Consider the following 44761-nt stretch of genomic DNA (forward strand, 5'->3'; position numbering starts at 1 on the left):
TACCATAATATAGGGCAGATAAATCCATAAAGTTGTTTAACCGACTATCAAGTGAATAATGAATACCATGTTTTAAATAACCATAATATTTTTAACGCCTATTGTGCACTATGTTTGGACTGGATTGTATAGCTATTAAATAAATACTCTACAACTTATATGGGAGCACTTGTAAAGCATTAGCGGCTAATAATAACCCAAAGTTATAATATCTATAGCGAATAGTAGTCAATAAATCGTTAAAATAGTGGTAAACGCCTTGCTTTTTATAGCTATTCACGGCATTGTTATTGGTTGACATAGCAATAAATAACTGTAAAAAAGGATTACAATCGATGAGCAACTTAACAGTAGGTTTGGTAGGCTGGCGTGGTATGGTCGGGTCAGTGCTAATACAGCGTATGCGCGATGAGAATGACTTTTCTGGTATTAGCCCAGTGTTCTTCTCTACCAGCAACGCTGGTGGCGATGCACCAAGCTTCGATGGTATTGAAACTAGCCAACTTAAAGATGCTCATGATATTGAGGCACTAGCCGCTTGTGAGGTGATTATCACCTGTCAAGGGGGTGACTATACGCAAAAAGTACATCAGCCTTTACGTGATAGTGGCTGGAATGGCTACTGGATTGATGCTGCTAGTACTCTACGTATGGAAGATGACAGTATCATCATTCTTGATCCGGTCAATCGCAAAGTGATCGATAGCGCTCTAGCTGCTGGTAAAAAAGACTTCATCGGTGGTAACTGTACCGTATCGTTGATGCTGATGGCCATTGGTGAGCTGTTTAATAAAGGCTGGGTTGAATGGGTCAGCGCAATGACTTATCAGGCTGCTAGTGGCTCTGGTGCTAATAATATGCGTGAGCTGATCGAAGGTATGGGCGTATTACGCGATGCGGTTGCCGATGAGCTAGCAGATCCTTCAAGCGCTATCCTTGAGATTGATAAAAAAATAGCCGCCACCCAGCGCTCAGCTGATTTTCCGCAGCAGTATTTTGGCGTGCCACTCGCGGGTAGCTTGATTCCTTATATCGATGTGCAATTAGACAATAAGCAATCTAAAGAAGAATGGAAAGGCGGTGTTGAGACCAACAAAATCCTTGGTAATGACAGTGATAACGCTATCCCTATCGATGGCATGTGCGTGCGTATCGGTGCGATGCGTTGTCATTCACAAGGGCTGACCATTAAGCTTAAAAAAGATATTCCTTTATCAGAGATTGAAGCAGCACTAAAAAATAGTGGTAATGAGTGGCTAGATGTGGTCGAAGATGACAAGCAAGCCAGTATGCAGCGTCTAACGCCGGTTGCGGTCACTGGGACACTCACTGTAGCTGTTGGCCGTCTGCGTAAGCTCAATATGGGTCCTGAATACTTAGGTGCCTTTACTGTCGGTGATCAGCTGTTATGGGGCGCAGCAGAACCTTTACGTCGCATGCTAAACATTATCCGCGAACAAAAAAGCTAACATCTGCTATAAAAAACTCAGTTATCGATAAAATCAAAAAAGACAGCTTAGGCTGTCTTTTTTATTAGGTTAGATTGATGCATTTAAGCTTAAGTTATACCCGACAACACTTTACTCATAGCGATAATGTCTCACTTATCGAACGGCTTAGCTAATAAAAAACCTTTTTATTAGCTAAGCCCTCTTGTGAATAAAAATTGCTATTTTGCTTGGTACTCAATCATAATCTCATTACGACGCATAAACGGTAGAGTCCAAGGTGGATTGTAGCGCGCCATTTCGGCAGTACCTATTATATTTAAGCCCTGCATCCAAGCCTCTAATTCTGCTGTCTTAGCAGCGACTTTTTTATTACCAGTCAGTCCTGAAAACTTGATAACCCCGTAAGTCTTCGCTGGCACTTCGATAATACTGACTGCCCGATTGTTAGGTTTTGGCAGAGTCTGCATAGTGTATTTGCTTGGCATCACAAACCTTACTCGCCACTTACCATCATTCTGTTGCATCGCAACAGGTGCAGTCATGGCAATCTTTGCTGATGTGCCAGTTTGTGGCTGCATCTTAACCGGCGTGGTCATGCTGATCTTACTACTCTGGCCATTAGGTGCAGTATTATTACCAAAGATATAATCAGCTAATATCCTAAAACCTTTATTACCTGCCTGATTTTGGTCGCCCGTCACCCACGTTTGTGCGACGATTTGTGGATCGTAGCGACGCAGCTCAAAATTATCCACTTGATTTAAAATCGTATATTCAGGTTCTTCGGTCGCCATAGCCACTCCTGGTAACATTAATAAACTGCCTAGCAGCAGATAAGTAGTAGCTTGCATAATCTATCTCCCCATTAAACTAGCAGTGCTTAACTTTTAGATAAAACTGCTATTTTAATAGCCTATAACCATAGCAACAACCTAACCTTACTGTCTGTATTTTTTCGTTATGACTCAAGCTAACTATTAGCCGCTTATTCTATTGGCTTAGTACATTCGTCGCTTATTACATTCGTCGCTTAGTACATTATTACCCGCTTATAAAGCATCAACGTCCCAATAAACAGTTAGCAATGCTATAATTAGCGCTATTTTTATTGTTTAAACAGTGACTACTATATGCAATTTACTTTACACAAAACCGCTAGCGGTGAGACTCGTGCCCGCCGCGGCACGGTTCACCTTAATCACGGAGAGGTACAAACCCCTGCTTTTATGCCAGTCGGTACTTATGGTACGGTCAAAGGTATGCTGCCTCGCGATATCGAGGCCATAGGCGCTGATATCATCTTAGGTAATACTTTTCACTTATGGCTGCGTCCAGGTACAGATATCATCGACAAATTCGGTGGTTTGCATAAATTTATGCATTGGGATAAGCCAATATTGACCGATTCAGGCGGCTTCCAAGTATTTAGCTTAGGAGCCATGCGCAAGATTACTGAAGAAGGTGTCAACTTTAAATCGCCTATCGATGGCGCTAAAGTGTTCCTGTCACCAGAAAAATCAATGCAAATTCAATACAGTCTTAATTCTGATATCGTTATGCAGTTCGATGAGTGTACGCCCTATCCGGCTACTCATGACGAAGCCAAAAAGTCATTGGAGCTATCGCTGCGCTGGGGACAACGTTGTGTTGACGAGCATAATAAATTAGGCAGCACTAATGCCCTATTCGGTATTATCCAAGGCAGTATGTATGCTGATTTGCGTCAGCAGTCGCTTGAGGGTTTGCTTGAGATTGGCTTTGATGGTTACGCCATTGGTGGTCTGTCGGTTGGGGAACCCAAAGAAGAAATGATAGATGTGCTTGATTACCTTCCTGATGACATGCCGGCCGATAAACCGCGCTACTTGATGGGTGTGGGTAAGCCTGAGGATCTCGTTGAAGGGGTGCGTCGTGGCGTTGATATGTTCGACTGCGTAATGCCTACTCGTAATGCACGTAATGGCCATTACTTTGTCACTGGTAACGCAGACAATGTCGGTGTAGTGCGTATTCGTAATAGCCAATATAGAGAAGATGAAGGTGCATTAGATCCTGAATGTGATTGCTATACTTGCCAAAACTTTAGCCGTGCTTACTTATATCATCTTAATAAGTGTAAAGAGATGCTAGGCGCGCAATTAGCGACTATTCATAACTTGCGTTATTATCAGCGCTTAATGGCTGGTATAAGAGAAGCTATTGAACAAGATACCTTTGATCAATTCGTTAGCGAGTTTTACGCTAAGCGTGGTCAGAGTGTACCTGAATTAAATTTGCGCTAAATCGTTGTTAAGGTTTATCTGCTAAAACAAAAATGCCAGACAGTGAAAGCTGACTGGCATTTTTATTAAATTCATAGTGCTAAGGTTAAAGACTTTAATGCTCTAAAACCTTGCGCTATTGATCTTGACGCTCATATTAAATCCGATCGTCTGGCAGTTGATCCATTGGAATATCAGGATGGTTCTTTAGGTGAACGATAGAGAAAAGTAAGCCGCCCCATATAAGCACCATGGAGATAATCATAAAAATAATTGCTGAAGTACTCATAATAATTTCCTATTAAAATATCATTTTATTAAGGTGCGTCATCAAGTAAACGGGCCTTGTCATCTTCTTCATCATATACCCCTTTCATACTACTAAGTACAAATGCTCCTAAGCCGAAGAATACTACGATGCCCCAACCAAATAATAATAGGATGGTTGTAGAGTAGCCTTCATAAGGGGTTTTAACGAGATCGACAATTTTTAGACCTAAAGCAATAGTTAGCACTGTTGGAGTAATGACTGTTAGCATAAATATCCAAGCACCACCTAATTTGATACTAGAAACACGATTGATATGAGCAAGTATGCCTGGGATTTTACGGCGATTAAACCAAGTCAACCAAATAATTGACATCAAACCACCAGCCACGATACCGATATTATTAGCAAAGTGATCGATCACATCTACTAGTACCAAAGAGCTGCCAGTAGAGAAAGCAGCGATAGAGATAATCGCACAAACTCCGCCTATCACTGCAACTGCTTTTTTGCGTGGCCAATCAAACTTATCTTGAAAAGCAGAAATAGGCACTTCAAGAATACTGATTAGCGAACTGATCCCAGCAACTACTAAAGAGCCAAAGAATAGGAAACCTACGATATCACCGCTTGCGCCCATAGTAGAAATGATTTTAGGGAAGACAAAGAACGCCAGTCCAACACCACCACTAGCAACCTCTGATACATCTTGACCAGTCGATTGGGCCATAAAACCGATAGCAGCAAAGATACCAATACCAGCGATAAGCTCAAAAGAAGAGTTGGCAAAACCAACCACTAGGCCTGCGCCTGTTAAGTTAGTATTCTTCTGTAGGTAGGAGGCATAGGTGACCATAATACCGAAGCCTACTGATAGTGAGAAAAATACATGACCATAAGCCGCTAACCAGACGTTAGGATCTTGCATTTTGACCCAGTTTGGCTCGAAGAAAGCGTTTAAACCGATAACTGCACCCGGTAAGTTGACGGCTTTGAATACCATAATGCCAAACAATATAAGCAATAAAGGTAGGCAAATTTTATTAGCCAGTTCAACCCCTTTACGAATACCGCCAAACATAATTAACATAGATACTGCCCAAACGATGAGCAAACCAACGAACATCTGTGGTACGAACACTGAAGTTAAGTCACCAGTGTGGTGTACAAAGTCGCTGACAAAGAAAGTGGTAGTATCTTCACCCCACTTCTGACCAAACGAGAAAAACATGTAACTGCCGGCCCAAACGATAACTGCGGCGTAATAAATGGCAATGACGAAAGACACTAGTGTCTGCCACCAGCCCACAAACTGGGCAGAAGGTACCATCTTTTTATAAGCACGAGGGGCAGCGGCACGATACTTATGCCCAATGGCATAGTCCAAGAATAATAGTGGAATACCTGCGGTTAATAAAGCAATGAGATAAGGCACCATGAATGCCCCACCGCCATTATCATAGGCCACATAAGGAAATCGCCATATGTTACCTAAGCCTACCGCTGAACCAATAGCGGCTATAATGAATCCAGTTCTACCGGACCAGTTTTCCCTTTGTTGTGCCATACAAGACTCCTAAAATCTACTAATAATCTCTTTGATCATTTTTGACTATTGCATTGAATGGCGCAAAATAATCAAAGAAATCATAAGTTAGCTGTTGGTTAAAATAAGTTGCTACAACCTTACTTCACATAATTTCAGAGTTTCTGCTAATCGACACCAAAAGTCAAGCAATCATAAATACAAAAAGCCATAACAATAAGTTATGGCTATAGCAAATTAAAGTATGAGCAGCATTAATACCTGCCAATAATGAGCAAGGATTAGTTAGCGAACTACCCCACGTTTACTATTTGCTAATGAATCGATTAGCAGCTGGATTTTAGGCTCTTGTGGTAATTGATCATGCAATTTTTCTAGTGCTTGGGCAGTGGTTAATCCTGATCTAAAGATAGTGACATAAGCTTGGCGCAAAATGTTTATAGTTTCTTGTGTCCAGCCTTTGCGACGCATGCCCTCAACATTGAGTCCATGAGTGCTGGCAGGATTACCCGATACCATAGTGAATGCCGCTACGTCTTTTAAAATTAAACTGGCACCGCCAATCAAGCTGTAATCGTCGACTCGGCAAAACTGATGGATACCTGAGTTGCCTCCTACTATAGTGTGGTTGCCAATAATCACGTGCCCAGCGAGACCAACATTATTCGCAAAAATATTATTATCACCAATCATACAATCATGAGCAATATGGGTATTGACCATCAACAAATTATGATTGCCAATTTTAGTCAAGCCATTATCTTGCACTGTGCCACGATGCAAACTGCAAGCTTCACGAATAGTATTATGATCGCCAATCTCAAGCCAAGTGCGCTCACCAACATACTTTAGATCTTGTGAATCCTCGCCAATACTGGCGAACTGATAGATTTGATTGTGTTGACCGATACGGGTGAGTTTAGTAACCACTACATGTCGATGCAATACAGTATGAGCGCCGATCGTCACCTCATCACCAATGACACAATAGGGTCCAATAACAGCGGTTTCATCAATAGTAGCTGATGGTGAGATGAGTGCGGTAGGATGAATCTGACTCATAATGTAGGCCTTTGTATTCTTTAATACGAAAAAGTAATGCAAATTCGCATTATAAACTGGTTTGGTAATTATTTACAGGCATCCTACAGTCACTTTATTAACTCGCAACTTGAGAATGGACCATAAAATTAAAGCTAACTAACCCTGATGGCCATTAATAAATAGAGCAATTAATAATAACAGCCATTACTAAAGATAAGATTAAGCAGGCTGTTGTTGGCGAGCAATCATTATTTGCGCACTGGCAGCTAGTTCAGTACCTACATGTACTGTGCAGTCGAACTTATAAATACCTTGTTTTTGCATGATCGTTTTAGCGCGAATAATCAGCTGATCACCAGGAATAACTCGGCGCTTAAAACGGACTTTATCTACTCCTGCAAACAAATACAGATAGCCATCTTCAGCGGTTAACCCTGCACTGATAAAGCCTAACACGCCTGATACTTGTGCCATGGACTCTACCATCAATACACCTGGCATGATCGGCTCATCAGGGAAATGGCCATTAAAATACTCTTCATTAATAGTCACGTTTTTGATACCAGTAATGCACTCGCCAGGTTTACAGGCAGTGATTCTATCGACGAGCATAAACGGATAACGATGGGGCAAATAATGCTTAAGGGTATGATAATTTAGCGGTAAGGTTAAGCCTTGCTCAGCTAATAACTTTATATCTTCTTCTGTAATAGTCTCGATATCGATGTCGATGGCGTTCATGCCTTGCTTCCTTGCGATTGTTGCGGGCTGTTAATAAAAGTAGGTAATAAGAATTTATTTATAATCAAACGTATTGATATTTTATAAAAGTTAATAATAACGCTGCATTAATGAGCAACGTTAGCTGTCCCCAAGTTGACGAAAGCGTACCGCAGCACGTCGCCATTTGGCAGTAGGCATAGCTGCTGTTCCAGAAGAATAGGAGCCAGCGGTCTGAATAGACTTAGTTACCATGGTCATACCTGATAACGTCACATCATCAGTAATCTTAACATGACCATTGATGCCGACTGCTCCGCCTATAATGCAGCGCTTACCGATGATAGTGCTACCAGCAATACCTGTATTAGCGGCTATAGCCGTTCCGTCACCAATATGCACGTTATGCGCAATTTGTACTAAGTTGTCGATAATGACGTGGTTGCCTATGATAGTGTCATCAATGGCACCACGATCCACACAGCTGTTGCTGCCGATACGGACATGATCGCCAATAATAACTCGACCAAGCTGCGCAATCCGCTCCCAACCACTGCTACTACGATCGCTAGTAGGAGCAAAGCCGAAACCTTCACTGCCAATAACTACCCCAGCATGTAGACGCACATGACTACCAATGATACAGTCATGCGCTACTACTACTTGGGGTTTGATCACTGCATAGTCACCAATGCTACTGCGATCTTCTATCACTACATGCGCATCTAGACAACTGCCTGTGCCGATCTGTACTTGTTCACCGATAACACAAAAGGCGCCAATGCTGACTCCAGCAGCAATAATCGCACTATCAGCGATTACGGCAGTAGGATGAATAGCTTTAGCGGGTATGTTGGGGGCGAATAGCTGGCTGGCACTAGCGTAAGCTAAGTAAGGCGTAGCTACTACTAAGCCCACAGAGCTGGTAGGTACTTGAGCGCTAAATGGTTCAGTGATAAGCACGGCTCCTGCTTGGCTACCGGCTAGACGGGAGATGTAATGCGGATCTGCTAAAAAGCTTAATTGCGTGCTTTTAGCGTCAGTTAGGCTGCCAATACTGGTCAGTTGCACCTGTAATTGCTCAATACTCAGGGCAGCCTTATTTAATACGGGCTGGCGCTGCTCAATATGGCTGATAAGTTGTTCAATCGTTATCATAGTCAACGTTAGTATTATTAGTATAAGAAAGTAGGCGCTAAGTTGAGTAGTCAACTTACCGCCTATCGAATTTCGAGGTTAGATCTAGAAATATTATCTAACCTCTATTACGTCTATGTTCTAAAGCTAGCGGGCTGTTCTATGTATTACTAGTACTAACAACTGTCTTAGAACGTACTACCGATTTGGAACTGAACTTTTTCTGTCTGATCGCCTTCTTTGTCACCAAATGGCACTGCATAGCTGATTGAGACTGGGCCAATCGGCGTGTACCAAGTGACACCAGCACCCGCACTAAAGCGCATCTTATTGTCTTGTTGCAGCAATGGCACACCCGTATCAGTACCCTTAACAGGATCGATAAAGGTACGGTTTTCTCTATCTGAAGTGTCAAAGACTTGTCCACCCTCGGCAAACAGTACTGGACGCACTTGATCAGCCCAATCAGCCTTAAACGGTAATGGCAAAATCAGCTCAGCCCCGAAGCTAGCTAATGCATTACCGCCCACTTCTTCATCTCTAAGACGATCACGACCACTGATTGCATCACTATAGGCTTTAGATCTAGGGCCTAAACTTGAAGACTCATAACCACGCACTGAGCCATAACCACCAGCATAGAAGTTTTCATAAAATGGTAAATTGTTACCATAGCCAAGCTTAGTATAGCCACGCGCTACCCAGTCTTTATAGATAGGATAATAGATGTTGCCGCGATAAATGAGCTTTTGGAAGCTAGAATCACCAAGACCGATAGTACCGTCTACCGTATGGCTCATACCTTTGGTTGGGAATACCGGACGATCTAGAGTGCTATAGTCCCATCCTAATAATAAATTATAGGTGGTATAGTCATTCTTAAAGGTAGAAACGCCATCGATAAGTTCACCGGCATCATCTCTAACAGCGTCAACTGTGCCACCACTTTCAAGGATACGATCGACGTTGACTACCCCAAGGTTGCGGCCGCCACGTACCGTGGTATTATCGATGTTAAGACCGGCACTAACTCTTTTAGTCTCATCAACTGGATAGCTGTAGTTCAGCGTACCACCGTACGAATCAGTCACATAGTTGCTTACGTTTCGATCATCGAATTTGGTTTCGCGATAATAAGCACTAATACCTTGCGAGACACCATTTTCAGTAAAGTAAGGGTCGGTATACCCTAAGCTATAAGAATCACGAGTTTCTGAACGTGATAAAGCGGCTTTTACTCGGTTACCAGTACCCATAAAGTTATTTTGGGTCAAATCTAACTGGAAAGTCACACCACCACTTTGCGAGTAACCAGCAGCGATCGTTGAGCTACCAGAGGGCTGCTCAACAACAGTGTAGTTAATATCGATTTGATCAGGCTGATTAGGTACTGGTTTAACATCAGCTTTAACGTCTTTAAAGAAGCCGGTGCGTAACAAGCGAGTACGTGACAGCTGGATCTTTTCATTAGAAGCTAAAGCCCCTTCTAACTGACGCATTTCACGGCGCAATACTTCATCTTTAGTACGTAGATTGCCATTAAAGTTGATACGGCGCACATAGATTGGTCGTGCCGGATCAATATAGTAATCGACATCGACGACCTTAGTTTCATCATTAATGCGTGGCACAGGACGGATTTGGGCTAAGTAAAAGCCTTCGTTACCATAGCGGCTTTTTAATGCTGAAGTTGTCGCGTCTAGCTGAGCTTGTGAGTATTTATCTTTAGGGGCAAAAGTTACTAGATCTTTGAGTTCTGCCGTATCGAATGTTGGCTTACCTAAGAAACTGATATCACCGAACTGGTATTGCGCGCCCTCTGTTAAGCTGATTTCAATGAATACACTACTCTTATCTTCACTGATGTTTAACACAGCGTTGTCTACTGAAAAGCGTACATAACCATCATTCTGATATAGCGCAGTCAAATTCTCTAAACTGGCCGCCAGCTTTTCTTGCGCATAGCGATCAGATTTAGATAATGCGCGCGTCCATGAAGACTCTTTTAGCGCAAACGCATCTCTTATCTGTTTGTCACTAAAGTGGCTATTACCAATAATATTGATATCAACTACTTTTGAGGGCTTACCTTCAATAAAGCGTATGTCTAACTTGACACGGTTACCATCAAGTACTGTTTGATCAACCTCGATATTACTATTGTAATAGCCTTGGCTGATATATTGCTGCTGTAACTCATTAGCAACCCCTTGTAGCGTGGCTTGTTTCAGCACATCGCCTACAGACAGACCAGCGTTATCTAAACCTTGGGTCAGGCCTTCTTTAGGGATAAGCTTGTTACCCTCAAAGTTTACTTCAGCGATGACTGGACGCTCAACTACTTCAAAACGTAGCCGATTACCTTCAACACGGCTTTGAATATTGGCAAAGTTTTCAGTAGCATACAGAGCTTTAATACTGGCCGCAAGACTGCTATCAGTGACGGTATCACCCACTGAAATAGGCAACACAGGATAGAGGCTATCAGGGGTCAGACGCTGTAAGCCTGTAAAACCAATATCGGTCGCTACAAAATCTGCAGCTTGTGCCGATACACTCATCATTGCTACCACTAACGGCAACCCAGCCGCACTCATAAATAAAGGCGTACGCATAAACACTATCCGTCAATAAAAAACTTGCTAAAGTTAAGTTAAAAAGTGTATTTCGTCAGACTCGATAAGTAAAAAACCAACAACTTATCGAAGTAGGACTCAAGACACTGTATATAAAACGCAGGATAAAATAAACTAAAAATTATTATTAGTACAGTTTTAGGGACAGATCTTGCCAGGTCTATAGCACTCATCAGCGCAACATTATACCTACTACAGACGTTAATGTGGCGCATTTTGACCAGTTCTCATCACTAACAATGATCAAAAAAGCCGACTAATATCATTACCAATTGCTAACACCATGAAACCTAACAGTAAGAGTAGGCCTATATTAAAACCAGCAATCTGGAAACTCTCTGACAACGGCTTACCACGGATCAGCTCGATAACATAATAGACAATATGCCCACCATCTAACACCGGAATAGGTAATAGATTGAGTACTGCCAAACTAAGACTGATCAAAGCTGCCGTAGATAATACCATCTCCCAACTGATGTCAAAGCTTTGCTTGGCTACTTTGGCAATAGTAATCGGACCAGATAAATTATCGAGACCAATCATTCCTGAGAGCATTTTGCCCATAGAGTCGATAGTCATTACGGCTAGCTGCTCAGTCTTTTGGAATGATTTAACTAGTGCTTCACCAGGACCATAAACTATAGTCGTTTTAAACTCATCAGGGACAACGATTTCAGACTGGGCAACCATCGCCCCAATCTGACCAAAATCATTACCTAAATTGTTTTTTTTACCTTGCGGCATAATTTTTAGCTCTACTGGCTTATCATTACGCAATACGCTAAAGCTCAATAATACCTCAGGGCTATCGCGAATAATGCGAGTAACGCTAATCCAATCCGTTACAGGGGTGCCATTGATCGCTGTGATTTTATCACCTACTTTCATACCTTGTAGACTAGCAGCGCCATCAACACTCAACTCCCCTACGATCGGCGCAATATTAGGCTGCCAAGGTAACATACCAAAGCTGCTTAATGCATCCTTACCTTGGTCATTGCCTTGCATAAATCGCTTTACAGGCGCTTGATAAGTAGTAGCTGGTTTAGTAGCATCAGTAGCTGATTGTAAGGTGACACTGACGTTATCCGTCTCGCCCATACGTCCAGCCAGCCGATAATTAATACCTTCCCAAGTCTGTACTTTATGACCATCAATAGCGACAATCTTGTCTCCTGCTGGCAGCTGCGCACTCGCTGCTGGCGTATTGGGCAGTACTTGGCCAATAGTAGTGGCTAGCTGCTCTGATGGGGTCATAAATAACACCCAAAATAGGCCAATAGCAATAATAAAGTTCATGATCGGGCCAGCGGCGACTATGGCTATTTTCTTTAGAGGATGTTGCCTATTAAAGGCTAAATGCAGATCTTCTTTTGCCACTGCACCTTCGCGCTCATCAAGCATTTTTACATAGCCACCTAAAGGCAATGCAGAAATACGATAGTCGATACCACTGCGCTTACTAGTCCAGCCCGCCAGCTTAGGACCAAAGCCGATAGAATAGGTCAATACCTTGACACCACAAAGTCGAGCCACTATGTAATGACCCCACTCATGCAATGCAATCAGAGGGCCTAGCACAAAAATTGCCGCTAATAGCGTTAACAAAAATGTCATGAGCCGCTCTCAATTAAAGGACTTAAGGGTAACAAGAAAGAAGCTCTAAAGCATTTGCATAACTAAGCTTTCAGTATAGTGCCTAGCCAAGCTATCTATCGCTAAAATGTCATCGATATCCGCATCAGCGCTTAGCGTTGACGCTTTTACTTCGCTCAAAGCTTGCTCGTTAATGCTAGCGATATCGGTTAAACGCACTTTACCTTGCAAAAAAGCCTCTACTGCAATCTCGTTTGCCGCATTTAGAATAATAGTCGCTTGAGTACCCGCTTGCATAGCTTGACGAGCCAAACGCAAACAAGCAAATTTCTGCAAGTCGGGCTTGATAAATTCTAGACCGCTTAGCGTATACAAATCTAAGGGCTGCGAGCCGCTAGCGATACGTTGCGGATAGCTGAGCGCATGGGCAATAGGCGTCTTCATGTCCGGACTACCTAGCTGTGCTAAAAAGCTACCATCGCTATATTCTACCATTGAGTGAATGATACTTTGTGGATGAATAACCACATTTATCTTGCTCTCTGGTAGATCGAATAAATGACAAGCTTCTATTAGCTCCAGTCCTTTATTCATCATCGTTGCTGAATCAACAGATATCTTTTGGCCCATTGACCAGTTTGGATGCTTAACTGCCTCGGCTACCCCTGCTTGCTGCATCTGCGCAAACGACTGCTGTAAAAATGGTCCACCAGAAGCGGTCAACCACAGCTTACGTACTCCGTGGCTACTGTCATGAATTTGGGTGTTATCTTGCTGAATAGTGGCAGGTAAACACTGAAAGATAGCATTGTGCTCAGAGTCTATCGGTAATAAGGTGGCGTGATGAGTCTTGACTGCTTTTATCATCACTTGTCCGGCCATTACCAACGCTTCTTTGTTAGCGAGCAGAATACGCTTGCCCGCGCGAGCTGCCGCTAATGTAGAAGGCAATCCTGCGGCACCAACGATAGCAGCAACGACCGTATCGACTTGGCTGTCAGTGGCAACATCGATCAAACCTTGCGTGCCACCGACTACCTCGGCAGTCAATCCAGCCTGCTTGAGACGTTTAGCAAAATCGTCCACTGCTTCAGTCGGCACTGCTACCCGCTTAGGCTTAAACTGCTGACATAACTTCAGGAGCTTATCCAAGCGCTGATGGCCTGATAAAGCATAGACTTCATAGTCTTGTAGATGTTCAGCCAATATCGCTAAAGTGCTGTTGCCTATTGAGCCAGTTGCGCCTAGTACCGCGATGCGTTGGGTCATAACTAGTAGTGCCTATGATATCGTCAATTAATAAAAGTAGCTGAAATCAGTTACATCTGCAACTTAGACAACTAATAATCCTAGCTGTTGTAAGCCCCAAAATCCTAATGCAAATACAGGTGTAGCAGACAGTAATGAGTCAATACGGTCAAGGATACCACCATGACCTGGCAAGATAGTTCCTGAATCTTTTACATTAGCACGACGCTTGAGCATCGACTCAAACAAATCACCCAATACCGAAGACAATATTGTCAGCGCTGATAAGCCAATAAAGGCTACTAGCGCCATACCGGTTAACTGTAGTTTGAAAACGCTGATAGCAACGACTACTACTAAGCCTGTTACTAAACCGCCAGCCAGTCCTTCCATGCTCTTATTAGGCGAGACATTCGGTGCCATCTTAATGCGACCAAGCTTACGGCCAACAAAATAAGCCCCACTGTCGGCGCACCAAACCATCAAGAACACGTACATAAGCCACCAAGGTGACGCTTGCCATAAGTAAAACATTGCCGTAATTGAGGCAGTTAAGATAACCACACCCATCAGGGCTAGGCGCTGGCCATACCATTTTGTATGAGTAGGAAATTTAGTGACCCACGATAGAGCCATCATCCAGATAACTAGAGACGCTAGCCACCAAGCTACCCAAGTAAATTTGAGCATCAATGAAGCCAAAGTTACTACTAGCACTATCAATACAAACACTATTGGCTGCCGCCATTTCGGCATTAGCTTAGTCCACTCATGAGCGGCAATCGTCACTCCGATGGCCAGTAATGGAGCGAACAAAACAGGCGTTTGGCTGGCAAATAAAGCAATACCAACAATGACAATAAGCACGACTGCTGTTTTAATCCGTTGCCACATAGTGAGCGAACCTTATAGTTTTATAGTCTTGAATAAAAACATCTATGAATGAAAAAATAGCTCTTAATAGCCAACAGTCAGTGAAAGAATGGCAATTAAAGCTGCATTATAACAGCTAATTTGACAGGTTCAGTTACATTGATTGGCTTAGCAATCATGATGAGGTCTGTATTTGCTCGCTAGTCTTGCCAAATCGACGCTGACGCTGAGCAAACTCTTTGATCATCGTCGCCAACTCCTCTGCAGCAAAATTCGGCCACAATGTCTGAGTGAAGAACAGTTCAGCATAAGCGGACTGCCATAACAAGAAGTTCGACAGTCGGTACTCTCCGCCCGTACGAATCAACATATCTACCGCAGGCGCATCTGCTAATTGGACATATTCGCCCAGCTTTTCTTTATTGATATCTTCGATACGCAGTTGTCCGGCCTGCATTTGCTCAGCTAGCTGCTGGGCTGCATGAGCGATATCCCATTGACCACCATAGCTGATAGCGATCACTAAGGTCATCGCCTCATAATGAGCCGTCTGAGCTTCAGCATCCGCCATTTGTGTGCGCAACTCGTCACTCAATAGACTACGATCACCAATAAAGCGTAGTTTAATATGATGCTTTTGCATACGAGGCATTTGCTCATCGATAGTCAGTTTTAATAACTGCATCAATAAAGCCACTTCAGCAGGTGGGCGCTGCCAATTCTCACTAGAAAAAGCAAATACCGTCAATACTTTAATACCTACTTCGCGGCAATACTCAACGATAGGGTCTAGTGCATCTTTACCTTTGCTATGACCTTCGCCCTTCGCTAGGGCATGTTGTTTGCCGTAACGATTATTGCCATCCATGATAATAGCGATGTGTTTGGGCTTGAGGTCGATATCGGTTTCTTTCAACATTTTAGAACCATTTTAATAGTAATGAAATTCATGAGATAAAAGTTACTTTTTACTACGTATCAGCATATTCAGCTTAGTAAGTATGTAAGGTAAATTCAATGATTAACGATTTGTAAGTGCATTAATATTATGTTATTTCATAAGGTGCAATTTTTGGCTTGATAGCTTGTTTAGCAGTCTCTGCTATGGCTAGTAATACAGTTAACAAACCAGATAATGATAGCGGATTGTTTTTACCGCTTAAACGCCAACCATTAAAAAACTGGCAACTTAACAAATACAACTTGCAAGAGACCAGTCCTTATTTAACTATTGATGTAGCGCTTTTACAGCGTTGTTTACACTGCCATCAAATCAATTTCTTTTTTACTTAGACGGCTATCGATAGTTTCGATATATTTGTCAGTGATTTTTTGGATTTCATCACTAGCACGGTGCTCGTCATCTTCTGATATTTCTTTTTCTTTTGCCAATTCTTTGATGTCATTCATCATATCACGGCGTACATTACGGATAGAAACTCGGCTGTTTTCAGCCTCACCGCGTGCTAATTTTTGCATGTCACGACGGGTTTCTTCGGTCAATGATGGCATAGGAACTCGGATAACATCGGCAGTCATCGGGTTCAAACCTAAATCGGCTTCACGAATGGCCTTATCTACTGCTTGTATCATAGTGCGATCGAACGGCTGTACTAATAGCGTGCGTGAATCTTCAACGTTGACGCTAGCCACTTGGTTCAAAGGCGTAGCAGCACCATAATAGCTGACCATAATACCTGATAACATACCTGGATGCGCACGTCCAGTACGGACCTTACTAAAGGTGCTTTCTAGCGCCTCTAAGGTTTTTTGCATGCGCGCTTCGCCTTCTTGCTTAATCTCTTTAATCATGTCGTTGTCCTTATTTATCGCTAACGATAATATGCTATGTTATTGGTTTTTATTTTGAATAATGGTTTATAAAATAGTAGCTTATTAATTAACCGCTTCGTGGCTATGTAGCTATATGGCTATTCACTTAGTGATAGACTCTTGTGCCTTCATTTTCGCCCATAACTACATTTAGCAAAGCGTTCGGTTTAGTCATATCGAAGACTTGCAAGGGTACATTATGCTCACGACATAAAGCGATAGCCGTCAAATCCATTACCCCAAGCTTTTGCTCTAGCACTTCATCAAAAGTTAAACCGTCATATTTAACCGCATCACTATGCAAGCTTGGGTCTTTATCATAGACCCCATCAACTTTAGTGGCTTTTAGAATCAGACCCGCTTCAATCTCAATACCACGTAGGCAAGCTGCCGTATCGGTAGTAAAGAAAGGGTTGCCAGTACCAGCAACGAAAATACAAACTTCGCCGTTTTTGAGGTAGCGAATAGCATTACGGCTGCTGTAGCTTTCGGTAACTTCACCAATAGGCAACGCTGACATCAGGCGGGTTTTAATATTACGACGCTCAAGCGCATCACGCATAGCTAAACCATTCATCACGGTTGCTAACATACCCATTTGGTCGCCAGTTACTCGGCCAACTAGGCCTTCTTTTTGTAATTGTGCGCCACGATATAAGTTACCACCGCCAACTACGATCCCTACTTGTACTCCAAGACCACGCAAATGGGCGATGGATAAACTCATATTATCGAGCACTTCACTATCAATACCCATCTCTTTGCCACCTGCTAAGGCTTCGCCTGAGAGTTTAAGCAAAATGCGCGAGTAACGAGGGTTCTTGTCAGACATGAGGGTACCTTTTATAGTTGAACACCAATATTAGGGTTAAATGTAAATATTATAATAATAAACACTTAGATACAGCAAACAAATTGCGCTAATTGTAGCAAAAACTACCGACTATTGGGCAATTTTCCTTTAGCGCATTATTGCCAGCAAATACTAGCAATGCCTAGGCTTTATAACTGGCAAATAAGTCGTACTCGCTAGCATCATCGATAGTCACCGTTAATAACTGACCGACTTGCACGTTAGCAGTAATGTTATCGACATAGACGTGGCCGTCAATTTCAGGCGCATCGGCATAACTACGGCAAATAGCGATGTTCTCTTCGCTATCGATTTCATCGACTAACACGGTTAAAGTCCTGCCAATTTTCTCTTGCAGCTTTTGGGCAGAGATATCCTGCTGTAGCGCCATAAAGCGCTCGTAACGTTCCTGCTTAACCGCTTCAGGTACTGGATTAGGCAAGTCATTAGCAACAGCGCCTTCGACTTCTGAATAAGTAAAAGCACCAACGCGATCAAGGCGAGCTTCAACTAACCAGTCAAGCAGACATTGGAAGTCTTCTTCAGTCTCACCAGGAAAACCAACTACAAAGGTTGAGCGAATGACGATATCGGGACAAATAGCCCGCCAAGCTTGAATACGAGCTAAAGTATTTTCGCTATGCGCTGGGCGTTTCATCGCCTTTAAGATGCGAGGGCTGGCATGCTGAAACGGAATATCTAAGTAAGGCAATAACTTGCCTTCACCCATTAGCTCGACAACTTTATCGACATGAGGATACGGATAAACATAATGCAGACGCACCCAGATGCCTAGCTGATTCAACGCTTGGCACAAGTCATAAAATTTGGACTTCAGCGGCATTCCGTTCCAAAAACTAGTCTTATATTTCAGATCCAGACCATAAGCAGAGGTATCTTGCGAGATGATTAGCAGCTCTTTTACCCCAGCATTTTTTAGTGCCATAGCTTCATTCATTACGCTATCAATCGGCCGTGAGACTAAATCGCCACGTAAGCTTGGAATGATACAAAAAGTACAGCGATGATTACAGCCTTCTGAAATCTTTAGATAAGCATAATGACTAGGGGTTAATTTAATATCCGCTTCATTGATTAAGTCTATCTTGGGATTATATTCATCGGTTAATTCGCGCTTCGGCTTAGGTACATGCAGCGCTACTGCCCTAATTACTTCATCATAAGCATGGGCACCAGTCACTGCCAATACCGCAGGATGCATTTTTCTAATCTTGTCCGCCTCTTTACCTAAGCAACCAGTAACAATGACTTTACCGTTTTTGCTAATAGCTTCACCGATAGCGTCCAGCGATTCTTGTACGGCTGACTCGATAAAGCCACAAGTATTGACTACTACTAAGTCAGCGCCTTCGTAATCACTAGCTACTTGATAGCCATCGCGGCTCAGCTCAGTGATAATACGTTCGCTATCTACTAAAGCTTTAGGGCAGCCTAAAGAGACAAAGCCAATTTTTGGTGTAGTGGTCGGTGCACTAGCTGTCGCAGCATTAGCACTACTCGCCTCGCCACTTTGACTGATACTACGGTTTTGATTATGATTGGCTTTATGGTGAGTGGCTTTATGAGTGCTGACAGGCTCTGTGAGCGACGTCTGACTTTGTGCCGGATTGAATACCGTTACGCTGTCATTAAGTTGCGCTAACGCTACAGACTCTGTAGCTGCTGATGATAAAGTCGATAGTGACGCTTTCACATCAGTAGATAGTGTAGAAATTTTGGACATAGCTGACCTTGCAAGAGATAAATTGGCTGTGCGCATTGTACGTTTTTTTTGTGATAATCACCAGTTTTGCCGTGCTATGCTGTTGATTTATGGTTAAATAATAGCGTTATTATTCTATTACTCCCTTTATTTAGGCTTTAGTCATGAGCATTCGTCCTATTACAGCTGAAACTACTCCCGACTTAGCCTTTATATCACAGCATTTATTTACTGCGGTTTTGTGGGTCGATGAATCTCTAGATATCAAATGGCTCAATACTCAGACTGAGCAACTGCTGGCTATTAGTCGTGGACGGCTACTGAATCATTCTATCTTGACCTTACTAGCTCCGGCAGAAACAAATGATGGCACCGACTTAGATGTAATAAAACAGTCAATAGATAAGCCACAATCAGGCGAAACCGCTACTCATAAAACCTATTCATTAACTGAGCGTTTCGCTCATGCCCACCAATATCAGCAGCCCTTTATCGATCATGATCATCGCATCAGCCCGCAATTACTAGAGGGTAATAGCAGCAGTCATAGTGGCGCTATACTGCTAGTAGACTATAGCGTGACGCCGGTCAGCTATGAGCAGCAGACTTACTTTATCATTGAGATGTGGAGTAAGGATCGACACAGCCGTATCTCAAAGGAGCAACGACAACAGCAGCAATATGCTGTGGCCCGACATATGCTGCGCTCAGTAGCCCATGAGGTCAAAAACCCTTTGGCTGGGATTCGCGGGGCGGCGCAGCTACTACAACGTCAGTTTGCTAAAGTGAACGATTTGTCCTCAGTGGATAGTTTAGTTACTGCTATAGCAGCCAATGATACTGAGCCAAATATCAAAACTATAAACCAAAAGTTACTGACTTATACTGATATTATCATCTCAGAAACTGACCGCTTGACTCAACTCATCAGCCAACTTCTTGGCTCTAATCAACTGCCCAATTGGCAAGCGCTAAATATTCATCAAACCCTTGAACACGTGTTAACTTTAGTATTGAGTCAGTATCCAACCGTCAAACTACAGCGCGATTATGATTTATCTATACCAGACTTAGTAGCGGATAAAGATCAGTTGATTCAAGTATTTTTAAACTTAATAAACAACGCTTGTGAGTCGATGCTAGAGCATCAGCAAGTGCTAGTGAATAGTGCTAATACTATTCACTCTAGTGCAGCAACGATTAATAATAGCTCAGTAGACAATTTACCCAAGCCAACTACTTATCAAGCAAAGCTAGCTATTCAGACACGCATTGCTTTTCAACATACCATCGGCAGCCAGCAACATAAGCAAGTGTTGCAAGTCACTATTACTGATAACGGCAGCGGCATAGACTCCGCGCTTATTGGTCAGATATTCTTTCCGATGGTGACTAGTCGTGCAGCTGGGACAGGCTTAGGGTTAGCGATTGTCCAAGATATTGTTAGCCGACATCATGGTATGATAGATGTTATCTCCCAACAGATGCCCGATAGTAGCGAGACTAGCTTCATCTTATACTTGCCTTTTACTCAACCTATCACTAGCTGAAGTTGGCTCGGTAAACCGCACCGATTCGAGTAACAGGCTAAGTAAGCATTTGGCTCAATTATCTTTAAAGGCTTATATATGACTAAGCGTTATGATACTGATATAGACAATACTGTGAATAACTCTGCTAATAGCAGTTCTGATGACGATTATAAAACCAATAGTGCTGACAATATTAGCCAAATGAGCGCTAGCTCCGATAAAATTGCAACGTTATGGCTTATTGATGACGATGCTGCGCTGCGTTTGGTGCTCGCTGATACTTTTAGCGATGCCAATCTCGAGGTGATCAGCTTTACTCAAGCGCAAGCGGCGTGGATACGACTCAACGATGTGTTGCAGCAGCATGAGAGCCACGCCATTCTACCGGATGTTATCTTGACGGATATTCGTATGCCGATGATGGATGGCTTATCATTCAGCGATTGGGTGCACAGTAATTTCCCTAAACTGCCTATAGTCATCATGACCGCCCATTCAGATATCACTTCAGCCATTGATAGTTATCAGACGGGTGCTTTTGACTATTTACCTAAGCCTTTTGATTTAGATGACGCCGTTGCCACTATATATAAAGCTATTGATTATCAGCCTAGTGAGCAGAAGAACCAGCAAACCACTGCCAATAACATAGATAAAAAAGATCAGCAAATTAGTGACAATATTAATGACAGTGTTAGCAAAAATTTTAATAGTAAGGCTAGTGACGATACTAAGGCCGGTGTTGACAATATTAATAACACCGCGAGCATTACTGGCACTGGCAACAGGGAAAGTAGTATCAGTATAAAACCAGCTGTAAAACCGATTATAAAAGATAAAGCGGTAATAGAAGACCCTAGCAGTAAGGATAATCCCAGTGGAATTATCGGTCAGTCGCAAGCGATGCAAACCGTATTCCGTGCTATAGGCCGCCTAGCCCACTCTCCTATTACCGTGCTTATTACTGGCGAGTCCGGTACTGGTAAAGAGTTGGTAGCTAGCGCATTGCATCAGCATTCCCCACGAGCGCAGCAGCCCTTTATTGCGCTCAATATGGCCGCTATTCCTCATGACTTGATTGAGTCTGAGTTATTCGGTCACGAAAAAGGCGCTTTTACCGGCGCCACAACCCAGCGCCAAGGACGCTTTGAGCAAGCCGATGGTGGTACGCTATTTTTAGATGAAATTGGTGATATGCCTTTTAGTACTCAGACGCGCTTATTGCGAGTATTGGCCAATGGCGAGTTTTATCGAGTTGGCGGTCAACAGCCCGTAAAAGTCGATGTACGTATCATTGCTGCCACCCATCAAAACTTAGAGTATCTAGTGCAACAAGGTAAATTTCGAGAAGATTTGTTTTATCGCCTCAATGTCATTCGCCTACCACTGCCACCGTTACGATCTAGGCGTGAAGATATCCCTGCGCTCGCCAGCCATTTTATGCAGCGGGCTAGTGAGCAGATGAACACCACAGCTAAGCAGTTGTACCCTGACGCCATGCATATTGTGCAAAACTTTGACTGGCGTGGCAATGTTCGCCAGTTAGAGAACGTCTGTCTTTGGCTAACAGTAATGACTACTGGTGATAAAGTGCTAGCTGAAGATTTGCCCCCAGAGCTGTTAGCGATAGTCGATAACCCTCCGCTACAGCCAGCTCAATTCAACCAGCAGCAGCATATTCAGATAGATAGGATTCCACAGTCCAGCTCACTAAATATCAATCCTGATTCATCGGTATTAACAGGAACGACTAGTACGCCTGCAACTGTCCCTCACGCTTCTACTTCTGCTACCCTAAATATGAGCTGGCAACAAGCGCTAGCAGTCTGGGCAAAGCAGTCCTTACAAGAGGGAACTACTGATATTCTACAGCTAGCAAACCCTGAGTTTGAGCGTATCCTATTGAGTGCCGCCCTCACCCATAGTGAGGGTAAAAAGAACCTTGCTGCTACTCTATTAGGTTGGGGGCGCAATACTCTGACCCGTAAACTAGCATTATTAGAGGACTCGACAGTAGAGACAACAGCAGCTAGCAAAACCGATAGTTAAATAAATATTTATCATAATAAATTATATAAAATATACATTTATATCAATGGCTTAGTACTAAAAAATTAATATATCGATAAAAACATCAAAATTAACTGCAAAAAGGGCTTGCCAAACTATTCAAACTCTATATAATAGCCAACCACTGAGACGCACTACCGAATCAGTTAACTATCTGTATGTCGTTTGAATTTGAACGTTAATAATGATAGAGTAACGAAATGGGGCTGTGGCGGAATTGGTAGACGCACTAGATTTAGGTTCTAGCGCCGCAAGGTGTGAGAGTTCGAGTCTCTCCAGCCCCACCATTTTCGGATAGTACATCTTAGACCAGATTAAAAATCAACCTGCTTTTTAGCAGGTTTTTTTGTGTCTGCGATTTGAGTGATAAATCCAGTAGCGACTCCTAGTTATAGGTAGTGTAAACTGTCATAGGGCAGCACTTGCAACCGCAAATTCTGCCATCTATTAGTGTATAAAGTGATTGGATTAAAACAATGAGTAAAGGATTATGGGTAGCTATAGGCTTGCTAGTAGTAGCGGTAGCTTGGTTTGTGGGTATCAACGTCTTATATAAGCCGGCTGAATCGACCGATGCCAATGCTACTGTGACTGCTGCGGATTCCAATACCAAGATTATGATGAGCTTAGAGAAATTTGCAGGTTTTCATCATGATGCAGATATTCTGTTAAAAGAATTAACCGTTCTAAAAGCCGATACCCAAAGTGCCATTGCTACTAAGGACATTAAGCTATTAGGGCTTGCTATCAATAATACTTATAGAGTGATGGACAATATAGATATTAACCGTGTACCTACTATTGCCCCGTTTGAGGTTTGTGATGAAGCTTTGAATACCTTGAGTCGTTATGTTGTCAGTGCTAAGAGTTATTACTCTAATCCCAAAAAAACGCCTATAGATGAAGTTAATGAGAAAAAGAAAGTCTTTGATACTAACTTTGCTCAGTGTGAGAGCATTGTGAATGACAAGACTGTCGAAGCCCTTTATCAAGACTATCAATAATACGGCCCTAGTTGTCTGTGAATAACTCTAAATCTACTACAACACTTTGCATATCCTGATAACGATTTTTAATCTGTTTAGCTAACGCTTTATTAATAATAACCTGGTACTGCTGATATTTAACTGGCAATACAGGGATGGACTGTTGGCAATGTTCAATCGCCCACTCTTTTAGCGGATCCCTACTTCCCACTGTAATATTAAATGGCCGTTCACCAATCAATATCTCATACATCATAATCCCAAAGGCATAAACATCGCTTTGCTCAGTAGCCGCGTGTCCTTGCCAACGTTCAGGGGCAAGATAAGCTGGCGTACCAGCAGTATTTATCTTAACGTCTTTACTCACTCCCCTATCAATACGCTCAGCTAAAGCAAAATCCGTTAATAGCAAACTAGCTATCTTCCTATTGGCATTAGTATCATTAGCCGCATTAATCTCAGTAGCCGTATTAATAGCAGTAGTATTACTTGATAAAAAAATGTTTTTTAGCACTGGCTCACTAAGCAAAACATTACTTGGCTTAAGATCATTATGTAGCCAACCTTGTTTATGCAAAGCCGCTATAATACAAGCCGCTTGCTTAATAAAGTGCTGTTTTTGCACAGGGGTTAACGATGAGTGTTGCTTACTCTTTAGCTGCTGCGCTAAGCTACCTAATGGATAAAAAGGCAGCACTAAATGGCTAAGCTGATAAGGTTGCTGGAGTAGGTTTATAGGCGAGGTTGTATAAGCTAGTGTAGGCGGTGCTATAGCTAGAGTGGCTGTTGGCGATTGTTGCGAGATCTGTAAAGCTTGTAGCACGTGAGCTTCATGATTTAGATCAGCTGCCTGATAACTATTACTGCTATCAGCTATAGTCAGTTGCCATTTAATCATTACGGCCCCAAACGATGGATGGCGAGCGCGAGTCAATCCTTGGTAAAGTACTGTTTGAGTGATGGCTTGTTGATTAGTAGCAGTTTGGCAAAATTCATCTTGACTACTACTCTGCTGACTAATACGTTGATGAACTATCTGACTATAATCCAACTGTAAAAATATAGCGGTAATTTCTGGCAATAGTTGCTTAGACTGCCGCTGCAAAGCTTGTATTTGCGAGCAATTACTGGCACTATTTTTCATGTTATAACCTTGCTATTAACTGTCATAAGTTTTGCCATAGCTTGTGATCTTAACTTATATTCTGTGCAAATAGTTGCTTTACAATTATAGACTACCTTAGCTCATATGCCGTTGAGTGGGGTATATTATTACAGCGATTCAACCTTGATACATTCGCCAGCCAGCTTTTAAAAAAACCTTCATTTATTAACAATAGAGTCATTATGTCCCAGTCCCTTGAGTCTTCTAGTGGTTATGCCCTACCCGCGCCTTTACTCGATTTGTTAAGTCAATATTTGCAGCAGCAAGTCACTCCTACTATCGAGATAGATCCTGCCCAACTGGCTTATCGTTGGGTTGGGGGCGCTACGGGTCATTTAGAGCCGTTAGTGGTCAATCTATTTTTGAACTTAGATGATTTGCATGGTATTGACACGCAAAAATCAAAACTGATCCAAAACACTCGCCAATTCTTAAAAGGCTATCCAGCCAATCATGTGTTGATGACTGGTACGCGCGGTGCTGGCAAGTCCTCCTTGATTCGGGCTTTACTGCAAGCCTATCATAAGGAAGGTCTACGAGTTATTGAGATCGCTCGTGATGATTTACTAGTATTGGACAAGATTCGCGCGGCTATTAATCAGCTGCCTGCTGACTGCAACTGCCGCTACGTAGTCTATTGTGATGACTTAGCCTTTAATGGGCAAGATGAGAGTTATCGTACGCTAAAAAGTGTACTAGATGGTGCGCTCGACTCTGAGCAAGATAAGCTATTGGTCTACGCCACTAGTAATCGTCGCCATCTGTTACCACAATTAATGAAAGACAATATTAATATCTATAATGGGCAGACCGATGAAGTCAACCCTTACGAGACTATAGATGAGACCGTATCGTTATCGGATCGTTTTGGTTTGTGGTTATCATTTTATCCAATGGATCAAACCACTTACTTGCAGATCGTGCAACATTATCTGACTTTACAGAGTAAACCGCTTGCAGATAGTTTGGCTAGCGGCACTGCTAACTCAGTGCTTGAACAAGCTATAGATGATGAGGGTGCGCTTGCTGATAAAGTCAGAGCCGATGCATTACGTTGGGCGTCAGAGCGTGGCGGCCGTTCGGGACGAGTAGCTTATCAATTCAGCCGCTATTGGAGCGGTAAGAGGCAACTGGCTGCTACTGATAGTGAATCTTGAGATGCATTAACTTGCCTCGCTTTAGTAAGCTTATGCCTATAAGTGTGTGCTTACTAATAGCATAAAGAGCTGTTTAGTTTTGAAAAGTTTAAGCTGCGCTGCAGGTAATAGTTGCTGATCATAATCCTATTACTAGGGCGTGCTAGACTGCCTTCAAAGCTAGTATTTACGCCCCTCACTAGCAAGCGCAGAGCCAATATATTCAACTCGGCTGTCACTTTGGCTAGCTAATCCTAACGATTTACCACTGACTCTATATTGGGCAAAATCTGCTGCCAACCATAAGTTACCATGATAGCTGCTTTGGGCATCAAGACGAATATGTCCCATATTATCTTTATCACTAGCTGGCTTATCATAGCTTTGATAACGGGCGCTAAAATGGGTCAAGATGAGATTATTAAGGCCAACCTGTTGAGCGAATTGACCTATCTGCTGCGCGCTACTGTGCATGGGATCGAAATCAGGATGCTTAGCTTGCGCTTTAGCTTGAATCTTGGCGAGCATCTCAGCGGTATAAGTAGCTTCATGAACCAATAAATCGGTATCTTGCACTGCTGATGTTAGACAAGTCGCTGTGTCATTATCACCTGCGACAACTATCCGAGTGCGTAGCTCTTCATTATGGACGTAATCTGCTGACAGTAATGTTTGCCCTTCTGCCGTACAAACATCTTCACCTTGTTGCAGTTTGCCCCATAGCGCGCTAGCTGCAATCCCTTGCGCTGCCAATTTGTCAGTATCTAAGCGCCGATGGCTAATAGTCTGAGTGATACCAAAAGCATGAGAAGGTACCCGATGCGATAGCTTCACAACATCGATTTTTAGTTGCTGCTGCTTGTCCAGATTCAGAGTCACTACGGCTGCCGCTGGGCTGTTTTGAGCAGACAATAACTCCTCAATCGCTATAAAATTAATAGCGAAAGGCAAGTATAACTCAGTAGTTAGCTTCACGGCATCGAGCAAGTCGGCAATCGCTTGAGGAGCAATAAGGGTAAGCGCTGTAGTCCGTCCTGACATGGCGGCACTGGCCAGCAGACCAGGCAATCCATAGCAATGGTCGCCATGGACGTGGGTAATACAGATGGCGCTAAGCTGATGTAATGACAGTTTGGTGTGTAATAGTTGCTGCTGCGTGCCTTCGCCACAGTCAATTAATACCCAAGGCCGTGACTTTTTATTTTGATAGTTACTGTTTGAGTGACTGCTTACATCACTATTGGAGCCACTATCTAGGTTATGGCGTTGATTATTATCTTTGGTACCTGCTAGATGAGGATTCAAGCATTCAACAGCTAGCGCAGTGACGTTGCGCTGCTTAGTAGGGACTCCTGCAGAAGTCCCCAAAAAGGTCAGTTGTAACATAGCTCACCTCTATTAAACAATACTGTCGTTAAAAATTCCAAGTTTAGCAATGCTAGGTTTAACAATATTGGGTTTAACAGCTTTATGGGTAACAAGCTACGCTTTGAGACCATCATAGCTAGGGCAACTGACATAATACGGTTTTTCCACCTTCGATGATCTGACCACCACTAGCAAAACATTCGTTGGCCATGTTTGACTCATGAGACTTCCATCCCCCATAAAAGCTAGCCGCACAAAGCAACGCTACTAGTAGTTTTTGTGACCAAGCCCTCATGGAGTTATCTTTAACATTAGCAGCTGGTTCATCGGTTAGTTTTGACGGTCTGTTGTCGGGGTCTTTCATCCTATTGCCTTATCAAGAAGCGGTTCATCAGTAATGGCTGGTCATTAGTGATGATAATAAATTCGTATATATAGTAGTAAAGATTATGCTTTGCCAAACGGCTGCTGCGTGATAACTAGGCTGTGTTAAACTTTCAAGCTTAAAAGGTAAAGTTAAATAATAAGCTTAAAACACCCTAACCCAAGCCCTATTAGAACTTGACCCGACCACCCTTCTCTACTGCACGTTTGAAGGCTGGGCGCTCTTCACAGCGTTTGAGCCAATTAAGTAAATTAACATATTTTACTTTATCCAAGCCTGGTCCTGCATTAGCCCCTGTTACGGCAATATGCATCTGAATATCAGCGGCGCTAAAAGCAGTGCCAGCGAACCAATGATTGTCTTGCAGCTGTTGCTCCATCATATTTAGCATAGTCTCCAAACTGCTACTAATCATGCTGTTTTCAACTTGCTTGCGAATCCCTTTAGTGATCGGCTTAATCAACATCGGTGATCTTTGCACTACTTTTGTAAATACTAAGCGCATAACCAATAATGGCATTACTGAGGCCTCAGAAAAATGCAACCAAAAGGTATAATCTTCCCAAGCTGTCTCATCGCTATCTACGGGCTTAAATTCCTGCTGTTTATCATAATGTTTCAGTAGGTATTCGATAATAAAACCTGACTCCACTAAAGGGCGCTCATCGACTTCTAATATAGGCGCATGGCCTAGAGGATGGATTTTTTTTAGGCTATCTGGTGCTAAGTGTGACTTATTACGCTTATAAGTCGTCAGCTTATAATCCGCATTTAGCTCTTCTAGTAGCCATAAGATGCGAAACGAGCGTGCGTTTTCTAAATGATGCAAATGTAGCATAAATTATCCTATTAATGAGTAGTCATAAATGACAGCTATTTATTCAGATAGGCCACTTATGATTGCAGAAATTGTCAGTACAAATATTATCGATCATACCGCAATTATTAGCTGTTTTGAACTATCTAACAGGCTCACAGTTACGAAAAACAATATCTGCTTAGTCAAGGTTGAGCGGCTTATATTCTGGTTGAGCTTTATTTAATAGTTTCAGCTATACCAACCGCCGTTTTGGTTGCTGTATAAGTAGCTATACTATTCTTAAATGAATAGTAGGTTATTTAGAATGTAACTGTTCAATTTTGCGGTTCATTTTATTTATTTTGTGCTGATAACGACGAATTTTGCGAAAGCGGTGAGCTACTAACACGCCTTTAATACGCCGATTCTTTAGACGACGATGGGGTGGAAAGCTGTTAATTTGTGGCTCATTATACCCATGCAAACGATCTTCACGCTTATTGGTGATATAGCCTATGACGCTGTCTATAATCATGATCAATAACGCTAGAGTGATCATACTATACATCCATAAAGATCCTCCTTCATCGAGACTTTGATTCAAGATAGTGATCGAAAATACGAATAACAGCATAGGTTCTATATAGCTTAGAGCACCAAATAGTGAGACTGGTAGTTTACGACTAGCAACCATCGTTAATGACATTGCCACAGCACTTACCACACCCAGCAGCGGTAACAAATACCATAGCTTACTAGTTTGTGCGGCCAAACTGATACCACCACTTGCATAAAGCATCACTAGCACTATTGGCGATAATAATGTCAAATCAGACAGTAGTCCTGTGATTGGCGGCACTGCCAGTTTGCGACGCATAAGATAATAAGGCGGGTAGCCCAAACACACAAACAAAGTCACCCAAGATACCGTTCCGTACTGGAATATATCATAGCCGATACCTAACGCTGCACATAGAGCGGCTACCCACTGCAATACGCTCATAGACTCATGATAAAAAAATCGTCCAACCACTATCATTACTAGCGGTAATAAGAAATAACCCAAAGTCACATCGAGACCAAAACCGTTCACTGGTCCCCACATAAACAGCCAAATTTGGCCACCTAAAATTGGCGTTGGTAATATAAACAATAGCCATTCTTTCGGTGTTTTTATAGTTTTTATATAATCAAAAACGTGCTGCCACTGCTTAGTGAGGCTTACCAATAACATTATGCTGGCCAACATTATTAGTACCCGCCATGATGCCACTTGGGTGCCAGATAAAGGTTGCATAAACAGTCCAAACACGAACATTATCGAAAACAAAAAGCTCGATGATACTGAGGCTAAGGTACCTTGCACCGTTTGATTGCTAGTCAACATAATAACGACCTCTAAAATAACTTATAAAACCATAAAAAATTAATAGCAATTTATATAAAAAACAAAAGCCCCCAACTTTTACGTCGGAGGCTTTTTACTACTATGTAATAGCCTTAGTAGTAAAATCATCTTAGTAAAAAACCCATTGATGGATTCCACTAATACTAATTTCACTCAACGGCTAGCTTATAACTGGATAAGCTAGCCGCTCTAATAGTTACTCGTCATTATCGACACTATCATCATCTGAAGTACTGTCATCTAAAGAATAGTCATTGGCAATGTCGATAGTCTCAGTTATATCAGAGTCATCGACATTACCAGCAGTAGCTGCATCTATATCTATTTGCTCTTTACCTTCTACCTCAAAGGTACCGTCTTCGCGCATAGCATCGATCAGCTCATTATCACCTTCTTCATGCTCAACTCGTGCCATCGCTACTAGCTTTTCATCTTTTGACAGACGAATTAGGGTGACACCTTGAGTATTACGACCAGAACTGGCCACATGCTCAACTGGCGTGCGCACTAGCGTACCTTTATCTGAGATTAGAATAATATCATCTTCAGGATCAACTTTAGTGGCCCGAACTAGCGCACCATTACGCTCACTCGTTTTGATAGCAATCACCCCACCACCACCACGATGCTGAGTGTTGAACTCTTCGATAAAGGTACGCTTACCATAACCTTTTTCACAAGCGATTAAGATTTCGCGTACATCATCTTCGATAACCACTAATGATCTGATAAATTCATCATCAGCCAGACGCATGCCACGTACTCCTTTTGCAGTACGACCCATAGCGCGAGCGTCATTCTCATCAAAACGAATGGCTTTACCACTAGAGGCAAACAGCATAACCTCTTGGTTACCATTAGTAATACGGGCACTAACTAACTTATCACCTTCCTCTAAACCAACAGCAATCAAGCCATTAGAGCGAATGTTTGCAAACTGCTTTAGCTCTACACGCTTAACAGTACCATTAGCGGTAGCAAAGAACACATAAGGTGGCTCCGCTGCATTACTATCTTCTAATGACTCATCATTGCTATCAATATCACTATCTAATAGTGCCACTTGCTCTTTACTGGATAGCTCTTCTACTATTTTTGGAATAGGTAGTATAGTAGTGACAGATTCATCACCAACCAAACCTATAAGGTTCACTAGCGGGCGACCACGGGCACCACGGCTGGCAATCGGTACTTCAAAACCACGTAAACTAAAGACTCGACCAGTATCAGTAAAGCAAAGCACGGTTGCATGAGTAGAGGTAACGACTAAGTGATCAATAACATCATCTTCTTTCATCGCTGTTGCAGACTTGCCTTTACCACCACGTTTTTGCGCTACATAGTCATCAATTGGCTGCGTTTTGGCATAGCCAGTACGCGAAACAGTCATCACTACGGTTTGTTCAGGAATCAAATCTTCACGACTAAAATCAGTGCGTGAATCAACAATGTCGGTACGACGTTCATCACCGAAGTTGTCACGAATCTCAATCATCTCATTAGAGATAATAGTCATCAGCTTATCAAAGTCACCAAGAATAGACTCAAGATTGGCGATCTCACGTAACAAATCTTGATATTCTTCGGTTAGCTTGTCTTGTTCAAGACCTGTCAGACGATGCAATTGCATCTCTAAAATCGCATTGACCTGATCGAGTGACAAGCGATAGCTCTGCTTGGACGCGTCTTCATGTACAATCAAACCAAACGGTGCTTTAGGATCTTCACCTTCAATATAATCAGGACGTACTGACTGACTACCAGCAGCTTTTAGCATCGCCACGACGCTACCTGAACCCCAAGTGTTGTTCAGTAAGCTCTGACGAGCTTCACCGCGACTAGCAGAAGCTTTGATAGCGTCAATAATCTCATCAATGTTGGCGAGAGCGACCGTCAAACCTTCAAGCAAATGACCACGAACGCGCGCTTTGTTTAGCTCATAAATAGTACGACGAGTGACGACTTCTTGACGATGACGAACAAAGGCAGCAATCAGCTGACGCAAAGTTAATAGCTTAGGCTGGCCATTATCTAGTGCCACCATATTGATACTGAAGCTAGACTCAAGCGGGGTTTGCAGAAACAAGTTATTGACAATAACTTCTGCCGTTTCGCCACGACGCAAGTCAATAGCGATACGCATACCGTCTTTATCAGACTCATCACGTATCTCACTAATACCTTCGATCTTTTTGTCACGTACAAGCTCAGCGATACGCTCAATCAGCTTAGCTTTATTGGCTTGATAAGGTACTTCAGTGAACACAATGCGCTCACGATCTCGGTTAACACCAGTATCGGTCATAGGCTCGATATGATAGCGACCCCGTACGTGCAAACGGCCTTTACCAGTGCGATAAGCATCTTGAATACCACCCCGACCGTAGATAATACCGCCAGTAGGAAAGTCAGGACCCGAAATGTGGGTCATCAGCTCTTCACCTGATATTTGCGGATTGTGGGCATAAGCTAAGCAAGCATTGATCACTTCAGTCAAGTTATGCGGCGCCATATTAGTCGCCATACCAACAGCAATACCTGTCGCACCATTGACTAATAAGTTAGGCACTCGTGCAGGCAGTACGCTTGGCATACGCTCAGAACCATCGTAGTTATCTTCCCAATCGACCGTATCTTTATCTAAGTCAGCTAGCATCTGATGGGTGAGCTTAGTCATGCGCACTTCGGTATAACGCATAGCAGCTGGTGGATCATCATCAATCGAGCCAAAGTTACCTTGACCATCGACCATCGGATAGCGCAAGCTAAAGTCCTGTGCCATACGTACAATAGCGTCATAAACCGCACTATCGCCATGCGGATGGTACTTACCGATGACGTCGCCAACTACCCTTGCCGACTTCTTATAAGCTTTATTATAATCATTAGACAGCACATGCATCGCATACATTACTCGACGATGTACAGGCTTGAACCCATCGCGCACATCAGGTAGCGCGCGCGAGACGATCACGCTCATCGCATAGTCCAAATAGGACTGCTTTAACTCATCTACGATGGCAATAGGACTGATCGAGTCGCTCATATACACTCCTTCATTCATCCCCATTATTTAAAGTTTGCGCAATTGGCTTTTTATTATTAATAATTATCGATAATTGTAGTTAACGACAACAAAAACGATTAATAATAACGTTTACGATCACAAGCAACTATAGCAACATTAATGTGTAGCTATCATCACTAGATAGACCATAAAAAAGCACTGATAGAAGTGCAAAACAAGATAACAATGGAGATGCTGTTTTTGTTAAAAATAATATTAAATCAAAGAAGCTATTTTAGCACAAACTTGCCTATTTAGGGGCTTTACCTACTATTAAACTTAGTCATAAGCGTTGATTAATTTGCGTCATTTTCACGCCCTATCAGTGGTTTAAATTAAGCCTATGACTTGATTTTTTAGCTTGGCTTTTTTTAATGCTTTTGTAGGCTAATCTGTCAAAAATAATGGCTTTAAAGCAATTAGGGTCAATATGCCTAGAGTGGCTGCTTGGTCATTATCAATAATAACTAAGCTAATGTTGTTCAGTAACTAACTAATAGCGCCTATGTAAACTGAGTCCCTACTAGATATAGCCGCTGTTATATTTAAAACTATTTGTTGGTTGTAGTTTACGATTTATACCGTAAGATGTTACGCAAGACTGAGGTACAATTGATTGGCAAAAGTCATGAGCAAAAGCTATTTTGGTTGCTGTTGCCTTATCGCTAGCCACTATCAGACTAGAACTAAACCTTTAGGCTGGTTAAGTTAGAGGAGTTAGGTCAGCTGTATTAATTATTATAGTGCTTTGAAAGCTCTAGCTTTTGCCTTATTATCTGCCAATATTTCACTGCTCTATATACTCACCTTTATACGGACAATCACTTATTATGGATATCGTTTTAGCTATTGTTTGGGTCTTGGCCATGGTGCTACACAGTTTCTCAAGCGACTATGCCTTGACCTTTCCCACTCATAACAATCGCAGCTTACCGCTGATTCGTTGGGGCTCCTTATTAGTAGCTATCGGCTTGTCTGCCTATCTGGCAAAAGTCTATCAAGCCAACTTACAAGGCTCAGGCATTTGGGTGTTTTTCATAGTAGTGTTTGTGATTATCGTTTTATCGAAAATAGTATTCAGATGGGTACTTAAAAGACGGCGTTAACTCGCCTAGTAGCTTGTATCAGCAGCGCCATAATGCCCTACCTAAAATGACAATATAGAAATAAAAACTCATGACTAATCCTAAACAGCAGACGCTAGCAGTAGTAGATAAAAGAGTTGATCGTAGCTTTGATGATGTCGCTGATCATTTTGAAAAAAAGGTTTATGGTGGCCTCAAAGGCGAAATTCGACTGGCGGTGTTGCGCCGTGATATTTTTGCTTACGTCGATAAGCTAAGCCACAATCTCGGTAGACCTTTACGTATTTTAGATGTAGGTGCAGGACTAGGGCAAATAGCTACAGAGCTCGCCGCTACAGGTCATAGTGTAGTTATCAATGACATCTCAGCCAACATGCTAATTAAAGCCAAAGCTAACTTTGAGCAGCTAAAGATGGCTCATGCTGATAAGGATGATTTTGGCGAGGTGAGCTGGTACGTTTGTCCTTATCAAGAGCTGACCGCAAAGCTAAGTGGCGAAAGCCTAGATCAATCAGTAGAAAAATTTGATCTAATACTTTGTCATGCGCTGCTCGAATGGTTGGCAGAACCAGTAGCTATTATGGACTTTTTTGATAGCCACCTCAGCCCTGAAGGCGCGCTGTCTTTATGCTTTTATAATCCTGCTAGTTTTGAATATCGCAATCTGATTATGGGCAATTTTAACTTACTAGATAGCTTGCTTAGTGCGGATGCCTATCAAGCTGATAACAAAAAAAGCCTGACTCCCAATTATCCAGTAGCCAAGCCGCAAGTAGAACAATGGTTACAGAGTCATCACTATCAGATCGTAGCAGAGAGCGGTTTAAGAGTGTTTCATGATTATGCACCGCTTAAGCGTGGAGGTCATAATGATCCTGAAGCAGTTATTCGCATGGAGCTGCGCTACTCCAGTCAAGAGCCTTACAAACGCCTAGGGCGCTATTTACATATTTTGGCCACTCGTTAACTGAGTAATGCTCGTTTTACTGTTGGCTCAATATGGACTTAAACTTGGTACTATACTAAGCTTGAGGCTATTTTAGCAGTAGTGCAAGAGCGGTTAAAAAACATCATGACAGACTGTAGTCTGACCAAGTAGTAGCATTAATATTTTTTTCATTAAACACTACTATATGTTCAAGCATCGGCAGAATACCTATGCGCGTGCCTACCGCATGATTATGATGACTAGCGACTAAAGAAAATACTATCTGCCCATCGTCTAATTGCAAACGATACAGATAATTGGCTCCACGAAACACTCGCCCTACTACTAGCGCTGTCTGCTCACTGTCATCATCATGGATAATATCATCTGGACGCACTAGTACTTTAATTGGGGTGCCATTAGGATAATCGTACTCGCAATACTGCGATTGTCCTGAGGCATTATAGACCTCCATAGGTCGATAGATATCCCCTAACACAGTCTCGACATGACCTTCTTTTATGATGCCATCGATCATCGCTCCTTCGCCTACGAACTCAGCGACAAAAGGACTAACTGGTTCATGATAAAGCTCACTTGGCGTGGCCCATTGAACCAATTTTCCTTCGTTCATAACGCCCACTTTATCAGCCAAAGCAAAAGCCTCGTTTTGATCATGAGTCACTAGGATCGCCGTAGTATTAGTGCGTTTTAGAATATCACGTACACTCATAGCTAAGGATTCACGCAGTACGACATCCAAGTTTGAAAAAGGCTCATCGAGTAATAATAGTTTGGGTTTTGGTGCTAATGCCCGAGCTAAAGCTACCCGCTGCTGCTGACCACCAGATAGTTCTGCAGGTCGCTTATCTGCGTGTTCAGTGAGCTCAACCAGTTCTAACATTTCTAGAATTCTAGCTTTTTTGTCATTGGCGGACCATTTACTTAAACCAAAACCAATATTTTTGGCAACGCTTAAATGGCCGAATAATGCATAATCCTGAAAAACCATACCCATGCCGCGATTAGCTGGGGCCACTGCAAATGAGCTACGTTCACTCTGGTCGGTTAGACGCTGATTATTCAGGCTTACCTTGCCTTGACGCGACTGCTCTAATCCTGCTATTGCTCGTAAAGCGGTCGTTTTACCACAACCACTATAGCCCAAGAAACAACCAATCTCACCTTGTTGCAGTGTTAACGACAGACCATTAACTACAGTAACCTTCTCATAACCTACTACTAAATCCTGCACTTCGAGATAAGGACTGTCCGCCGCCTGTATCTTAGCCATATCCACATCATTATAAGCCTGTTTAGCCTCATGATACTGCTTACCTTGTTGCGCAGATATCAAGGGCTGCTGTCTAGTATTAAATCGCCTCTTAACAGCAGGCTTGCTGGATGCAGGTTGGTCTATCGAATCATTAATTGAGTCAGTATACATAAACGTTACCCATAGGCTGTTGGTAAATAGAGCAATACATTTGCTGGGCTAATCTGGCTAATAGCTTAATTGGTGGCAGCCAGTAAGCAATAACTGAATAAGGGGCAATAAATAATAGTAATAAAACAACTGCGAAGAAATAATTTAACTTTAACTTTAACTGTTTTTATCGCTCTGGCGTAGCAGTATCCACACCGGAATAATACCAACCATAACGATCAATAAACTGGGTAATGCCGCTCGTCCCCACATACCCTCACTAGTCATCTCAAACACTCGTACTGCCAACGTATCCCAGCCTTGTCGACGGGTCATCAAAGTGATGGGCATCTCTTTCATTACTTCTACAAAACCCATTAGTAAGGCGGTAAGCACCCCAGGACTGAGCACCGGCAACACGACATGACGCCAACGTTGCAGTGGACTGTCACTCAGTAATTCAGCAGCAGCCTCCGTATTAACAGTTAAACGTTGTAACTGCCGATCTACTGGCTGAAAACTAACGGTCATAAAGCGCGTCGATAGCGCTAGGAGCATGACAATGACGCTGCCCGATATCACTTGCTCTGAGGTGATACCAAGCGCAATCAGCTGATTATCTAACCAAGCTATCGGAATAAATACCCCAACTGCCAATACAGTGCCCGGCACCACATAACCCAAAGTAGCTAAAGTAGTCATCAGCTTAGTGCTCTGATCTGGATACTGGCGTTTTGTCCAAGCAATAATAATAGCTAACACCGCTATAAACAAGGTAGTCATACTAGCAATAAGTAAGCTATTAGTCACAAAATCGATATAACGGGCATCAAAATCTTGCCGAAAATTTATCGCTGTCCAATAGACCAACTGCAAAAATGGAATCAAAAAAGCAAGTGAGAACACACAAGTACAAAGCAAGCTCATCCCTAATTTAGCACTTTTGCTAGTCTCAAAGCGGCGGTTATTACCTTGAGTGAGTGATTTACCACGTCGAGCCTGCCAATATTGTTCAAACAATACTACAATAAATATCACGCCGATCAATAAAGCGGCTAATTGAGCAGCCGTAGTCAGACTAAAAAAACCAAACCATGCTTTGTAAATAGCTGTAGTAAAAGTATCAACATTAAATACTGATACCGCACCAAAGTCTGCTAAGGTTTCCATAGTAGCGAGTAGTAACCCACCAATAATCCAAGGCAGCGCTTGGGGTAGAGCCAAACGGAAAAATATCCGACTGCGACTTAATCCTAGCATCTGTCCAGCTTCAATCGCTCGCCTGCCTTGCGACAAAAAGGCTTGCCGTGCCAGCAGATATACATAAGGATAAAAAGCTAGTGATAGTACTAAACCTGCACCCCAAATATTACGTACCGACGGAATAGCGGTAGTGATTCCTAAGTCGCGCAACCCAGTCTGTAACGGCCCGCTAAAGTCAACAATACCGATAGTTACGAAAGCAAGAACATAAGCAGGTATCGCTAACGGCATCATCAAAGCCCAAGCAAAAAACCGCTGTCCAGGGAAGCGGTACATGCTTGTAACCCAAGCCAGCGCAGTACCAAGACCACCAGAGACTACCGTCACCATCATTAACAAAATGGCGGTATTCTTTAGCACTTGTGGCAACACATACTCACGCATATGTATCCAGATATCAGAAACTGGCTGTGTCCAAGAAAATAAAACAACAATAATCGGCACTAGCATAAACAACGAAATCAGTCCTAAGACTGATTTCGATAGTATACGGCGGCTTAAGGTATGATCTTGGCTGACTGCTTGATCGTCACTCACAATATTATCTCGATTGGCAGGTGTTTTTGGGACAGTTATTATAAACTATCATCATATAATTAATGCCATCTCATACCTAAAAAACTTATTATTTATAACCGGCTTTATCCATCATTTGAATAGCTTTAGTCTGTAGTGAGCCGAATTTTTGTACATTAATACTATCTTGCTTGAACTCACCCCATGACTTAAGCAGCTCTGATTTATCAACACCTTCTTTTACTGGGAATTCTTTATCAGAGCTAGCATAGATACCTTGTGCCGCATCTGAAGACAACCATTCCATAAGCTTTAGCGCGCCACTTGGATTATCAGAGTTAGCAATGACTCCAGCTCCAGAGATATTGACATGAGTACCTGAAGTATCTTGGTTAGCCCAAAATATTTGTACTGGGAAATCAGGCTTTTCATCAAATAGACGACCGTAGTAATAACTGTTAGCAACGGCCACTTCACATTGACCAGCAGCAACCGCCTCAAGCATACTAGTATCATCACTAAACACATCAGTAGCTAAGTTAGCTACCCAGCCACGAATGACTTGTTCAGTCTTTTCTTCACCTAGATTCTCTATCATACTCGCCACTAGTGACTGGTTATAGACCGAGTTTGAAGTACGTAGACACAGCTTGCCTTTCCATTTCGGATCAGCCAAGTCAGCATACGTTGATAGCTGTGATGCCTCTACTTTACTTGGGTCATAAAAGATAGTACGAGCACGCAATGACAACCCAGTCCACAGACCTTTTGGATCACGATATTTGGCTGGGACATTAGTCTCCAAAACACTCGACGTTACTGGCTGTAATAGCCCTTGTTCTGCCGCTTGCCATAAGTTACCAGCATCTACCGTCAATAGCATATCGGCTGGAGTATTCTTGCCTTCAGCTTGCAAACGTGCCATCAATGGGCCAGTTTTATCAGTGACTAGCTCAATCTTTACCCCACTCTCTTCAGTATATTTATCTAACAATGGTTTGATTAGCTGCTCGTTGCGTGACGAATAGATAGTCACTACTTCGCCATTACCTGCTGTCGCTGTGCCCTCAGTAGCCGTATCTACCACCGCAGTCTCGTCAGCTTTTGTACTTTCAGTTTGCTCAGGAGTTTCAGCTTTTTGACAACCAACTAATCCTAACATTAAGCTGAATATGGCAACCGATAAAGTCGCTTTGACAGGACGTGCAAAAGATAAGGGTGCAACGAGCGTATTCAACGACATAGATGTCTCCAAAGTGGGGCAAAAAATAATAAATGATTACTACGATAGCTGATTTGCTGTTAACTATCGAAGCCAAAGTTTGCTAATGAGAAAGTGTCAAAAAGCAAAAATAATATACTAATACAAATGAGATTAATTATCAATACATTTATTTGACCCAAAAAACACCCTTAATATGGACTATTTATCTACTGCTAAAAATGCTGTTATTGAGGCTATTTTATTTTTATATACTCTTAGAATATGTTAATGACACCACGCTCAATATTGTAAGATTAACAGTGCAATAACCACTGCCCCATAATGACGTTAACCGCTGCTTCCGTTCGTAATATTCGTGGACCAATACTGACAGCTTGGCAACCTTGCTTCGCTAATAGCTCAATCTCGTAGTCAATCCAGCCCCCTTCAGCGCCAATACAAACCACTGTTGGCAACGCTTTATTTACTGTATTGGCAGACACTAAGGGTATTGAAGCTGCAAAACAGGCGGCTTGTTGCTGTTGCAAATAGGCCGCTAAACTCAGCTCGGTATAAGGGTGGGCAACGATAGCACCGGCCGTTATTAGACTGGCTAACTCATCCTCTACAAAAGGCTTAAAGCGTTTTTTTAGATTAATAGTTGGCGCTATAGTGTCAACCCCTTGCTGTAAACCTTCTAATACAAACTCATCCAACCTAGCAAGCATGGGACTTTGCCAGTAGCTTTTTTGCGTACGGTAACTATTTATAAGTATGATATGACCTACGCCAAGGGCGGTCATGTCCATGATTAAACGGCGTAATACTTTAGGTCGTGGCAACGCCAAAATAACTGTGACATCAAGCTTGGCAGGAGGTGCAATGTCTAATACTACGGCACTGAGCTGAATTTTATCCGCTGTTATGCTATCGATAATCGCTGTGCCAAGATTAGCGCCTAGCTCACCAATTTTGAGCGTATCGCCTACTTGCGCGCCTAATACCTTATTGACATGCTCTATTTGGGACGCCGTATTGATATAAGCATAAGGATGAGAAAAGTTAGCGGCTGGTAATAAAATACAGTTCATAGTCAATCATATCTGGTTAGAAGAAGCTCTATTTAGAGCAGTCTGTGTTAAAAAAAATAAAGCCGTACAGGAGTTATAGTGGCATAGGCTAAGAGTATCGCTCAGGCTCAACTAAGATAAATTCACAGCAAACTGCTCAACCACCTGTTCGATCATAGTCAACTGTTGGCTCAGTATTGACTGCTGGTCAGCGGTTAACTGCTCTCCTGCAGCGCCCGCCAGCTTAGCTGACTGTGGGTGACTAAGCCAAAACTGTAATTGCTTATAAATAAGCACCATAAGATCGGTATCCTCAGTGCTTTCTAAGCTAGCTGCGGGATGATCTGGCGAGGGCTGGTTATGAATGACTGGTTCTTCACTATTAGACACTTTTTTATAAAAACCGTTATTGGGTTGGTACAGCGCCCCGACGCTCGCCAGCTGATCAACAACGCTTTGACAAGACTGCGTATATTGGCCAATCAGCACAGGGGTGGCTACACTGGCAGGCTCTACTGGGTTGTGCCCACCAATATCGACCAATGAGCCACCCACTAAAGCCACATCGGCTAGTGCATACCACTGCATCAGCTCCCCCATGCTATCAGCTAGATAGACTTGCGTCTGCGCTGTAATAGTCTCATCAGCACTGCGCCGCGCCATCTGTAGCTCTGATTTTTTTATAATAGTAGCCACTTCATCAAAGCGCTCTGGGTGTCTAGGCACAATTATCAATAAGCTACGGGTCATAGCAGGATCAGATAGCAGTTGCTTATGCAAGGCGATAGCAGCTCTCTCCTCACCGCTATGAGTACTAGCTGCTAGCCAAATCGGACGCTCTTTCTTAGCTAACAAAGCTTGGAGCTCATCAGTTAGCCCATTAGTTAGCTTTGCTTTTGGCTGAGGGTTTAATGATGCCGGTAGCGAATGTTGCTCAGTACTGCTGACAAGCTTTGGGGTGTTAATCAGCCACTTAAGCGAGCCAGTAACGCGAATTTGCGAGCTATCAGCACCTAGCTTATGAAAGCGCTGGGCTGACTCTTCATCTTGCGCGATAATTAAAGTTAGGTTGCGCATCATACTGGCACTAACCGCACCAATCTTCTGATAACGCTGAAAGGAAGCCGCAGACAGTCGACCATTAACTAAGATACTAGGAATAGTATGCTCAGAGAGCTTAGTTAAAATATTTGCCCACAGCTCGGTCTCTACAAATAGCGCTGCTGCTGGCTGCACATGCGCTAAGAAAGTTTCTATCACCGCTGGGCTGTCCACCGGTACGTAACTATGAGCTAAAGTCCCTTGCGCTATTTCATCAGCAAAAAGACTGGCACCACGAGCAAAGCCAGTTTGGGTAGTGTTAGTCAGCCAAATTTTATAGCCTTTTGCCAGTAGCGCATCTAATAGCGGCGCAACCGTGTTGGTTTCGCCCAAAGATACCGCATGACACCAGATAAGGCGCTGACTAGCACTAGCTTGCGGACGTAATGGATAGTGCTTACCAAAACGCTGGGCAACCTCTTGCTGATAGTTGTCACGCTGATGCGAGCGTTTCCATACTTGCAGGCGGTATAAAGGCTTTAATACACCGATAGCCATTCGATAATACCAAGGTGGTTGGCTAGGGCTACGCTTGCTCAAAGACAATTGCTTGGATGAGTCACTGGTCAAAGGTTCTGACTGAGCTGTAACGCCGAATCGCTTAGCATCAGCTGCTAGTTTTACAGGTGGTATATCAGAAGATGGCATGTACAAGCCTAAATTAATAAGAGAAAGTCAGTAAGATCATCATAGACAACAATCGAAGAAAAATAGTTATAAGTAAACCATTATAGATAAAAAAGTCACAGAGCAATAATCATAGAAATAATCGTAGAAGTACTCATAAGCACTACGGTATATATTGCCATTGCTTAGCCAATACTCGACTAGTATAAAAGGCCAATGCTAGGTAGGGTTACCTTACCCTAAAATATCCAGCGCTACAATAACGGACTAAATAGCCGCACTAGATTATCGAATAAGCGCTGATAACCCTGACGTTGCTCCCATTCCTCTAAGCTCAAAAGCCGACAGTTCTGTAAATAAGAATATTGACAATCGGCTATCTGCGCCACCATTTCTGCACTATAAATAGCCAAACTGACTTCCATGTTTAAGTAAAAACTACGCATATCAATATTGACAGTGCCAAATAAGCAGTAATCATCATCTATTACTACCATTTTTGCATGCAGTAAACCGCCTTTAAACAAAGCAATCTTTACCCCTGCCTCTAACAGCTCTTGATAATAAGATTGTGAAGCGTGCTGTACTAAAAATGAATCCACCTTTTCAGGGATAATGATGATGACCTCTAAACCGCGCTTAGCTGCTGTTATTAGTGCACCCGATAAAGCTTCATCAGGCACGAAATAAGGGGTAGTGATTTGAATGCGTTTATTGGCACGGTGAATAATAGTCACTAAAGTGCTATAAATCACATGAGCAGTCACTTGCGGAGCCGAAGGAATTAGTTGTGCGGTGACGTTTTTGACTACTGGCATCTGCGCAATCGCAATAGAAGTCGTGCCTTTTAACGGTTGCAAGTCAAGAATTTCTGCATGATAGTCCAGCTGGTCATTGGGCTGCTTGGTCACTTGACTACGTCTGTCAATATCATTAATGGTCGGCGGTAGCACATAAAGCTTACGAGTATAATTATTCATCCGGTGATGCAGGGCGGCCAAATTATCTTTATTCTCTGCACCAATATCGGTAATCACCACTTTGGCCATCGCTGTTGCAATACTAATCGGCTGATGACTGACAATACGAATCATCACATCTATCCACTGCCCAACGTTCTTATCTTGTTTAAAAAACTTAGGATCAATCAAATTAAAACTACCGGTATAGCCAATATTCTCATCGATAACTACTATTTTGCGGTGATTGCGCAAATCAGAGCGCTTAAATAAAGTTTTGAATAGCCCCACTGGTAATGATTGATGGACTAACACCCCTGCTCGCTCTAGCGCTTTATGCTCAGAGCTATTAAAAAAGCTAAAGCTACCAACGCTGTCTACTAAGATATGACACTCTACCCCGCGCTGCGCCGCCGCCTCTATAGCTTTTAACACATCGAGAACTTGACCTCTAGGATAGATAATATAAAACTCTATCAGGATACTGCGCTTAGCCTCATTAATATCAGCAATTATGCGCTCAAAAATCGTTTTCGGAGAAGTTAGCAGTTGCATTTGATGATCGGGATATACCCCAAACCCAGTCCAGCGTGTGCCAATACGACTAACACCACGGTAATTATCTGGCAATAGACTTTGGCCCTGATCGAGTACCAAACGTTCACGTGCTGCCATATTATTAGTCATTATTTGCGCTTGCTGCATACGCTGACGATAGCGGCGACCAATCATCGGCTCCCCAAGCAGTAAATAAGAGAGTAAGCCTACCGCCGGTAAAGTGTATAGCATGGCAATCCAAGCGATTGCCACCCCAATATTGCGTTGTACTGAGACAATACGTAGGGTCATGACCACCATGACAATGATATGCAATATTAGACCTAGCCCGGCGAAGTCGATCCAAGACCAAGGGTCAAGCTGTTGCTGGGTAACGATAGGATTTATGTCAGTCTCCGTGAGCTTGCAATAGCCATTAAAGTAAATTGAGAGTCCTACTTTAATTAGTAGAAATATGGGGGGACTTTAAACACTCATAATTTAAACACTCATAATTTAAACACTCATAGTTTAAACACTTATAGTTTAAACACTCATAGTTTAAACGCTTATAGTATAGTAGCTTTGGTGGCAGGTACAATAGCCAAGTCTAAGGGCGAATTAATAGCTTAATTTACAACAGCTTAAGGGATTAAAATAAATATCTTCAAAATTAGATGAAATACTGTTTGACAGGGCAATGTATTTCTATATAATACACACCCACAGCAAGGGGCTTTAATTAGTTATTAGCTGTTGGAGGTTTTGAGAGGTTAGAGGGTGACAACTTTAGCTATTAAAACTTCTAAAAGATCCTTATTACAGGATTTCGAATAGAGTGGAAAAAGCAGCAATGTTTTGGAAATTCTAGAAAATCCTATTTAAAGGATTTTCCTTGCGAACCTAAAATTGCGATGCAATTTTTTAACGGTTCTCA

General features: G+C 42.6%; 35 protein-coding genes and 1 tRNA gene (1 of these 36 only partly in view). 9 read left to right on the forward strand and 27 right to left on the reverse strand.

Annotation, left to right across the window (positions count from 1 at the left end):
* Window positions 1-28, reverse strand: partial view of an endonuclease/exonuclease/phosphatase family protein gene (locus JMY09_RS04195; RefSeq protein WP_201622331.1) — the 5' portion only. Its footprint begins 1094 nt before the window's first position; 28 of the gene's 1122 nt are visible here — the first part of the coding sequence; its start codon is at window positions 26-28; its stop codon lies beyond the left edge, outside the window.
* Between the two features lie 307 nt (window positions 29-335).
* Between JMY09_RS04195 and asd the strand changes: the two genes are divergently transcribed.
* Window positions 336-1469 (forward strand): aspartate-semialdehyde dehydrogenase, encoded by a 1134-nt coding sequence (gene asd / locus JMY09_RS04200; protein ID WP_201622332.1) that lies wholly within the window; start codon window positions 336-338, stop codon window positions 1467-1469.
* Window positions 1470-1669: 200 nt separating this feature from the next.
* On the opposite strand, the gene JMY09_RS04205 is transcribed toward asd, so the two are convergent.
* A complete protein-coding gene (locus JMY09_RS04205; RefSeq protein WP_201622333.1) occupies window positions 1670-2302 on the reverse strand; it encodes an SOUL family heme-binding protein in 633 nt (210 codons plus the stop codon).
* A gap of 279 nt (window positions 2303-2581) precedes the next feature.
* Between JMY09_RS04205 and tgt the strand changes: the two genes are divergently transcribed.
* Complete coding sequence (tgt, locus tag JMY09_RS04210; protein WP_201622334.1) at window positions 2582-3733, forward strand: tRNA guanosine(34) transglycosylase Tgt; 1152 nt, start codon at window positions 2582-2584, stop codon at window positions 3731-3733.
* 136 nt (window positions 3734-3869) lie between these two features.
* Here the strand turns inward: tgt and JMY09_RS04215 are convergent, their stop codons facing one another.
* The 13 genes from JMY09_RS04215 to rimO all read right to left on the reverse strand — a co-directional run bounded on the left by JMY09_RS04215 (window position 3870) and on the right by rimO (window position 19213).
* Window positions 3870-4001 carry a methionine/alanine import family NSS transporter small subunit gene (locus tag JMY09_RS04215; RefSeq protein ID WP_201622335.1) on the reverse strand — a complete coding sequence of 44 codons (132 nt, stop codon included), beginning with the start codon at window positions 3999-4001 and terminating at the stop codon, window positions 3870-3872.
* 28 nt (window positions 4002-4029) lie between these two features.
* Window positions 4030-5547, reverse strand: a complete 1518-nt coding sequence (locus JMY09_RS04220) for a sodium-dependent transporter (RefSeq protein WP_201622336.1) — start codon at window positions 5545-5547, stop codon at window positions 4030-4032.
* Between the two features lie 264 nt (window positions 5548-5811).
* On the reverse strand, window positions 5812-6588 hold the full coding sequence (lpxA, locus tag JMY09_RS04225; protein ID WP_201622337.1) for an acyl-ACP--UDP-N-acetylglucosamine O-acyltransferase: 777 nt from the start codon (window positions 6586-6588) through the stop codon (window positions 5812-5814).
* Window positions 6589-6789: 201 nt separating this feature from the next.
* The gene (gene fabZ / locus JMY09_RS04230) at window positions 6790-7311 is read right to left on the reverse strand and encodes a 3-hydroxyacyl-ACP dehydratase FabZ (RefSeq protein ID WP_201622338.1); all 522 of its coding nucleotides are present in this window, start codon (window positions 7309-7311) and stop codon (window positions 6790-6792) included.
* Window positions 7312-7431: 120 nt separating this feature from the next.
* Complete coding sequence (lpxD, locus tag JMY09_RS04235) at window positions 7432-8448, reverse strand: UDP-3-O-(3-hydroxymyristoyl)glucosamine N-acyltransferase (RefSeq protein WP_201622339.1); 1017 nt, start codon at window positions 8446-8448, stop codon at window positions 7432-7434.
* 167 nt (window positions 8449-8615) lie between these two features.
* Window positions 8616-11042, reverse strand: a complete 2427-nt coding sequence (bamA, locus tag JMY09_RS04240) for an outer membrane protein assembly factor BamA (protein WP_201622340.1) — start codon at window positions 11040-11042, stop codon at window positions 8616-8618.
* A gap of 264 nt (window positions 11043-11306) precedes the next feature.
* Window positions 11307-12683 (reverse strand): RIP metalloprotease RseP, encoded by a 1377-nt coding sequence (gene rseP / locus JMY09_RS04245; RefSeq protein WP_201622341.1) that lies wholly within the window; start codon window positions 12681-12683, stop codon window positions 11307-11309.
* Between the two features lie 45 nt (window positions 12684-12728).
* Window positions 12729-13931 carry a 1-deoxy-D-xylulose-5-phosphate reductoisomerase gene (gene ispC, locus JMY09_RS04250; RefSeq protein ID WP_201622342.1) on the reverse strand — a complete coding sequence of 401 codons (1203 nt, stop codon included), beginning with the start codon at window positions 13929-13931 and terminating at the stop codon, window positions 12729-12731.
* A gap of 63 nt (window positions 13932-13994) precedes the next feature.
* Window positions 13995-14804, reverse strand: coding sequence for a phosphatidate cytidylyltransferase (locus tag JMY09_RS04255; protein WP_201622343.1), 810 nt, complete (start codon window positions 14802-14804; stop codon window positions 13995-13997).
* A gap of 154 nt (window positions 14805-14958) precedes the next feature.
* Window positions 14959-15702 (reverse strand): polyprenyl diphosphate synthase, encoded by a 744-nt coding sequence (uppS, locus tag JMY09_RS04260; RefSeq protein ID WP_201622344.1) that lies wholly within the window; start codon window positions 15700-15702, stop codon window positions 14959-14961.
* A gap of 338 nt (window positions 15703-16040) precedes the next feature.
* A complete protein-coding gene (gene frr, locus JMY09_RS04265) occupies window positions 16041-16595 on the reverse strand; it encodes a ribosome recycling factor (RefSeq protein WP_201622345.1) in 555 nt (184 codons plus the stop codon).
* 127 nt (window positions 16596-16722) lie between these two features.
* Window positions 16723-17448 (reverse strand): UMP kinase, encoded by a 726-nt coding sequence (gene pyrH / locus JMY09_RS04270; protein ID WP_201622346.1) that lies wholly within the window; start codon window positions 17446-17448, stop codon window positions 16723-16725.
* A gap of 163 nt (window positions 17449-17611) precedes the next feature.
* Window positions 17612-19213 (reverse strand): 30S ribosomal protein S12 methylthiotransferase RimO, encoded by a 1602-nt coding sequence (rimO, locus tag JMY09_RS04275; protein ID WP_227677155.1) that lies wholly within the window; start codon window positions 19211-19213, stop codon window positions 17612-17614.
* A gap of 143 nt (window positions 19214-19356) precedes the next feature.
* Here rimO and JMY09_RS04280 point away from each other — a divergent pair, with 143 nt between their 5' ends.
* The 4 genes from JMY09_RS04280 to JMY09_RS04295 all read left to right on the forward strand — a co-directional run bounded on the left by JMY09_RS04280 (window position 19357) and on the right by JMY09_RS04295 (window position 23798).
* Window positions 19357-20742: a two-component system sensor histidine kinase NtrB gene (locus JMY09_RS04280; RefSeq protein WP_201622347.1), complete on the forward strand. Its 1386-nt coding sequence runs from the start codon at window positions 19357-19359 to the stop codon at window positions 20740-20742.
* A gap of 183 nt (window positions 20743-20925) precedes the next feature.
* Window positions 20926-22773 carry a sigma 54-interacting transcriptional regulator gene (locus tag JMY09_RS04285; protein ID WP_201622384.1) on the forward strand — a complete coding sequence of 616 codons (1848 nt, stop codon included), beginning with the start codon at window positions 20926-20928 and terminating at the stop codon, window positions 22771-22773.
* A gap of 223 nt (window positions 22774-22996) precedes the next feature.
* Window positions 22997-23081, forward strand: a tRNA-Leu gene (locus JMY09_RS04290).
* A gap of 189 nt (window positions 23082-23270) precedes the next feature.
* Window positions 23271-23798 (forward strand): hypothetical protein, encoded by a 528-nt coding sequence (locus JMY09_RS04295; protein ID WP_201622348.1) that lies wholly within the window; start codon window positions 23271-23273, stop codon window positions 23796-23798.
* A 7-nt stretch (window positions 23799-23805) separates the two neighbouring features.
* Here JMY09_RS04295 and JMY09_RS04300 read toward each other — a convergent pair whose 3' ends face one another.
* On the reverse strand, window positions 23806-24924 hold the full coding sequence (locus JMY09_RS04300) for a protein kinase domain-containing protein (protein ID WP_201622349.1): 1119 nt from the start codon (window positions 24922-24924) through the stop codon (window positions 23806-23808).
* A gap of 203 nt (window positions 24925-25127) precedes the next feature.
* Between JMY09_RS04300 and JMY09_RS04305 the strand changes: the two genes are divergently transcribed.
* Window positions 25128-26102 carry an ATP-binding protein gene (locus JMY09_RS04305; protein ID WP_201622350.1) on the forward strand — a complete coding sequence of 325 codons (975 nt, stop codon included), beginning with the start codon at window positions 25128-25130 and terminating at the stop codon, window positions 26100-26102.
* Window positions 26103-26261: 159 nt separating this feature from the next.
* Here the strand turns inward: JMY09_RS04305 and JMY09_RS04310 are convergent, their stop codons facing one another.
* The 5 genes from JMY09_RS04310 to gyrA form a co-directional block, all read right to left on the reverse strand.
* Window positions 26262-27467, reverse strand: a complete 1206-nt coding sequence (locus JMY09_RS04310; protein ID WP_201622351.1) for a ribonuclease Z — start codon at window positions 27465-27467, stop codon at window positions 26262-26264.
* Between the two features lie 118 nt (window positions 27468-27585).
* Complete coding sequence (locus tag JMY09_RS04315; protein WP_201622387.1) at window positions 27586-27813, reverse strand: hypothetical protein; 228 nt, start codon at window positions 27811-27813, stop codon at window positions 27586-27588.
* 190 nt (window positions 27814-28003) lie between these two features.
* Complete coding sequence (locus JMY09_RS04320; protein ID WP_201622352.1) at window positions 28004-28672, reverse strand: glutathione S-transferase; 669 nt, start codon at window positions 28670-28672, stop codon at window positions 28004-28006.
* Window positions 28673-28949: 277 nt separating this feature from the next.
* The gene (gene rarD / locus JMY09_RS04325) at window positions 28950-30020 is read right to left on the reverse strand and encodes an EamA family transporter RarD (protein WP_201622353.1); all 1071 of its coding nucleotides are present in this window, start codon (window positions 30018-30020) and stop codon (window positions 28950-28952) included.
* Window positions 30021-30237: 217 nt separating this feature from the next.
* Window positions 30238-33087 (reverse strand): DNA gyrase subunit A, encoded by a 2850-nt coding sequence (gene gyrA / locus JMY09_RS04330; RefSeq protein WP_201622354.1) that lies wholly within the window; start codon window positions 33085-33087, stop codon window positions 30238-30240.
* A gap of 851 nt (window positions 33088-33938) precedes the next feature.
* Between gyrA and JMY09_RS04335 the strand changes: the two genes are divergently transcribed.
* Both JMY09_RS04335 and JMY09_RS04340 read left to right on the forward strand, forming a co-directional pair.
* Complete coding sequence (locus JMY09_RS04335) at window positions 33939-34214, forward strand: hypothetical protein (RefSeq protein WP_201622355.1); 276 nt, start codon at window positions 33939-33941, stop codon at window positions 34212-34214.
* Between the two features lie 70 nt (window positions 34215-34284).
* A complete protein-coding gene (locus tag JMY09_RS04340) occupies window positions 34285-35160 on the forward strand; it encodes a methyltransferase domain-containing protein (protein WP_201622356.1) in 876 nt (291 codons plus the stop codon).
* Between the two features lie 103 nt (window positions 35161-35263).
* Here the strand turns inward: JMY09_RS04340 and JMY09_RS04345 are convergent, their stop codons facing one another.
* From JMY09_RS04345 to JMY09_RS04370, 6 genes are all read right to left on the reverse strand, one after another.
* The gene (locus JMY09_RS04345) at window positions 35264-36415 is read right to left on the reverse strand and encodes an ABC transporter ATP-binding protein (RefSeq protein WP_379606731.1); all 1152 of its coding nucleotides are present in this window, start codon (window positions 36413-36415) and stop codon (window positions 35264-35266) included.
* A 309-nt stretch (window positions 36416-36724) separates the two neighbouring features.
* Window positions 36725-38347, reverse strand: a complete 1623-nt coding sequence (locus JMY09_RS04350; RefSeq protein ID WP_265087995.1) for an ABC transporter permease — start codon at window positions 38345-38347, stop codon at window positions 36725-36727.
* Window positions 38348-38435: 88 nt separating this feature from the next.
* A complete protein-coding gene (locus tag JMY09_RS04355) occupies window positions 38436-39569 on the reverse strand; it encodes an extracellular solute-binding protein (RefSeq protein ID WP_201622358.1) in 1134 nt (377 codons plus the stop codon).
* A 275-nt stretch (window positions 39570-39844) separates the two neighbouring features.
* The gene (locus JMY09_RS04360; protein ID WP_201622359.1) at window positions 39845-40621 is read right to left on the reverse strand and encodes a 16S rRNA (uracil(1498)-N(3))-methyltransferase; all 777 of its coding nucleotides are present in this window, start codon (window positions 40619-40621) and stop codon (window positions 39845-39847) included.
* Window positions 40622-40732: 111 nt separating this feature from the next.
* A complete protein-coding gene (locus JMY09_RS04365; RefSeq protein WP_201622360.1) occupies window positions 40733-42349 on the reverse strand; it encodes a 3-deoxy-D-manno-octulosonic acid transferase in 1617 nt (538 codons plus the stop codon).
* Window positions 42350-42582: 233 nt separating this feature from the next.
* Window positions 42583-44160, reverse strand: a complete 1578-nt coding sequence (locus JMY09_RS04370; RefSeq protein WP_265087996.1) for a cardiolipin synthase — start codon at window positions 44158-44160, stop codon at window positions 42583-42585.
* Window positions 44161-44761: the final 601 nt, after the last annotated feature.

Source organism: Psychrobacter urativorans (assembly GCF_904846695.1).
Taxonomy (GTDB): Bacteria; Pseudomonadota; Gammaproteobacteria; order Pseudomonadales; family Moraxellaceae; genus Psychrobacter; species Psychrobacter urativorans.

What these genes read in the sequence shown, in the direction of transcription:
- asd (WP_201622332.1), top strand. Translation starts at nt 336, where the DNA reads ATGAGCAACTTAACAGTAGGTTTGGTAGGCTGGCGTGGTATGGTCGGG.
- JMY09_RS04205 (WP_201622333.1), bottom strand. Translation starts at nt 2,302, where the DNA reads ATGCAAGCTACTACTTATCTGCTGCTAGGCAGTTTATTAATGTTACCA.
- tgt (WP_201622334.1), top strand. Translation starts at nt 2,582, where the DNA reads ATGCAATTTACTTTACACAAAACCGCTAGCGGTGAGACTCGTGCCCGC.
- JMY09_RS04215 (WP_201622335.1), bottom strand. Translation starts at nt 4,001, where the DNA reads ATGAGTACTTCAGCAATTATTTTTATGATTATCTCCATGGTGCTTATA.
- JMY09_RS04220 (WP_201622336.1), bottom strand. Translation starts at nt 5,547, where the DNA reads ATGGCACAACAAAGGGAAAACTGGTCCGGTAGAACTGGATTCATTATA.
- lpxA (WP_201622337.1), bottom strand. Translation starts at nt 6,588, where the DNA reads ATGAGTCAGATTCATCCTACCGCACTCATCTCACCATCAGCTACTATT.
- fabZ (WP_201622338.1), bottom strand. Translation starts at nt 7,311, where the DNA reads ATGAACGCCATCGACATCGATATCGAGACTATTACAGAAGAAGATATA.
- lpxD (WP_201622339.1), bottom strand. Translation starts at nt 8,448, where the DNA reads ATGATAACGATTGAACAACTTATCAGCCATATTGAGCAGCGCCAGCCC.
- bamA (WP_201622340.1), bottom strand. Translation starts at nt 11,042, where the DNA reads ATGCGTACGCCTTTATTTATGAGTGCGGCTGGGTTGCCGTTAGTGGTA.
- rseP (WP_201622341.1), bottom strand. Translation starts at nt 12,683, where the DNA reads ATGACATTTTTGTTAACGCTATTAGCGGCAATTTTTGTGCTAGGCCCT.
- ispC (WP_201622342.1), bottom strand. Translation starts at nt 13,931, where the DNA reads ATGACCCAACGCATCGCGGTACTAGGCGCAACTGGCTCAATAGGCAAC.
- JMY09_RS04255 (WP_201622343.1), bottom strand. Translation starts at nt 14,804, where the DNA reads ATGTGGCAACGGATTAAAACAGCAGTCGTGCTTATTGTCATTGTTGGT.
- uppS (WP_201622344.1), bottom strand. Translation starts at nt 15,702, where the DNA reads ATGTTGAAAGAAACCGATATCGACCTCAAGCCCAAACACATCGCTATT.
- frr (WP_201622345.1), bottom strand. Translation starts at nt 16,595, where the DNA reads ATGATTAAAGAGATTAAGCAAGAAGGCGAAGCGCGCATGCAAAAAACC.
- pyrH (WP_201622346.1), bottom strand. Translation starts at nt 17,448, where the DNA reads ATGTCTGACAAGAACCCTCGTTACTCGCGCATTTTGCTTAAACTCTCA.
- rimO (WP_227677155.1), bottom strand. Translation starts at nt 19,213, where the DNA reads ATGTCCAAAATTTCTACACTATCTACTGATGTGAAAGCGTCACTATCG.
- JMY09_RS04280 (WP_201622347.1), top strand. Translation starts at nt 19,357, where the DNA reads ATGAGCATTCGTCCTATTACAGCTGAAACTACTCCCGACTTAGCCTTT.
- JMY09_RS04285 (WP_201622384.1), top strand. Translation starts at nt 20,926, where the DNA reads ATGAGCGCTAGCTCCGATAAAATTGCAACGTTATGGCTTATTGATGAC.
- JMY09_RS04295 (WP_201622348.1), top strand. Translation starts at nt 23,271, where the DNA reads ATGAGTAAAGGATTATGGGTAGCTATAGGCTTGCTAGTAGTAGCGGTA.
- JMY09_RS04300 (WP_201622349.1), bottom strand. Translation starts at nt 24,924, where the DNA reads ATGAAAAATAGTGCCAGTAATTGCTCGCAAATACAAGCTTTGCAGCGG.
- JMY09_RS04305 (WP_201622350.1), top strand. Translation starts at nt 25,128, where the DNA reads ATGTCCCAGTCCCTTGAGTCTTCTAGTGGTTATGCCCTACCCGCGCCT.
- JMY09_RS04310 (WP_201622351.1), bottom strand. Translation starts at nt 27,467, where the DNA reads ATGTTACAACTGACCTTTTTGGGGACTTCTGCAGGAGTCCCTACTAAG.
- JMY09_RS04315 (WP_201622387.1), bottom strand. Translation starts at nt 27,813, where the DNA reads ATGAAAGACCCCGACAACAGACCGTCAAAACTAACCGATGAACCAGCT.
- JMY09_RS04320 (WP_201622352.1), bottom strand. Translation starts at nt 28,672, where the DNA reads ATGCTACATTTGCATCATTTAGAAAACGCACGCTCGTTTCGCATCTTA.
- rarD (WP_201622353.1), bottom strand. Translation starts at nt 30,020, where the DNA reads ATGTTGACTAGCAATCAAACGGTGCAAGGTACCTTAGCCTCAGTATCA.
- gyrA (WP_201622354.1), bottom strand. Translation starts at nt 33,087, where the DNA reads ATGAGCGACTCGATCAGTCCTATTGCCATCGTAGATGAGTTAAAGCAG.
- JMY09_RS04335 (WP_201622355.1), top strand. Translation starts at nt 33,939, where the DNA reads ATGGATATCGTTTTAGCTATTGTTTGGGTCTTGGCCATGGTGCTACAC.
- JMY09_RS04340 (WP_201622356.1), top strand. Translation starts at nt 34,285, where the DNA reads ATGACTAATCCTAAACAGCAGACGCTAGCAGTAGTAGATAAAAGAGTT.
- JMY09_RS04345 (WP_379606731.1), bottom strand. Translation starts at nt 36,415, where the DNA reads ATGGCTAAGATACAGGCGGCGGACAGTCCTTATCTCGAAGTGCAGGAT.
- JMY09_RS04355 (WP_201622358.1), bottom strand. Translation starts at nt 39,569, where the DNA reads ATGTCGTTGAATACGCTCGTTGCACCCTTATCTTTTGCACGTCCTGTC.
- JMY09_RS04360 (WP_201622359.1), bottom strand. Translation starts at nt 40,621, where the DNA reads ATGAACTGTATTTTATTACCAGCCGCTAACTTTTCTCATCCTTATGCT.
- JMY09_RS04365 (WP_201622360.1), bottom strand. Translation starts at nt 42,349, where the DNA reads ATGCCATCTTCTGATATACCACCTGTAAAACTAGCAGCTGATGCTAAG.